General features: G+C 59.1%; 48 protein-coding genes and 4 pseudogenes (2 of these 52 cut by a window edge). 26 read left to right on the forward strand and 26 right to left on the reverse strand.

Going from position 1 to position 57,671, the window contains the following annotated elements:
- Positions 1–305, reverse strand: a pseudogene (locus tag KDX37_RS17560) (putative bifunctional diguanylate cyclase/phosphodiesterase); it reaches 2,187 nt to the left of the window's first position.
- A gap of 377 nt (positions 306–682) precedes the next feature.
- On the opposite strand from KDX37_RS17560, the gene uvrD reads away from it, so the two are divergent.
- The 3 genes from uvrD to KDX37_RS17575 all read left to right on the forward strand — a co-directional run bounded on the left by uvrD (position 683) and on the right by KDX37_RS17575 (position 4,461).
- Positions 683–2,866, forward strand: coding sequence for a DNA helicase II (gene uvrD / locus KDX37_RS17565; RefSeq protein ID WP_231653977.1), 2,184 nt, complete (start codon positions 683–685; stop codon positions 2,864–2,866).
- A gap of 213 nt (positions 2,867–3,079) precedes the next feature.
- Positions 3,080–3,922: a Tim44 domain-containing protein gene (locus KDX37_RS17570; protein WP_231653978.1), complete on the forward strand. Its 843-nt coding sequence runs from the start codon at positions 3,080–3,082 to the stop codon at positions 3,920–3,922.
- A 131-nt stretch (positions 3,923–4,053) separates the two neighbouring features.
- Entirely contained in the window at positions 4,054–4,461 is a 408-nt protein-coding gene (locus tag KDX37_RS17575; protein ID WP_231653979.1) for an SMI1/KNR4 family protein, read from the forward strand.
- A gap of 40 nt (positions 4,462–4,501) precedes the next feature.
- Here the strand turns inward: KDX37_RS17575 and KDX37_RS17580 are convergent, their stop codons facing one another.
- The gene (locus tag KDX37_RS17580; RefSeq protein ID WP_231653980.1) at positions 4,502–6,268 is read right to left on the reverse strand and encodes a cation:proton antiporter; all 1,767 of its coding nucleotides are present in this window, start codon (positions 6,266–6,268) and stop codon (positions 4,502–4,504) included.
- A 300-nt stretch (positions 6,269–6,568) separates the two neighbouring features.
- Here KDX37_RS17580 and KDX37_RS17585 point away from each other — a divergent pair, with 300 nt between their 5' ends.
- Positions 6,569–7,054, forward strand: coding sequence for an acyl-CoA thioesterase (locus KDX37_RS17585; RefSeq protein WP_231653981.1), 486 nt, complete (start codon positions 6,569–6,571; stop codon positions 7,052–7,054).
- Positions 7,055–7,098: 44 nt separating this feature from the next.
- On the opposite strand, the gene pdxY is transcribed toward KDX37_RS17585, so the two are convergent.
- Positions 7,099–7,965, reverse strand: a complete 867-nt coding sequence (gene pdxY / locus KDX37_RS17590; protein WP_231653982.1) for a pyridoxal kinase PdxY — start codon at positions 7,963–7,965, stop codon at positions 7,099–7,101.
- Between the two features lie 114 nt (positions 7,966–8,079).
- Between pdxY and KDX37_RS17595 the strand changes: the two genes are divergently transcribed.
- Complete coding sequence (locus KDX37_RS17595) at positions 8,080–8,472, forward strand: DUF3301 domain-containing protein (RefSeq protein WP_231653983.1); 393 nt, start codon at positions 8,080–8,082, stop codon at positions 8,470–8,472.
- A 29-nt stretch (positions 8,473–8,501) separates the two neighbouring features.
- On the opposite strand, the gene KDX37_RS17600 is transcribed toward KDX37_RS17595, so the two are convergent.
- Entirely contained in the window at positions 8,502–9,482 is a 981-nt protein-coding gene (locus tag KDX37_RS17600; protein ID WP_231653984.1) for a CobW family GTP-binding protein, read from the reverse strand.
- 53 nt (positions 9,483–9,535) lie between these two features.
- Between KDX37_RS17600 and KDX37_RS17605 the strand changes: the two genes are divergently transcribed.
- Positions 9,536–9,916: an NADH:ubiquinone oxidoreductase gene (locus KDX37_RS17605; RefSeq protein WP_231653985.1), complete on the forward strand. Its 381-nt coding sequence runs from the start codon at positions 9,536–9,538 to the stop codon at positions 9,914–9,916.
- A 4-nt stretch (positions 9,917–9,920) separates the two neighbouring features.
- Here KDX37_RS17605 and KDX37_RS17610 read toward each other — a convergent pair whose 3' ends face one another.
- Both KDX37_RS17610 and zigA read right to left on the reverse strand, forming a co-directional pair.
- Positions 9,921–10,571 (reverse strand): DUF1826 domain-containing protein, encoded by a 651-nt coding sequence (locus tag KDX37_RS17610; protein ID WP_231653986.1) that lies wholly within the window; start codon positions 10,569–10,571, stop codon positions 9,921–9,923.
- Positions 10,571–11,779: a zinc metallochaperone GTPase ZigA gene (gene zigA, locus KDX37_RS17615; protein ID WP_231653987.1), complete on the reverse strand. Its 1,209-nt coding sequence runs from the start codon at positions 11,777–11,779 to the stop codon at positions 10,571–10,573. Before zigA ends, KDX37_RS17610 begins: the two co-directional genes overlap by 1 nt.
- A gap of 142 nt (positions 11,780–11,921) precedes the next feature.
- Here zigA and KDX37_RS17620 point away from each other — a divergent pair, with 142 nt between their 5' ends.
- Entirely contained in the window at positions 11,922–12,311 is a 390-nt protein-coding gene (locus tag KDX37_RS17620) for a glutamine synthetase (RefSeq protein WP_231653988.1), read from the forward strand.
- Between the two features lie 16 nt (positions 12,312–12,327).
- On the opposite strand, the gene KDX37_RS17625 is transcribed toward KDX37_RS17620, so the two are convergent.
- Both KDX37_RS17625 and KDX37_RS17630 read right to left on the reverse strand, forming a co-directional pair.
- Positions 12,328–13,554, reverse strand: coding sequence for an N-acetylmuramoyl-L-alanine amidase (locus KDX37_RS17625; protein WP_231653989.1), 1,227 nt, complete (start codon positions 13,552–13,554; stop codon positions 12,328–12,330).
- A gap of 199 nt (positions 13,555–13,753) precedes the next feature.
- Entirely contained in the window at positions 13,754–14,275 is a 522-nt protein-coding gene (locus KDX37_RS17630) for a DUF3617 domain-containing protein (protein WP_231653990.1), read from the reverse strand.
- A 172-nt stretch (positions 14,276–14,447) separates the two neighbouring features.
- Here KDX37_RS17630 and cls point away from each other — a divergent pair, with 172 nt between their 5' ends.
- A complete protein-coding gene (gene cls, locus KDX37_RS17635) occupies positions 14,448–15,887 on the forward strand; it encodes a cardiolipin synthase (RefSeq protein ID WP_231653991.1) in 1,440 nt (479 codons plus the stop codon).
- Positions 15,888–15,899: 12 nt separating this feature from the next.
- Here cls and cfaB read toward each other — a convergent pair whose 3' ends face one another.
- The 5 genes from cfaB to hflK (KDX37_RS17660) form a co-directional block, all read right to left on the reverse strand.
- Positions 15,900–17,090: a C17 cyclopropane fatty acid synthase CfaB gene (gene cfaB, locus KDX37_RS17640; RefSeq protein WP_231653992.1), complete on the reverse strand. Its 1,191-nt coding sequence runs from the start codon at positions 17,088–17,090 to the stop codon at positions 15,900–15,902.
- A gap of 303 nt (positions 17,091–17,393) precedes the next feature.
- Complete coding sequence (locus tag KDX37_RS17645) at positions 17,394–19,319, reverse strand: cation-translocating P-type ATPase (RefSeq protein ID WP_231653993.1); 1,926 nt, start codon at positions 19,317–19,319, stop codon at positions 17,394–17,396.
- Positions 19,316–20,383 carry a protease modulator HflK gene (hflK, locus tag KDX37_RS17650; RefSeq protein ID WP_231653994.1) on the reverse strand — a complete coding sequence of 356 codons (1,068 nt, stop codon included), beginning with the start codon at positions 20,381–20,383 and terminating at the stop codon, positions 19,316–19,318. Before hflK (KDX37_RS17650) ends, KDX37_RS17645 begins: the two co-directional genes overlap by 4 nt.
- Positions 20,380–21,402, reverse strand: a complete 1,023-nt coding sequence (hflC, locus tag KDX37_RS17655) for a protease modulator HflC (RefSeq protein WP_231653995.1) — start codon at positions 21,400–21,402, stop codon at positions 20,380–20,382. Before hflC ends, hflK (KDX37_RS17650) begins: the two co-directional genes overlap by 4 nt.
- 11 nt (positions 21,403–21,413) lie before the next feature.
- Positions 21,414–23,363, reverse strand: coding sequence for a protease modulator HflK (gene hflK / locus KDX37_RS17660; RefSeq protein WP_231653996.1), 1,950 nt, complete (start codon positions 23,361–23,363; stop codon positions 21,414–21,416).
- Between the two features lie 368 nt (positions 23,364–23,731).
- On the opposite strand from hflK (KDX37_RS17660), the gene KDX37_RS17665 reads away from it, so the two are divergent.
- The 11 genes and pseudogenes from KDX37_RS17665 to KDX37_RS17715 all read left to right on the forward strand — a co-directional run bounded on the left by KDX37_RS17665 (position 23,732) and on the right by KDX37_RS17715 (position 36,405).
- Positions 23,732–24,349 (forward strand): CDP-alcohol phosphatidyltransferase family protein, encoded by a 618-nt coding sequence (locus tag KDX37_RS17665; RefSeq protein ID WP_231653997.1) that lies wholly within the window; start codon positions 23,732–23,734, stop codon positions 24,347–24,349.
- A 32-nt stretch (positions 24,350–24,381) separates the two neighbouring features.
- Entirely contained in the window at positions 24,382–26,139 is a 1,758-nt protein-coding gene (locus KDX37_RS17670; RefSeq protein WP_231653998.1) for a bifunctional alpha/beta hydrolase/class I SAM-dependent methyltransferase, read from the forward strand.
- The gene (locus tag KDX37_RS17675; protein WP_264759294.1) at positions 26,097–27,467 is read left to right on the forward strand and encodes a phosphatase PAP2/dual specificity phosphatase family protein; all 1,371 of its coding nucleotides are present in this window, start codon (positions 26,097–26,099) and stop codon (positions 27,465–27,467) included. The genes KDX37_RS17670 and KDX37_RS17675 overlap by 43 nt, the downstream gene beginning before the upstream one ends.
- 48 nt (positions 27,468–27,515) lie before the next feature.
- Complete coding sequence (locus KDX37_RS17680; protein ID WP_231654000.1) at positions 27,516–27,971, forward strand: hypothetical protein; 456 nt, start codon at positions 27,516–27,518, stop codon at positions 27,969–27,971.
- An 11-nt stretch (positions 27,972–27,982) separates the two neighbouring features.
- Positions 27,983–28,603 carry a lysophospholipid acyltransferase family protein gene (locus KDX37_RS17685; protein WP_231654001.1) on the forward strand — a complete coding sequence of 207 codons (621 nt, stop codon included), beginning with the start codon at positions 27,983–27,985 and terminating at the stop codon, positions 28,601–28,603.
- Positions 28,603–29,532, forward strand: a complete 930-nt coding sequence (locus tag KDX37_RS17690) for a phosphatidate cytidylyltransferase (RefSeq protein ID WP_231654002.1) — start codon at positions 28,603–28,605, stop codon at positions 29,530–29,532. Before KDX37_RS17685 ends, KDX37_RS17690 begins: the two co-directional genes overlap by 1 nt.
- Before the next feature lie 148 nt (positions 29,533–29,680).
- A pseudogene (locus KDX37_RS29775) lies at positions 29,681–29,794 on the forward strand (hypothetical protein); the annotation flags it as partial.
- A 183-nt stretch (positions 29,795–29,977) separates the two neighbouring features.
- On the forward strand, positions 29,978–31,597 hold the full coding sequence (locus tag KDX37_RS17700) for a glucan biosynthesis protein D (RefSeq protein WP_231654004.1): 1,620 nt from the start codon (positions 29,978–29,980) through the stop codon (positions 31,595–31,597).
- A gap of 276 nt (positions 31,598–31,873) precedes the next feature.
- A complete protein-coding gene (locus KDX37_RS17705) occupies positions 31,874–33,175 on the forward strand; it encodes a hypothetical protein (protein WP_231654005.1) in 1,302 nt (433 codons plus the stop codon).
- 10 nt (positions 33,176–33,185) lie between these two features.
- Positions 33,186–34,463, forward strand: coding sequence for a glycoside hydrolase 5 family protein (locus tag KDX37_RS17710; protein WP_231654006.1), 1,278 nt, complete (start codon positions 33,186–33,188; stop codon positions 34,461–34,463).
- A 58-nt stretch (positions 34,464–34,521) separates the two neighbouring features.
- Positions 34,522–36,405, forward strand: a complete 1,884-nt coding sequence (locus KDX37_RS17715; protein WP_231654007.1) for an acyltransferase family protein — start codon at positions 34,522–34,524, stop codon at positions 36,403–36,405.
- Between the two features lie 354 nt (positions 36,406–36,759).
- Here the strand turns inward: KDX37_RS17715 and KDX37_RS17720 are convergent, their stop codons facing one another.
- Genes KDX37_RS17720 through KDX37_RS17735 form a run of 4 tightly spaced genes read right to left on the reverse strand, consistent with a single transcriptional unit; the run spans position 36,760 to position 41,588 of the window.
- Positions 36,760–37,407 (reverse strand): response regulator transcription factor, encoded by a 648-nt coding sequence (locus tag KDX37_RS17720; RefSeq protein WP_231654008.1) that lies wholly within the window; start codon positions 37,405–37,407, stop codon positions 36,760–36,762.
- Positions 37,407–38,471, reverse strand: a complete 1,065-nt coding sequence (locus KDX37_RS17725) for a sensor histidine kinase (protein ID WP_231654038.1) — start codon at positions 38,469–38,471, stop codon at positions 37,407–37,409. Before KDX37_RS17725 ends, KDX37_RS17720 begins: the two co-directional genes overlap by 1 nt.
- Before the next feature lie 47 nt (positions 38,472–38,518).
- A complete protein-coding gene (locus KDX37_RS17730) occupies positions 38,519–39,820 on the reverse strand; it encodes an ABC transporter ATP-binding protein (RefSeq protein ID WP_231654009.1) in 1,302 nt (433 codons plus the stop codon).
- Positions 39,821–39,833: 13 nt separating this feature from the next.
- Positions 39,834–41,588 (reverse strand): ABC transporter permease, encoded by a 1,755-nt coding sequence (locus KDX37_RS17735; RefSeq protein WP_231654010.1) that lies wholly within the window; start codon positions 41,586–41,588, stop codon positions 39,834–39,836.
- Between the two features lie 273 nt (positions 41,589–41,861).
- Between KDX37_RS17735 and KDX37_RS17740 the strand changes: the two genes are divergently transcribed.
- A complete protein-coding gene (locus tag KDX37_RS17740; RefSeq protein ID WP_231654011.1) occupies positions 41,862–42,617 on the forward strand; it encodes a substrate-binding periplasmic protein in 756 nt (251 codons plus the stop codon).
- A 66-nt stretch (positions 42,618–42,683) separates the two neighbouring features.
- Here KDX37_RS17740 and KDX37_RS29995 read toward each other — a convergent pair whose 3' ends face one another.
- From KDX37_RS29995 to KDX37_RS17760, 6 genes and pseudogenes are all read right to left on the reverse strand, one after another.
- Positions 42,684–43,547: a methyl-accepting chemotaxis protein gene (locus tag KDX37_RS29995; RefSeq protein WP_455127250.1), complete on the reverse strand. Its 864-nt coding sequence runs from the start codon at positions 43,545–43,547 to the stop codon at positions 42,684–42,686.
- A pseudogene (locus KDX37_RS30000) lies at positions 43,542–44,606 on the reverse strand (methyl-accepting chemotaxis protein); the annotation flags it as partial. The pseudogene KDX37_RS30000 and the gene KDX37_RS29995, both read right to left, overlap by 6 nt.
- A 182-nt stretch (positions 44,607–44,788) precedes the next feature.
- Positions 44,789–45,658, reverse strand: coding sequence for a methyl-accepting chemotaxis protein (locus KDX37_RS29780; protein ID WP_406646037.1), 870 nt, complete (start codon positions 45,656–45,658; stop codon positions 44,789–44,791).
- A pseudogene (locus KDX37_RS29785) lies at positions 45,659–46,819 on the reverse strand (HAMP domain-containing protein); the annotation flags it as partial.
- Between the two features lie 353 nt (positions 46,820–47,172).
- A complete protein-coding gene (locus tag KDX37_RS17755) occupies positions 47,173–47,394 on the reverse strand; it encodes a hypothetical protein (RefSeq protein WP_231654039.1) in 222 nt (73 codons plus the stop codon).
- Positions 47,395–47,505: 111 nt separating this feature from the next.
- Positions 47,506–47,730: a DUF6555 family protein gene (locus KDX37_RS17760; RefSeq protein ID WP_231654014.1), complete on the reverse strand. Its 225-nt coding sequence runs from the start codon at positions 47,728–47,730 to the stop codon at positions 47,506–47,508.
- Between the two features lie 430 nt (positions 47,731–48,160).
- Between KDX37_RS17760 and KDX37_RS17765 the strand changes: the two genes are divergently transcribed.
- Together KDX37_RS17765 and KDX37_RS17770 are read left to right on the forward strand one after the other, a co-directional pair.
- Positions 48,161–49,042, forward strand: a complete 882-nt coding sequence (locus tag KDX37_RS17765) for a manganese catalase family protein (RefSeq protein WP_231654015.1) — start codon at positions 48,161–48,163, stop codon at positions 49,040–49,042.
- A 49-nt stretch (positions 49,043–49,091) separates the two neighbouring features.
- Positions 49,092–49,286 (forward strand): hypothetical protein, encoded by a 195-nt coding sequence (locus KDX37_RS17770; protein WP_231654016.1) that lies wholly within the window; start codon positions 49,092–49,094, stop codon positions 49,284–49,286.
- A 129-nt stretch (positions 49,287–49,415) separates the two neighbouring features.
- Here KDX37_RS17770 and KDX37_RS17775 read toward each other — a convergent pair whose 3' ends face one another.
- The gene (locus KDX37_RS17775) at positions 49,416–49,931 is read right to left on the reverse strand and encodes a DUF4142 domain-containing protein (RefSeq protein ID WP_231654017.1); all 516 of its coding nucleotides are present in this window, start codon (positions 49,929–49,931) and stop codon (positions 49,416–49,418) included.
- A gap of 290 nt (positions 49,932–50,221) precedes the next feature.
- Here KDX37_RS17775 and KDX37_RS17780 point away from each other — a divergent pair, with 290 nt between their 5' ends.
- The 3 genes from KDX37_RS17780 (at position 50,222) to KDX37_RS17790 (ending at position 53,264) form a co-directional block, all read left to right on the forward strand.
- Complete coding sequence (locus KDX37_RS17780) at positions 50,222–50,722, forward strand: CinA family protein (protein ID WP_231654018.1); 501 nt, start codon at positions 50,222–50,224, stop codon at positions 50,720–50,722.
- A gap of 152 nt (positions 50,723–50,874) precedes the next feature.
- Positions 50,875–52,323: an iron-containing redox enzyme family protein gene (locus tag KDX37_RS17785; RefSeq protein WP_231654019.1), complete on the forward strand. Its 1,449-nt coding sequence runs from the start codon at positions 50,875–50,877 to the stop codon at positions 52,321–52,323.
- Entirely contained in the window at positions 52,320–53,264 is a 945-nt protein-coding gene (locus tag KDX37_RS17790; protein ID WP_231654020.1) for a N5-glutamine methyltransferase family protein, read from the forward strand. The genes KDX37_RS17785 and KDX37_RS17790 overlap by 4 nt, the downstream gene beginning before the upstream one ends.
- 5 nt (positions 53,265–53,269) lie before the next feature.
- On the opposite strand, the gene KDX37_RS17795 is transcribed toward KDX37_RS17790, so the two are convergent.
- Both KDX37_RS17795 and KDX37_RS17800 read right to left on the reverse strand, forming a co-directional pair.
- Positions 53,270–54,340 (reverse strand): WD40 repeat domain-containing protein, encoded by a 1,071-nt coding sequence (locus KDX37_RS17795; protein WP_231654021.1) that lies wholly within the window; start codon positions 54,338–54,340, stop codon positions 53,270–53,272.
- A complete protein-coding gene (locus tag KDX37_RS17800; protein ID WP_231654022.1) occupies positions 54,337–55,686 on the reverse strand; it encodes a CobW family GTP-binding protein in 1,350 nt (449 codons plus the stop codon). The genes KDX37_RS17795 and KDX37_RS17800 overlap by 4 nt, the downstream gene beginning before the upstream one ends.
- A gap of 125 nt (positions 55,687–55,811) precedes the next feature.
- Here KDX37_RS17800 and KDX37_RS17805 point away from each other — a divergent pair, with 125 nt between their 5' ends.
- On the forward strand, positions 55,812–57,671 hold the 5' portion of the coding sequence (locus KDX37_RS17805) for a TonB-dependent receptor (protein WP_231654023.1). Its footprint extends 294 nt past the window's final position; the window shows 1,860 of its 2,154 coding nt (coding positions 1–1,860); it begins with the start codon at positions 55,812–55,814; its stop codon lies off the right edge, out of view.

Below are 57,671 nucleotides of genomic sequence, written 5' to 3' on the forward strand. Positions count from 1 at the left end.
ATCCGTCGCCACACAGGCAATGCACGGCGCTCCGGTGAGGCGCGCTGAAATGCGGCAACTTGCACAACGCGCAGGCACACCAGCGCTGAAAGCCAGACCAGCCAGATGTTGACCAGCATGTAGCGACCTGGACTCCACAGCAGCCACGCGCAGACCAGCCCATTGATGAGCATGAACAACGTGGGCAGCAGCGAGCCCTGATAAAGAAGACGGGTACGCTCGACCGCAAGCTGGGCGGAGAAACGTTTTTGCAGGGTACGGCGATTGCGTTCAGGCACATCGCCCGCGCTGAAGCGGTATGTCATGGCGTCATTCTTGTAATGGGTCAGCCGCTGCACACACTGTCTGAGCGGGTGCAGTCGAGATCGCCGGCGTGCGAAGTATTGAATTCAACTCCGGTGCTTGCAGCGCTTGCATCTCGTCTTGCACCGCTCTCAAAGAGCAGGCGAACAGGGCCTTGGCCTTGAGCGTGTGCGGAGCATACACAAGGCCTCGGGCAGACCCCACTGCCGAACAGCACAAAAATATCAATTTGCTATCAGCCAATCCGTATGAATCATCTTGAAAGCACGTGGCGCAGTGCTTTCAGGCAGCCCCTACCGGTCGTCAGCACTGCTGTTTTTTTGCTGACGGAGGTAAAGCATGGTTTGCCCGACATGGCGCAGCACCCTAGAATGCGCTGATGCGCGATGATCTCTCTCTCCTTCTGAATTCCCTCAACGATGCCCAACGTCAGGCCGTAGCCGCCTCCTTGGGTCGTCAGTTGGTCCTGGCCGGTGCTGGCTCCGGCAAAACCCGTGTGCTGGTGCACCGCATCGCCTGGCTGATGCAGATCGAGCAAGCCTCCCCGCACTCAGTCCTGTCGGTGACGTTCACCAACAAGGCCGCTGCCGAGATGCATCATCGCATCGAGCAACTGATGGGCATCAGCCCGGCCGGCATGTGGGTGGGCACCTTTCACGGCCTGGCACACCGTCTGTTGCGGGCGCACTGGCAGGAAGCCGGGCTGGTGCAGACCTTCCAGATTCTCGACAGCGACGACCAGCAACGGCTGGTCAAGCGCGTAATCCGCGAGCTAGGGCTGGACGAACAGCGCTGGCCCGTCCGTCAGGCCCAGTGGTTTATCAACGGCCAGAAAGACGAAGGCCTGCGGCCACAGCATATCCAGGCCAGCGGCGATCTGTTCCTGACCACCATGCGCAGCATCTATGAAGCCTACGAGGCCGCCTGCCAGCGAGCGGGCGTTATCGACTTCTCCGAACTGTTGCTGCGTGCACTGGACCTTTGGCGCGACAATCCTGGCCTGCTGGCGCATTACCAGCGTCGCTTCCGTCATGTGCTGGTCGACGAGTTCCAGGACACCAACGCCGTGCAGTACGCCTGGCTGCGTCTGCTGGCTCAAGGCGGCGACAGCCTGATGGTGGTCGGCGATGACGACCAGTCCATCTACGGCTGGCGTGGCGCCAAGATCGAGAACATTCATCAGTACTCGAGCGACTTTCCGGACACCCAAGTCATCCGTCTGGAGCAGAACTACCGCTCTACCGCAAGCATCCTGAAGGCGGCCAACGGTCTGATCGTCAACAACACCGGTCGTCTCGGCAAAGAGCTGTGGACGGATGTGGGCGATGGCGAGCTGATCAACCTGTACGCGGCGTTCAACGAACACGATGAAGCGCGTTACGTGGTCGAGACTATTGAAAGCGTGCTGAAAAAAGGCGTGTCGCGCAATGACATCGCCATCCTGTATCGCTCCAACGCCCAATCGCGGGTGCTGGAAGAAGCACTGCTGCGTGAACGTATTCCTTACCGCATCTATGGCGGTCAGCGATTCTTCGAACGCGCCGAAATCAAGAACGCCATGGCCTACATGCGCTTGCTGGAAGGCCGTGGCAACGATGCGGCACTGGAGCGGGTCATCAATGTCCCGGCGCGCGGCATCGGCGAAAAGACCGTCGAAGCGATTCGCGAGCATGCGCGTCATGCCGACGTCTCGATGTGGGAAGGCATGCGCCTGCTGGTGGCCAATAAAGGCCTGACCGGCCGCGCGGCCACCGCACTGGGCGGTTTTATCGAACTGATCGAAACCCTGTCGGCCAAGGTCATGGACATGCCGTTGCACTTGATGACGCAAACCGTCATCGAGCAATCCGGGCTGATCGACTATCACCAGCAGGAAAAAGGCGAAAAAGGCCAGGCTCGGGTAGAAAACCTTGAGGAACTGGTCAGCGCAGCGCGCGCGTTCGAGAACACCGAGAATGACGAAGAGCTGACCCCGCTGGCCGCCTTCCTGGGGCACGCCTCACTGGAAGCAGGCGATACCCAGGCGCAAGAGCACGAAGAGAGCATTCAGCTCATGACGCTGCACAGCGCCAAGGGTCTGGAGTTTCCGCATGTGTTCCTCGTCGGCATGGAAGAAGGGCTGTTCCCGCACAAGATGAGCCTGGAAGAACCTGGCCGCCTTGAGGAAGAGCGTCGTTTGGCCTATGTCGGTATCACCCGCGCCATGCAGCAACTGGTGATGACCTACGCCGAGACACGCCGCTTGTACGGCAGCGAAACCTATAACAAGGTTTCGCGCTTCGTCAGAGAGATACCACCCGCGCTGATCCAGGAAGTACGTCTGTCCAACAGCGTCAGCCGTCCGTTTGGTGGTACGCAGAAGGTCAGCAACAGCAGCCTGTTCAACGGTACCGGCATTCCGGAAACCGAGTTCAAGCTAGGCCAGCACGTGCAGCACGCGGTGTTCGGTGAGGGCGTGATCCTCAACTTCGAAGGCGCAGGTGCGCAGGCTCGGGTACAGGTCAACTTCGCCGAAGGCAGCAAGTGGCTGATGATGGGCTACGCCAAGCTGGTCGCGCTGTAATTCATCCGAAAACCACAACGCAGAGGCAACTGTCCTGTGCATCCGGTGCCTGATGGTCAGGCACTGGAGAATCTGTCGAAGACCGTTGCTCCCACAAGCGGCGCTGAAATTTCTTACGCAACTTGTGTAAAAGTCCGAAACATTAACGCGCTGGTCAGACCTTCATTGGCTGTGCAACATGGCGTGCGTGCAATCACACAACGGGAATCCCTTATGCAACGTTTTCTAAGCATCGCGATGGCGCTGTGCATCTCGCTCACCATGAGCCTGGATGTAAACGCTGCGCGCTTCGGTGGTGGCAAGAGCATGGGCTCGGCGCCGACGCACCAGGCTCGCCAGGCCACGCCTTCCACTCCAGCAGCTGCCCCTAACGCTGCTGGCCGCCCTGCCCCTGCGGCCAGCGGTGCTTCGCGCTGGCTGGGCCCACTGGCCGGCATCGCTGCTGGCGGCCTGCTCGCCTCGATGTTCATGGGTGACGGTTTCAACGGCTTGCAGCTGTTCGACATCCTGATCATGGGCCTGATCGCTTTCCTGATCTTCCGCTTCATCGCGCGCCGTCGTCAGCAGCAACAGCCAAAAATGGCCGGTGCCGGTGTGCCTTACCAGCGTGAGAACAGCCAGCCTGCGCAGAACCCGATCTTCGGTAGCGCTGCCGCTGCGTCCGCCGCGCCGGTAATCAACGCGCCAGCCTGGTTCAACGAGGAACGCTTCCTGGAAGCGGCACGCGGTCACTTCCAGTCGTTGCAGCAGCACTGGGACGCGAACGAGATGGACAAGATCGCCGAGTTCGTCACTCCTCAGATGCTTCAGTTCCTCAAGAAAGAACGCGCTGATCTGGGTGACGGCTTCCAGTCGACCTACATCGACAACCTGAATGTACAGCTGGATGGCGTTGATGATCGTGCAGACAAGACCATCGCGACTCTGACCTTCTCCGGTGTCTCGAAGACCTCGCGCTTCGATCAGGGTGAAGTGTTCAGCGAAAGCTGGAACATGGAACGACCACAGGGCGATAACCAGCCTTGGCTGGTGGCAGGTATTCGCCAGAACGGTTGAACCAGATCTCTTTCCTGCGTTCAGAACCCCGGACATGTCCGGGGTTTTTGCTTTATCCGTTCGGATAGTTATTTTGAGAAAGGCTTTACGCTACTGTATAACCCGCGCCATCAAGTGAGAGGATCTGTGTCGTGGAAGAAGTCATCGAACAACTGCGTGAAGCGAATGAGCCGGTACCGGTGCCGCTCGAGCTGCCCGACGAGGACCTGCTGGTCGAAATTGAAGAACAGCTGTTCATCAATATTCCGTTCGTCTTCAAGGAGTTTCTCCTGACGGTGAGCGACGTGGTATACGGCAGCCTGGAGCCCGTCACCGTGACCGACCCTCAGTCACACACGTATCTGCCGGAAGTCTGTGCAACGGCGTGGGACCTTGGCGTACCGCGTGAGCTGATCCCGATCTGTCAGGACGGCGACGACTACTACTGCGTCGAGGAAGACGGCACGGTTGTACTGTGGTCGGCCGAAGAAGAACTGGTCACCGAAGAAAGCTGGGAATCGGTCTGGCACTGGGCTCGGGATGTCTGGCTGGAAAGCTGAGACAACCCGACCGTTTCACGTAAAAAGAGCGTCGCCGGGCTCAATGCCCGGATGACTCTTGATTGTTGTTGCCCAGCGTTTCGAGCAAAGCGATCTGCATCCGCGTATGCACACGGATGAACCATCGCCATAGCAGTGCCGCCACCAGCGCTGCCACCAGCACGATGACCAACAGTAATTCGCTGGCGGGCAGAATGCTTGCCGACAGCGCCGCCAGCATCACGAAAATCACCACCAGCGACAGCAGCGGTATCACCTCCGCCACTATCTTGCGCACCCGCACAGTATGACGACCGGCCATTTCCGGTTTGACGCCCATCTCTGCCAGCAGCATCGACAACGCCTTGAGCTTGCGGTACGCGGCAATCAGGAACGGCAGCGAAAGCAGCAGCGCAGCGCCGCAGATCCAGGCTTTCTGAAAACTGACGTCCGCCACCCACTCGCTCATGTAGCCGCCAATGCGTTCTGCGAAGTAACCGCCGCAAAAGAAGATCGCCATCACCAGCGCCAGGTTGACGCCCACCTGCAACAGGATTCGCCGGATCATTTTCGCCAGCACCGCTCCTTCACCCTGCGGTTGAATACTGCGCAGCCATTCGCCATACATGTTGAACACCCTGGCAACCCGCCCGGGCACCACTGCTGCCAGCTTGATGGACAACGGGTCGGCACCGCGAATCAGATAAGGCGTCAGCAACGTTGTGATCGCTGAGACCGCCACTGCCACCGGATAAAGAAAGTCGCTGGTGACCTGCAGGGTCATGCCCAGCGCGGCGATGATGAAAGAGAACTCGCCAATCTGTGACAGCCCCATGCCCACACGCAGCGAGGTGCGGCCATCATTACCGGCGATAAAAGCGCCTATGCCGCACGACAGCATCTTGCCCAGCACCACTGCGACAGTGATAACAGCGATCGGCCAGGCATAGGCCAGGAGGATATTGGGATCGATCATCAGGCCGATGGCGACGAAGAAGATCGCGCTGAACATGTCGCGAATGGGCTCGATAAGCCGCTCTATCTTCATCAATTCCCTGGACTCAGCCATGATCGCGCCAATCAGGAATGCGCCCAGCACCATGCTGTATTCCAACTTCACAACCAACAGACAGAAGCCGAAACACAGACCCAGTACCGTCACCAGCAGCATTTCGTTGCTCTGGAACTTGGCGACGTAAGCCAGCAGGCGCGGCACCACCAGAATGCCGATCACCAGCGCCACAATCATGAACAGTGACAGCTTGCCGACGGTGGAGAACACTTCGCCCGAACTGACCGAGCCGCTGACGGCGATACCTGACAGCAGCGCGATGATACCGATGCCGAGGATGTCTTCCACGATCAAGACACCAAAGATCAATTGGGCGAAGCGCTCGTTCTTCATCTTCAGGTCGTTGAGCGCCTTGACGATGATGGTGGTCGAGGAGATCGCCAGAATCGCGCCCAGAAACAGCGAATCCATGGTTTTCCAGCCGAAGAACTGGCCAATCTCATAGCCGATCCAGATCATCAGGGCAATTTCGAGGAAGGCTGCAATGAACGCTGTCGCGCCCACCTTGAACAGCTTGCGCAGGCTGAATTCCAGCCCGAGACAGAACATCAGGAAAATCACACCCAATTCAGCCAGGATCTTGATGGTGTCCTCATCATGGATAAGGCTGACCGGCGGCGTGTGGGGGCCAATGAGGAAACCGGCGACGATATAACCCAGCACCACTGGCTGGCGAAGACGGTGAAAGATGATGGTCACCACGCCAGCCACCAGCATGATTACTGCCAGGTCTTGAATGAAATTGATGGCATGCATGGTGTACAGCTCCTTGTTGGTAAAGACTCCTCAAGGCGTATCGACAGCCTTGATCCGACATTCGCCGGGAATTCGTCATAAAAATCCGACGAGAACGTAGGAAAAACCCCGATCCACGGGTTTTTCAAGATTAACACTGCACCCCTTGGCAAAAAGCCGGTGCAATATATGGAAACAGATAGGTTCGAGGCGTGACGACCGCCTGCTGACCAGCGTCCCGATAACTGTCTTTTTATGAAACTCCGACCTCAAGCGCCGGCATAAGGCGCCACTTGAACACCTTGACCGTGTGAGTACGCTATGGAACCCGGAAACGCCCAGCTGTCGATGACTGTATTGATGACCCCGGACATGGCCAATTTCTCTGGCAATGTGCATGGCGGTACGTTGCTCAAGTACCTGGACGAAGTTGCCTACGCCTGCGCAAGCCGTTATGCCGGACGCTATGTGGTGACGTTGTCGGTGGACCAGGTGATTTTCCGCGAGCCGGTCCACGTCGGTGAACTGGTGACTTTTCTGGCGTCGGTGAACTACACCGGCAACACGTCGATGGAAGTTGGCATCAAAGTCGTGACAGAAAACATCCGCGAGCGCTCGGTGCGTCACTCCAACAGTTGCTTCTTCACCATGGTGGCAGTGGACGATAACCGCAAACCCGCCAGCGTTCCGCCGCTGGAGCCGGAAAGCGCAGAAGCAAAGCGTCGCTTTATTCAGGCGCAGCAACGCCGCCAGATCCGCCAGGAACTGGAAAAGCGTTATCAGGAAATCAAGGAAGAAGCGCCGTAATCAACCGGCCCAGGCAAGGACGCCTGAGCCAGCCCGCTCGTGGATTACAGCCGTGTCGCCTCGAAGCGTACACGTGGATGAGCGATCCGATCCTGCGCCCGCACCAGTTCCAGCTCATAACTGCCACACGCCTGGGTTTCCAGCAGCACTTCGTGCACTGCCGCCGCGGTGAATTCGAACGCTGCCACCAGATCGTCGCCCAGCAGTACGCGCGCGAGAAACAAACCTGACGTCAGATCGCCCACGCCCACTGGCTGGCGCGGAAAAGCCAGCAGAGGACGGCGCAAATGCCAGCTGGCTTCGGCAGTCACCAGCAGCATTTCGAAGCCATCGGCGGCTTTGCCGGGGTAATCAAGGTGTTTGACCACCACAGCTTTCGGACCTCGGGCCAGCAACGCCCGGGCCATCGCCAGGCAGTCGAGCAGCGAATCAGGCTTGCGGCCCGAAAAGCTGTCCAGCTCCAACTGGTTGGGGCACAGGAAGTCAGCCATCGCCGCCGCCTCATCCAGCAGAAAATCACTGACTTCGGCTGGCACGATGCAGCCTTTTTCAGGATGGCCCATCACCGGATCGCACAAGTACAGGGCCTTGGGGTTGGCCGCCTTGATACGCGCCACGCCGGTCAGAATGGCACGGCCCTGCGCCGCACTGCCCAGATAACCAGAAAGCACCGCGTCGCAATTACCCAGCTCGCCGATGGCGGCAATGCCGTCGATCAGCGCCGGGATCTGTTGCGGGGCCAGCACTTCACCTGTCCATTGCTTGTATTGGGTGTGATTGGAGAACTGAACCGTGTTGAGCGGCCAGACATTGACCCCGATACGCTGCATCGGGAACACCGCTGCGCTGTTGCCGGCGTGGCCAAACACCACATGGGACTGGATAGCGAGCAAGTGGGGTGTACGCTTCATGGGAGAATCCTGAACACGATGCAAATGCAATAATGAGAAATATAAGTTGTGCAGTATGGCTGTAAATCACTCCGGGCAGTTAAGCTGGTGGCTCCTTTGTTGGAGCACTCCGTCATGCTGACCCTGGGAAACATTTTCGTGCTGATGCTGTTCGCGAGCGCCGCGGCCTGGTGGTGGCACGCCCATGGTCTGCGCGAAAAAGCGCTGGAGCGAGTCAAGCAGCATTGCGCAAGGCTCGAACTCGAGTTACTGGACGGCAATGTCGCCCTTCGCCGCCTGACCTTCGCCCGCGATGCACAGGGCCACAAGCGTCTGGCAAGGGTCTATGGCTTCGAATTCACTGTCACTGGCGAACAACGCCATCCCGGTACCATCACCATGTTTGGCGCCCATACCGCTCAGATCGAACTCGCACCTTACCCGTTCGAGATCAAGACGCCACCGCCCAGCGCTGAAATCATTCAGATGAACGAGTGGCGCCAATCCCACCAGAAGTGGAAGCAGTAAGCGGTGCGACGGGTCTGCCGAGTGTTCGCTCAGCTTGATGAAACCACACACGCCGCCAGCTGCGCTTGCAGGGCAGTTGCGTCCTGAAGTGTTGCAAAAATCAGTTCCAGACGTGAATCCCTGCGCCATTCGCTGACCTGCCAATCAAACTGCACGCCATCTACTGCGTTACCCGAGCACCAGCCATCCGTGTGGTGGATTACCATTTTGGCTCTCCGCCAGGTCAGGCTCCCGAGCCAGCCTTGCACTCGTTCAAGATCAAAACGCATGGAAGGGTGCCAGCGCCACCCGATGCTCCAGCCATCCTCGCCGGTTTGACTCAGACAGATCGGCACTGCCGGATCGACCCACACTGCGGGAAGCTGGCCAACGCTGGCAGGCACGCTCAGGTTATCGACAATCGTTTTATCCACAGCCCTGACGTCATCGAAGCCCGGCAATCTCTCCAGTGGCAGGTCGCCGTGTCTGGTCCAGAACAGTGCGTGCGACTTGAGCTGTTCTGCCAGACGCTGGCGAGACGCTTCGTCCAGATGCTCGGACTTGTTCATCACCAACAGCTGCGCCTCGAACAGCGCCTGTTGCTGAGTCGCTGGCAACGGCTGACCTTCAGCCATGGCCGCGGCATCCAGAACCAACACCGCCGGTTTAACGGCAAGCACGCCCAGCCAAGGCGCTTCACGCAATTGCGCCATGAGCTGCGCCGGATGCCCCAGCCCTGACGGCTCAATCAGCAAGCGATCAGGCCTGACCTTGCGCAACAGACGTCCCAGCCCGATTTGAAACGGCACACCGTTGACGCAGCACAGGCAGCCACCAGCCACTTCACCAAGTGCGATACCATCCGCCTCCGTAGTCAGCAGCGCTGCGTCCAGACCGATCTGCCCGAACTCATTGATCAGCACCGCCCATCGTTCATGAGCAGGTTTTTGCGACAGCAATTGTTTGATCAGGCTGGTCTTGCCAGCGCCCAAAGGGCCGCCGATTACATGAGTCGGGATGTTCTGCAGCATGGGGACTACTTCTGAAAAGTGCGACGACCATTGAAGAGCAAGGAACGGTAACGATGCAAGTGATGTGGCGGTCTGGTCGAATGACGCTGACCCTGATGCTGCTGGCGGTGCCTTGTTCGCAGGCGTGGGCGCAAGCGTGTCTGGTGCACAGCCAGGCAGAGAGGCTCGACGTCAAAGTCTGCCAGGAAAATATCAACATCCCGCAGGATCTGTTTCACGATGGCTTCTGTCAGCCGCAGTTGGCTGGGCAAAAACCCGACGTCAGCTACTCGCAACAGTGCCCCACAGGCGCATTTGGCGTCTGCCGCAATGCACAGGTCGCCAACATGCCCTACCGCGAACACATTCACTATTATGGGGTGGCCAGTGACGCCCTGTACCTGAAGCCGTTTTGCGAAGGCCAGAGCAAGGGCGAATGGGTCACCCCTGAATGACCGTTCACGCCAGCCAGTCCAGGGTCAGAATCAGACGCCGCTCGTTACGCGCCACCGGCGGTGACCGGTGCACCAGGCCAAAACCTTCGTTACCGCTCCAGCGCTCACCCTTGAGCAGCGCAACTTCGCCGCAGTAAATCTGCTGAATCAACGTAGCCTCATCCGGCTCCGCCTCAGGGCGACCCAACTGCTTGCGGTCGATGGCGCCTTCTTCCAGCCACTGGCTGCCTATGCCGGCATACGTAGTGATCAGGCGCACCGGTACGTGATCCACATGAAAGCGCGGGCACATCGCCTTGTCGAGCACGCGCAGTCGCAGACCGACGCACTGTGCGCCCAGCAGGCACGCGTAGGCACTGACCAGCCATGACACGTCAGCGATGAACCCGTCATAGCCCTGTAAATCCGCGTAGGACGAGGCCAGTGTGCGCAGGTCCGGCTCGACATCACCGCCCTTCACATCGAGGCTCATCGACTCCGCCAGCGGCTCGTTCATCGACAGCAATAACGCACCGAAGTCCCGAACATGTGCGGGCAACTGGCGCTGCCAGATGGCGAGGTTGACCTCATCTTCAAGCACCTGACTCAGTACATCCGGCGTTATGCCCTGCACCTGTTGCACCGAAGAGCGGGTTTTCAGCAGATACGCGAGCATCAGGCAGCCACCTCTTCATGCCATGGACCAAAAGGGTCGGCCAGCTTGCGCCAGCTTTCCACGCCAAACGCCATTTCACAGTCGGTGAGCAGGCAGTTGTCCAGCTCTGCGGTCAATTGGGCAAAATCAATATTTTGCCCGATAAAAACCAGCTCCTGACGGCAATCGCCGGTTTCCGACGACCAGTTTTCCATAATGGAGGTCACGTCTTCCTGGTCCTGAGGCCAGCTTTCGCGCGTTACAAAGCGCCACCAGCGACCTGCAAAGCCATGCCGCATCAGCCCGCCTGCCTGCGACCAGCTGCCGGCATCCTTGTATTTGCTCGCCAGCCAGAAGAAGCCCTTGGAGCGCAGCAGTTTGCCGTTGGTCCATGGTCGGTTGATGAAGTCAAAAAAGCGCTCTGGGTGGAACGGACGACGTGCCCGGTAAGCCGTTGAGGCAATGCCGTACTCATCGGTTTCAGGCACGTGTTCGCCACGCATTTCCTTCAGCCAGCCAGGCGCCTGAGAGGCACGGTCGAAGTCGAAGCGGTGGGTATTGAGAATTTTCGCCAACGGTATTTCGCCCATCACCATCGGGACGATTTCGGCGTCAGCGTTGAGGCGCTTAAGGATGGCCATCAACTCTTCGCGCTCGACCGAGCTGATCAGGTCAATCTTGCTGACCAGGATCACGTCGGCGAACTCGATCTGTTCGATCAGCAGATCAGTGATTGACCGGTCGTCTTCTTCATCCAGGGTTTCGCCCCGGGTCGACAGGCTGTCGGCGGCCTCGTAATCCAGCAGAAAGTTGACGCCGTCCACGACCGTGACCATGGTGTCTAGGCGCGCGAGGTCCGCCAGGCTTTTGCCTTCTTCGTCGCGGAAGGTGAAGGTTTCAGCCACCGGCAGCGGTTCGGAAATCCCGGTGGATTCGATCAATAAGTAATCAAAACGGCCGTCCTGAGCCAATCGGCTGACCTCTTCCAGCAGGTCTTCGCGCAGGGTGCAGCAAATGCAGCCATTGCTCATCTCGATCAGCTTTTCTTCCGCTCGATTGAGACTGACGTCACGCTGGACTGCGCCGCCATCAATATTGATTTCACTCATATCGTTGACGATGACGGCCACTCGCAAGTTTTCACGATTGCGCAGCACGTAATTGAGTAAGGTGCTTTTTCCGGCGCCGAGAAAGCCGGAGAGGACGGTAACAGGCAGACGATTCAACATCAGGATTCTCCAACCGGGCGGCAAGGCTTGGGCCTTGTTCATATGGGCTGCAACGAATCCATGAAGCAGCCGACTCTCATCAAGCCATGATGTTATATTATAACAACTCTAAATAGCTACAGCGCTCAATGAAGGTAATGTCATGACAAGGGGCTCATTTGCGTTGATGGCACTTCTGGCGCTGGCCAGCGCACCGGCATTGGCGATGGGCCCCAGGCCATCGGCCGATCTGGCGCTCTGCACGCGCAGCGCGACTGTACTGGCCTGCCGCGATGCAAGCGGCAACAGCTACAGCGTGGTCACCGCCGGGCAAACAACCTGGTTAAAGGGCTATGAGACGCTCGACAAGCGCCGCTGGGTGCAGACCAACAGTCGTTACGACCAACTGACGTTCTTTACCGGGCTGGCTTCGGATGGCGAGGCTTGGGTGGGGACTATTCAGCGGGTGGGCTGGACGACCATCACGCGGGTTTCAAGCTCAAAGGGCACGCGCAGCAAAATCACCTGCAGCCGACTGAACGGCTGCCGCTGATGGCTGCTGCGCGACCTCAGGCCTGCTGCTCCTGCTTCTGCGCCTGAACCCACGCCATGTGCGAATCCACAGGCGGATTGCGCTGGAAGTAACGCTGCAAGCCGTCGAACAACCCATCCGCCACGGCCTGTTGATGACGCGCTGTTACCAGACGCTGGCTGTCTCGACTATTGGAGATAAAACCGGTTTCGACCAGAATCGACGGCACATCCGGCGATTTGAGCACCGCGAAACCCGCCTGTTCCACGCGCTTCTGATGCAGCGTTGTGATGCCTTCCAGGCTGCCCAATACGGTATGACCCAATTGCAGACTGGCGGCGATGGTGGCGTTCATCGACATGTCGAGAATCACCCCGGCCAGCATCGGGTCCTTGTCTTTCAGGTTGAGCAGCGAAGTTGCGCCCAACAGGTCAGCACCGTTTTCACGCTGTGCCATGAAGCGAGCCGTCGCCGACGTTGCGCCGCCTTCGGACAGGGCGAACACCGATGCACCAGATGCCGTAAGACGTGGCGCCGCGTCGGCATGTACCGAGATGAACATGTCTGCATTGGATTTGTGAGCGAACTCGACACGTTTGCGCAGCGGTACGAAGAAGTCATCGTTGCGCACCAGACGCACGTCAAACCCTTTTTCCCGTTTCAATCGCCTGGCCAGCAATTGCGCAATCGAAAGCACCACATCCTTTTCCCGCTCGCCTCGCGAACCGACTGCACCCGGGTCTTTGCCACCGTGCCCGGCATCGACCACGACCATGATGTCGCGGCCGGTACTGCGCGCCTTGGCAGGATTTTGCACCGGGACTGGCGGAGGCAGCTCGGCCATTTGTACAGGCGCACGGGCTGTGGAACTCATGTCCAGCACCAGACGATGCCCCTGCCCGCCTTCCGGGCCAAGGAGAAAGCTGCTCAGTTGTACCGGCGCAGTCAGGTCCAGAACGATGCGCGTGTCGTCACCCTTGCCGTAGTGGCCGGAGCGAATCGATTTGATCACGGTTCGGTCCAGCGCCAGCTGACTGAAATCGCCGGTCAGCCGTGAACCGCTGACATCAATAATCAAACGGTCTGGCGCGGTCAGGGAAAAGGTCTTGTATTGCACTGGGCCGCTCAGGTCGAGCACCAGTCGCAACTTGTCATTGGTGCGCCACAGACGCGCGTTGCTGATTTGCGTGGCATAAGCGCCAAGAGGCAACGTCAGCGCGGCGCCAGCGAGAAGCATGTTGAGCAGCATTTGGCGTCTGTGCATGGAATGTCTCAAGAGCAGGCTGAGCATCCCGGCTCATGAAGGTTTCATCCGCATAATTAGTAACAATATAACATGCAGTTACAAGCGAAAGATGAAGCCTTTCATGAAGATTCCGTCATGGAACACGTGCCTGAAAACGACAATAAATCGTTGTCGACGGGCAAAGTGTTCCACGTGGAACGTAAGTCCATGAATTGGATCAGGTACGCGGCGCAACCGTGCCGCACTTCGGTCCCAGCCATACGGCGCGGGTGTCCATGCTGCCGTTCTGTTGTTGACCGGTCGCATTGAAAGTACCGACCACGTTGGTGGTGAACTCACGATCGCTCAGAAATTGAGCCTGCCCGGTGCCCTGAGCTTTGGGGCAACTGAACTGGAAATTCCAGGTCTTGCCATTGCGCGCAGTGATCTTTTGCGTGCAACCGGATTTTGGATCAGTCAGCGGAATATTGTCAGACTGCACCTGAGCCTGCGTCAGGCAGACCTGCACCCCTTTACCCGCCAAAGTGACGCCCTGCTTTTGCATCATCTGTTCCATCATGGCGCGCTGTTCCGGTGGCAGGTTTTTCAACTGCCCGAGCATCAATTGCAGGTCGGGTAGCTGCTGACCATCCACTTTCATATTGCTGGACGTCACTTCCCACAAGCCCGGCTGCAGCATCTGCGCCTGAGCCACAGGAGCTGCCAGGCAAAACATCCAAGCCAACATGCGTTTATTCATTTGAAAAATTCCTGAGCGGGCAGTTACTGATACACACGAGGGCCGGGATAAACCGGCCAAGAGATGAGACTTAGACGACACAAGGGCTCCCCAGTTGCAGCGGGAATAAAATAGCGACAATCCCCCTCCGCTGTGGTCTGTTAAGCAGCAAAGGCGAGGAGCATTGTTCCACATGGATTATCACGACCCGTATTTTTTCGGTTACGTCCTGGGTTTCATTCATTTGCTGGGAACCGGTGCCGCCATCCATGCGTTGCTGACAGTACGCACATCACAAGGCGCGATCGCCTGGGCGATGCCGCTGCTGTTCATTCCGTATTTCACCTTGATCCCGTATCTGGTCTTCGGACGCAGCTCCTTTGATGCCTACATCAAGGCACGCCGCGACGCGAACCAGGAAATGCGCGTTGCCATCGGCAGCCTGAACTGGCGACCCTGGATCGAAGAGGCGGTGGCAGCACGCCGCAGCGACGCCTACGCATCGCTGCGTGCCATGCCCAGGCTTGGGCATATGCCTGCGCTGGCGAACAACAAGGTGCGACTGCTGATCAACGGTGAGGCAAGTTTTGGGGCAATGTTTGAAGCCATCCGCCAAGCCAGGCAAACCATCCTCATTCAGTTCTTCATCATTCATGACGACAACCTGGGGCGTCAGTTGCAAACCTTGCTGCTGGAGAAGGCAGCACAAGGCGTAGCCATATTTGTGCTCTACGACCGCATCGGCAGTCATGCATTGCCTGGCGCCTACATCGAGACGCTGCGTGCAGGCGGCGTGCAGATCAAGGCTTTCGCTACACACGGCGGCTGGCTGAACCGGTTCCAGATCAACTTTCGCAACCACCGCAAGATTGTCGTGGTCGACGGTCTCAAGGGATACATGGGCGGGCACAACGTCGGCGATGAGTACATGGGGCTCAAACCGCCTCTGGCACCCTGGCGTGATACGCATGTTGAAGTGATAGGACCGGTGGTGGCCTGCTTGCAGGAGTCATTCGCTGAAGACTGGTTCTGGGCCACCCGAGAACTGCCGCCATTGAGCCTGCCCGACGAGTTCCCCGAAGATGGCGTACTGTGCCAGTTGCTGGCCAGCGGTCCGGCTGACGCGCAAGAAACCTGCTCGCTGTTTTTCGTTGAGGCCATCCATGCCGCCGAAGAGCGCGTGTGGATCACCAGCCCTTACTTTATCCCTGACGAAGCCGTGTCAGCGGCCTTGCGTCTGGCGGTGCTGCGCGGCGTGGACGTTCGCTTGCTGCTGCCTTCCCGTCCTGACCACTACGTGGTCTACGCGGCTTCCAGCCTGTATGCCTTCGATGCTGTCAGAGCAGGGGTGCGCGTTTTTCGTTACGAGCCAGGTTTCCTGCATCAGAAAGTGGTGCTCGTCGACAGCGAAATCACGGCGATTGGCAGCGCCAACCTCGACAACCGCTCGTTCAGGCTCAACTTCGAACTGATGCTGCTGACCGTGGATAGCGACTTTTCACGCGAAGTTGAAACGATGCTCACCGCCGACTTCGCACTGGCCCGTGAAATATCGATCCAGGAAAGCAAGGAGACGCGCCGCCTTCACCAGTTAGGCATGCGCGTAGCGCGGTTGATATCGCCGATTTTGTAGGCTCAACGCTCTTCAACGATAAATATCCTCACGCGTCAGTGGCAACCCACCCGTTCCGCCATCGGCCAACGGTTTGACCGCGAGGATCTGATGCAGGTTGATCCAGCCTCGGGAGAAGCCGTAAGCGCAGCCGGCCAGGTACAAACGCCAGATGCGCAGCGTGGCGTCGGGCACCATGGCAGCAGCTTCAGCGAGTCTGGATTCAAGCCGCGCGCTCCAGTGCTCCAGTGTCCTGGCGTAATGCGGACGCAGGCTTTCGACATCGACGATTTCCAGTCCGGCCTCGCTGATGTGCGCGCTGATCATCGCCAGATGCGGCAGCTCACCGTTGGGAAAGACATAGCGGCCAATGAACTCGCCTGCTCCACGCCCTACAGGTCGCCCATCGGTATGTTTGGCAGTGATGCCATGGTTCATTACCAGACCACCCTCCTTCACCGCGCCAAACAGCCGCTGCGTGTAAACCGGCAGGTTGGCGTGCCCCACGTGTTCGAACATCCCGACACTGACGGCCTTGTCAAAGCGTCCGTCCTGCGGCAAGTCGCGGTAGTCGAGCAGTTGCAGTTCGACCTGGTCCTGCAACCCTTGCGCGGCGACCCGCTCACGCGCCAGTGCCAGCTGTTCGCGGCTGAGTGTGATGCCGAAGACCTTGACGCCATATTCGCGAGCAGCAAACCGTGCCAGCCCGCCCCAACCGCAGCCCACGTCCAGCAGATATTCGCCGGGCGCAAGACGTAGCTTGCGACACAGGTGGTGAAACTTGTCCTGCTGCGCCTGTTCAAGGGTTTCCTCGCCTGTTTTGAAATAAGCGCAGGAATACACCATCTCCTGGTCGAGCCAGAGCTGGTAGAACTCATTGGAAAGGTCGTAATGGTAGGAAATGGACGCCGCGTCAGTATCTTTGTCATGCAGCGTGTGCGACGGCGCACCGTCGGTTTCGTCATCCTCCAGCAACGCGTGAGTGAGCTCATCGCACACACGGACGACTTCGCTGATGGAGCCTTCCAGCTCCAGGCGCCCTTCCACGAATGCGCTGCCTAACAGGTCCAGGCTTGGATGAGTGAAATCGGACACCAGCTGCGGATCTTTGACGACAATAGTGACACTGGGCTCGGGCCCCAGATCAACTTCATGACCGTCCCAGAGCTTGAGCCGTAAAGGTAGATGAAGGTTCTGCAAGGCTGGCGGAAGTTGCATGAGCATCGAAATCACCCCTTATCCAGAAACTCGAAAAAGAGTAATCCAAGATAAGCCCTCCAAAAGGGCCGCTAGGCTATTGGCGATGGCAAAACCGCGATGAATCGACGTCCGGGAACAGCCCTGTGCCCACTGATTCGAGCCAAAAGACAGCCTGAATTTGGATCACACACTGAGAAGATGACTATTAATCTGTAACAGAGTTCTTCAAAGCTCAAGCCATTTTTTATACTTAACGTCAGGCACTGGCTTGAGTTTCGGGCATAAACACCGCAGGCATGCACGCCGTACGGTGTTGCTGAGCAGCGGCTACATCTTCGACAACGGCTCCTGAAAGCGCAACAGACGGCCCGCGTTGCCCAGCACCAGCAATGTGCTGAGATTATGCAGAATAGCCGCCACCATGGCACCGGCAGCACCTAACAGACCGAATGCAGCCAACGCCACAATCGCCAGCGTCCAGCCCAGCCCGATGATGACATTGACCTGCAGTGTCTGGCGGCACTGTCTGCTCAACCGCACGCAGGTGCCCAAGCGGCGCAGGTCACTGCCGATCAATACGATATCGGCTGAAGCGAGTGCGATGTCTGCCCCGCCCGCGCCCATCGCCACACCCACGACGCCGGCTTTCAAGGCGAGAGAATCGTTGACACCGTCGCCCACAACCATGGGCCTGAAACCGGTGGCGATTTCGCCCATGACCCGGTTGAGTTTGTCTTCCGGCAGCGCTTGTGCCTGGACGTCGGTGATTCCGACTTCCTGAGCCAGCTTGTGGGCCACGCCCTGTCGGTCGCCGGTCAGGAGCAACTGCCTGCCCATGCCCAGTTCGCGCAGCTCAAGCAGCGCAGCCTGCGCTTCGGGCTTGAGAGTATCGGCCAACAACAGCCAGGCCAGAAACACGCCATCCAGTGAAAGCCCAGCCAAAGGTCCGTCATGCTCCGGGACGGGAGGCGTCGTGATGCCCAGTTGCTCGAACAGCTCAGGACGACCCAGTGCCGCATCGCCCTGCCCGGTCGATGCCACCACACCGAGCCCCTGACGCTCACGAATATCCGTAAGAGGCCACAACGCGGTTTTATCCACCAACCCGGCCAACGCCCGACTTACCGGGTGGCTGCTGGCTGTACCCAGGCTGGCGGCCAGGGCCTGCAACGCTGGATGCTGCGCGCCTTGCGCCTGTATCGACTGCAAGCGCAGGCGGCCATAGGTCAGGGTGCCGGTCTTGTCCACCACCAGCGAGGTGAGATCGGCCAGCTCTTCCAGAAACGCCGAACTGCGGATCAGAATGCCGTGCCTGGCAGCCACGGCGATACCGGCAATGGCAGTCGCCGGGGCCGACAGCACCAATGCGCAGGGGCAAGCCGCAACCAGCACCGCCAGCATCGCTTGCGCGTCGTGGGTGATAAACCAGGTCAGTGCTGCGATCAGCAGCACCAGCACCATGTAGCTGCCGGCGTAGCGCTCAAGCAGGCGCGTGATCGGCGGCTTGGAACGTTCGGCGCTCTGCATCAGCGCAATAACCTTGCCCAGCGTCGACTGCTCGCCGATCCGCGTGACTTCGATGCGCAGCAGCCCATCGAGGTTGATGGCGCCGCCAAACACCTCAACGCCGACGGTCGCCTCCAGTGGCACCGACTCGCCGGTAATCGATGAGGTGTCGAGACTGGCCTGACCGGACAGCACGCGACCGTCTGCCGGGACCTGATCACCGGCCCGGACTTCTACCTGATCGCCAGACTTCAAGGTCGCATTATCCACTTCACGCACACTGCCATCGGCCGCCAGTAACCGTGCATGACTGCGGGTCAGGCGACCCAGTGCTTCGATCGCTTCCTGCGAGCCGATCACACTGCGCTCTTCCAGCACATGCCCGAAGATCATGATGATCGGCAACAAGGCAGCGGTCATCAGATCGCCTGTGGCCCAGGCGCCGAGCATCGCCAGCGCAATCAACTGATCAGTGATGCCGTGCAGGCTCGGGTGCCGCAGGCTGTGCCAGCCAGCGCTGACCACCGGTATCGCGACCAGCAGTGACGCAGCCCCCAGCAGCAACTGACTGACACCGTTCTGTTCGGGCGCGACAAAACGCCAGACCAGCCCAAGCCCCAGCAAGCCCAGCGCGAGCATCGCCAGCGTCAGTTGCCGGGCGGCGCTGCGGCGCTCTTCACCACTGAGCATGCTGCCTGCGGCTTCCGGTATGGCAGGTTCATGGGTGTGTACGGCTTCGCCACTCATGGCTGTGCTCCCTGAATGATCAAGCGGGAATCGTCTCTGGGATCAACCGTGGTAACCGTGCCAGCCTGATGCAGAATGGTTGGCACACGTTCACGATAAATACGCTGCAACAGGCCAGGATCGCTGCGGTTCTGCACTGATTGCGTCAGGCTGACCACGGTCGCGGTATCGGTCTGCGCCTTGGCCAGCCGCTCCGATGCCTGGGCATGAGCCACTTGCAGGGTTCGGTCGGCCTGTTGATTGGCGGTTTGCGTCTGCTTTTCAGCGTCAGTGCGCGCATTGGCGACGGCCTGATCAGCCTGTTGGCTGGCGGTCAGCACGGCATTGAACGCGTTGACGGCAGGCCCTGGCAGGCTTGATTGCACGTCGACCCGCGCCACTTCGACACCAATACCCAGACCAGTCGCCGCCAGCTCTTGCAAACTCTGGTTGATGCCGCGCACCAGATCCCCACGTAGCCGCTCGCGCCGCTCGGCTGCCTGACTATCTGCGCCGATCAGTTCGGGACGCGCGACCAGAATGGTGTCCAGATCACGCGTGGCAGTCAGTGCCACGGCGCTGCGATTGACCAGCCGATCCAGCGCAGGCAACACGTGATCGCCCTGCAACACGAATGCGTAGGGATCGGTCACTTTGTAAAACACCGTGACGTCCAGTTGAACCACACCCGCATCCCCGGTCAGGAGGAAACCGGAGCCTGCGAGTGCGTCACTCATCGGCGCCGCCAGGGTCGCGATCTCGTCGGCTTTCAGCGCATCGGATGACCGCAGCAGGGTTTCCACCCGCCGCTCGATAACCCGATCCGCCGAGGGCAGTAGCACGACCTGTTCGAACGGTTGTGGCCAGGCGGTCAGCAAGCCCGCATTCTGAATCCGCTCAAGCGCGCCGAAGCGCATGACCACGGCGCGATTTTGCGGATCGATCTGTCGCACGTTGGAGGTGATCCAGCCTAGCGCCGCCAGCAGTGTCACGCCGTACAGCCCGATGAACGCCAGGCGGCTGGCTTGCAGCCACGGGCCGTTGGCGGGCAACCGCGAAGGTGCGTCGACAGCAGGCTCGGTCATGGCTGCGATCCGCTTTTGGCGTCCAGCGCTGGCGGGCCGTCAACGAGCACACGAAACGGAGCAGCATCGGTACGCAAGATCAGACGAGTACTGGGTGTGACCACCGTACCCAGGGTATCCAGCGACCGCAGCAGGTTGTACAACTGCGGCGAACCGGCATAGGCGCGGCCGTAAATCTGCGCCGCCTCGACCCGCGACTGTGCTTCGATCTCTGCGGCCTTGACCGTGGCATCGGCTTCAACGATTCGCGCGTCGCGCTCGGCTGCCGAGCGAATCTGCGCGGCTTCGCGTTTGCCCACAGCGGTGCGCTCGGTAGCGATGGTTTCCCGCTCGGCGCGCATACGGTCCACGGTCGCGTTGAGCGTCACAGACGGCAGCGTCAGGCGCTCAACACCCACCTGCAAAACACGCACGCCATAGGTCGCGAGCAGTTGCTGATCGATCTGCTGACGCAGCTGATTCTCGAACGCCGTGATGTTCACCTTGCTGGCGTCGGTGTTGACCAGGCTGGAAAGGTCAAAGCTGCTGGCTGTGGTCTCCAGTGCCGAGCCGACAAACGTGCGGATTTGCCGCGCGGCTTCATCCGGCTGGTTTTGCACCGCCCGCATGAAGCGCTGAACGTTGTCTGCATCACCCTGCACCTGCCACGCCACATAGGCCTGCACGATGATGCGCAAACCATCACGCGTGCCGACGTCCTGCAAGCCGCTGGACGTGGTGCGCAGGCGCAGATCCACAGGGATCGTCGCTTCAAAGGGTGCGGGCCAGCGCCAGTTCAGGCCGGGCTCCAGCAAAACGCGTGACGGATTGCCGAAACGGGTAATCACCGTGGCCTCCCCCGAACGCACCTGCACCAGACTCGCGGCGGCGATGGCAAAGGCAATCAGCAGTGCGGCCAGGCCTGCCCGTCGCCACGGAAACGCGGCAGACGCTGCCGGCTCATGCGCGTGGTGATGATGGTGGCCGTGGCTACCGTGGTCATGATCGCTGTGATCGTGATGATGATGGAACAGACTCAAGAGACGACTCCTTACTGAACGGCTTTACGCGGCGCCGTTGGGTCTGCCGGTGGGGTAAAAGAACGCAGGTCGATGGTCGGCGCGTTATCGCCGCCCAGACGGTGGTCGAGTATCAGAAGCTTCGCGTTGCCCAGGCCTTCGGTGAGCCTTGTCAGGTAGTGTTCCAGCAGAAACGCCTGGCCTGCACTGCCATACGCCTGGCGCTCGGCACTGAAGCGCAGGTCTGCGCCTTGCGCCGTGGCCAGCACTTCACGGGCACCGGCACTGGCCTGATCGTGAGCGATGCTGGCAGTGAGCTGGGCCTGATTGGCTTTGTCGCTGGCCGCGCCGCGCTCGCGGGAGATCAGCGCTTGCGCCCCGATCTGCGCAGCTTGCACGGCGTGATACGCATTGGCGGCACCGGCGGGCGGATGGATCGCCTCAACCACGGTAGCCAGAATTTCCACACCGCTGTCCAGACGCTGCAAGTCAGCCTGTACCGCCTGACCGATGTCATCCGCCAGGCCGGCGCGCTGCTCGCCCAGCAACTCATCCAGGGTCCGTGAGGCGAAATCATGCACCAGCACCCGGCTGGCGGTGCTACGGATCAACGCCGGGACATCGGCGCTGTTGTACACCGATGCCATCGCAGCCGCGTCGTTCAGGCCAATGCGATAAACGAAACGGACGTCCATGTTGACGATCTGGAAGCTCTGTTTGGCGCCCGCGCTGCTGGCGATCACCTGGGACTTTTCATTGATGTGGCTGGCATCCCACAAACGGTTGGCGCTGGCAGGCGGCGGCCCCTCGGCAGGGTCCAGGGTCTGCTCGGCAGCCTCGGCGGCTGACACACTGGTCGCCAGCTCATGCACCACACCGTTCTCCACGGGCAGCACACGACCAAAAGGCCACGGCAGCCCGGCGTGCAGTCCCGGACCGAAGACCTCAACCGGTTTGCCGAACCGCTCGTAAATGCCACGGCCCTGCATCGGCACTTCGTGCACCCCGCTCAATGCCCAGCCCAACACAGCCACTACCGCCATGACCGGCAGAAACGCCCGGCGCATGTAGGTGAAAGCCCAGATCTGACGCAGATCGATGCCAAAGCGATTGTGCAGCTCATGCTGCAACGCAAGTAAAGGGCGGGGCGGCCAGCGCAGCAGATCAGCAACAAAACTGCTGGCCAGCAAGCGCGGTTCGAGGCGTTCGTTGCGGGGGCTGAACAGCGAGAGCACGGCACGCAGCAAAAACTCGAGCGCCACCAGCATTGGCAGCAAACCGATCAAGACTGCAAGCCGTGCTGGCCAGACTCGGTCGGCGCTGGAGAAAAACAGACATATCGCGCTGACCACCAGCACGATCAACACCATGCGCACCAGTTGCGCGAGAGGGCCAGCTTCCGGCCATGGGCTCGCCAGTTCGCTGTTCAGCTGGCGCTCGAAGACCAACAACCCGAAGGTCAGCAGCAACAATGCACCGCCAGCGACACTGCCCATCGAGGAGATATTGCTGCCTGCCAGCGACAGATTCCAGACGGACTGGATACTGAGCAGCGCCAGCAATGCCCAACCGACCAACCACAGCGTAGGCACGCCCAGATGGCTGACCAGTGAGCCGCCCGAATCACTGAGGCGCGTCAGCAGCCGTTCGTACCAGCCGTTTTCATCTGGCGCGCTCTCGACTTCGCTCGGCACCACGGCAATGACAGGGTTGAATGCCTGTGCACGCCACATGAACACAGATTTGGCGGACTGCAGCCCGGCAGTCAGCAGGAACAAAGCCGCCGCGCTGTTGGCCCACACCGCCATCCATAACGAACCAGGGGAAAACAGATCGATGGACAGCGCCAGCAACAGCCCGAACGCGCCCAGCCCGCTGGTCACATACGTCAACCGCGCCAGGCGTCTTGCCTGTTGTGCTGCTATTTGAAAACGCGGCAGACCTTCGAGGCCTGCGTGCTCACCGTCCAGATCAACCCGCATTACTACCCCGAACCCGCTGATTATCGTCTTGCCGACAGGCCTGTGCAGGCATCTGAATGCCGGCGCAGCATAGCGTTATGGTGTAACACACATGGTGAAATTTTCGTAAGGTTCAGCAAGGGGTTGTGGTGGCTCTCCAAGACATAGGCGGAGCTGGTTATTTATTGATCAAAAGCCTGCGCGCTAGGCATCCGTACCGCCTCTTGAGCGCCAGCCACCCTGTTGGCGCCACGAATTTGTTCACGGTGAGACACATTGCACAAACACCACTGCGTGATACGCGTCACATTATGTTTCACTAGCGTCCGGGATTGCGCCGCTTCGCTTGCGCATGGCCATAGTTATCCACAGACACGGATGCTCTCGCGTTGATTTCTATTTATCAGCTCAAACCCGCTTTTCAGAACCTGCTGCGCCCTCTGGTGCAGCGCTTGTATGACCGAGGCGTCACGGCCAATCAGGTCACATTGGCGGCCTGCGCAATTTCGTTGCTGGTCGGGGCGCTCGTGGCGATCGCGATACCTCGCTATTGGGTGTTTGCCTTGATCCCGGTGTGGATGATTGTGCGCATGGCGCTCAATGCCATCGACGGCATGTTGGCCCGTGATTTCGGCCAGAAATCAAGGCTCGGCGCCTACCTCAACGAATTGACCGATGTCATCGCCGACAGTGCGCTGTTCCTGCCGTTCGCCTTGATTCCCGACGTCAGCCTCGGGCTGGTGCTACTGGTCACCTTACTGGCGATCTTCAGCGAGTACGCGGGCGTTCTAGGCCCCATGGTCGGCGCCTCCCGCCGCTACGATGGCCCAATGGGCAAAAGTGATCGCGCCCTGGTCTTCGGCGTACTCGGCGCAGGCGTCGCGCTGGGCTGGCTGCCAGCCCTGTGGATAAATGGCGTACTGGTCGTTGTCTGTGCCCTGCTGGTCTACACCCTGTTCAACCGTGTCAAACGCGGTCTGAGCGAGACTGTTTCGCCTCAAGAATAAGCAGCCAAAAGCCCTCGGATAAGGAAGTTGCAATGCGTGATGTGAATGATCGTCGCTTCACTACCCACGATGGGGTTGAACTCTTCTACCGCCATTGGCCCGCTGCACACCTGAGCCCTGACACACCGCGGCAAGCCGTGGTGCTGTTTCACCGGGGTCATGAGCACTCGGGACGCATCGCGCATCTGGTCGACGAACTGGACCTGCCGGGCTTTGATTTCTTCGCCTGGGACGCACGTGGTCACGGCCAGTCGCCGGGCGCTCGAGGCGACAGTCCGAGTTTTGCGACCAGCGTCCGTGACGTGCAGACCTTCGTCGACCACTTGAGCGCCACTTTCGAGATCGAAGAAACCAACATGGCGGTCATCGCCCAGAGCGTAGGCGCAGTCATCGCCTCTACCTGGGCACACGATTACGCGCCGAAGATCCGCGCACTGGTTCTCGCCTCGCCCGCCTTCAAGGTCAAGCTGTATGTGCCCTTCGCCCGTTCCGGTCTGGCCTTGCTGCGCAAGTTCAAAGGCAACTTCTTCGTCAACAGTTACGTCAAGGCGCGCTTCCTGAGCCATGACCCACAGCGCATTGCTTCCTACGACACCGACCCGCTGATCACCAAGGCCATTTCGGTGAACGTGCTGCTGGGTCTTTATGAAGCCGCCGACCGCGTGGTTGCCGACGCTCAAGCGATTCAGATTCCGACTCAGGTGCTGATATCCGGCGCTGACTTCGTGGTGCATCGCAAGCCGCAGGAAGATTTTTTCGATCGGCTGGGCAGCGTGCGCAAAGAGAAACACATCTTGCCGGGATTCTTCCATGACACCCTCGGCGAAAAAGATCGCCATCTGGCCGTCAGCCGCGCGCGGCGTTTCATCCTGCAAAACTTCGAGTTTCCCGCGCACCGCCCTTCCCTGCTGGACGCTGACCGCCTGGGCGTGACCTGCGCCGAGTCCGAAGAGCTGGCGGCGCCGTTGCCGCACAATTCGCTGCGTGACCTGTACTGGCGCATGACGCGCGCCAGCATGCGCTTGGGCAGCAAGTTATCCACAGGTGTGAAACTGGGCTTCGATACCGGTTTCGATTCCGGCAGCACGCTCGATTATGTCTATCGCAACAAACCGACCGGCAAGGGCAAGCTGGGTCGCCTCATCGATCAAAACTATCTGCAATCCATCGGCTGGCGCGGTATTCGCCAACGCAAGCTGCATGCTGAAGAGCTGCTGCGTCTGGCCATGGCGCACCTTCGCAATCAGGGCAAACCGGTGCGTATCGTCGACATCGCAGCCGGTCATGGTCGCTACATTCTGGAATCGTTGCAGGGCGTCGATCCACTGCCTGAGTCGATCCTGCTGCGTGACTACAGCGACATAAACGTGCGTGACGGCAGCCTGCTGATCGAACAGAAGGACCTGGAAGACGTCGCGCGCTTTGTAAAAGGTGACGCCTTTGATCGCGACAACCTCGCCGCGCTGGACCCCAAGCCAACCCTGGCCGTGGTATCGGGCCTTTACGAGCTGTTTGCCAGCAACCAGATGGTCGGCGATTCCCTTGCCGGGCTCGCGGCAGCTGTCGAGCCGGGAGGTTATCTGGTGTACACCGGTCAGCCATGGCACCCACAACTCGAGCTGATCGCACGTGCACTGACCAGCCACCGAGAAGGTCAGGCCTGGGTGATGCGCCGTCGTAGCCAGTCCGAGATGGACCAACTGGTCGAAGCCGCAGGCTTTCGCAAGATCACCCAGCGCGTGGACGAATGGGGGATTTTCACGGTGTCCCTCGCGCAGCGCATTCAGTGAACAGCCTGCGTGAACCGGGCCTCTGGAAACGGGCGGTCGTCTGGCTCGTTGTGCTGGCGCCGTTCTTTTTCGCCAGTTACGGCTTTGCCACCTGGTACACGGCGCAACGCAGCGACGTTGGCACACTGGCGTTCGAATGGGAAAACCACATGCCGTTCTGGGCGTGGACCATCGTGCCTTACTGGTCCATCGACCTGCTTTACGGCTTTTCGCTGCTCGCCTGTCTGACACGCCGGGAACTGGATACTCACGCACTGCGCCTGTTCAGCGCGCAGGTGATTGCGGTGAGCTGCTTTCTGCTTTGGCCACTGCGCTTCACTTTCGAGCGGCCAGAACTGGACGGCGTCTTCGGCTGGCTGTTTGCGGTGCTGGCGGGCTTCGACAAGCCCTTCAATCAGGCGCCCTCGCTGCACATCGCGCTATTGGTGGTGCTGTGGGTCTGCTTTGATCGCTACGCCCGGCATTTTCATGCTGCATGGCGCTGGCTGCTGCACGGTTGGTTCGTCCTGATCGGTATTTCAGTGCTGACCACCTATCAGCATCACTTCATTGACTTGCCCACAGGCGCGCTGGCCGGCTGGTTTTGCGTATGGCTGTGGCCGGACGAGGGACGCAGCCCGTTACTCGCTGCACGTCTCACACGTGAGACGCAGCGGCTCAAGCTCGCGTTGTACTACGGCATCGGAGCGGGGTTGCTGGCAGCGCTGGCATTCATCCTCAGGGGCGGCTGGCTGTGGCTGATGTGGTCCGCCGTGGCGTTGCTGCTGGTGGCACTGAACTACCTGCTGTTGGGAGCTGCCGGGTTTCAGAAACGCGCCGATGGGCGCTTGTCCCCTGCCGCCTGCTGGTTGATGGCGCCCTACCTGACAGGCGCATGGATCAATTCGCGGTTGTGGACAAGGTTGCGGCCCGACCCGCTGCAGGTTGTGGATAACATTTGGCTGGGACGTTTACCCGACTCACGCCAGTTGCAGCCATTTGCTGCAGTTGTGGATATGTGTGCCGAACTGCCGTTGAACGTGGGCAAGCGTGGATATCAACAGGTGGCTGCGCTGGATCTGGTGCCGCTCACCGCCGAGCAATGTAAGCAGGCTGCTGACGCCATTGAGCGTTTGCGTACAAAGGGTCCGTTGCTGGTGTGCTGTGCGCTGGGCTATTCCCGCAGCGCCATGGCCGTGGCGGCATGGTTGCTGTACAGCGGGCGCGCCGACTCTGTGGATAACGCCATTGCGACGATTCGTGAAGCCAAGCCTCAGGTGGTGTTGCGCAGCGGGCATGTGGATATCTTGCAAGCGTTCCGTATCGACTGCTCAGGATCAAGCATCTGAAGCCGCGCTGACAGCGGCAACCGGCTTTATCCACAAAAGGAATTTGTCATGTCGTCAGCAATGCATTTATACGTCGTGGCGTCGCTGTTGAGACGCGGCAAGTCACTGGATAATTTATCCACAGGCTTGCTGGTGTTGAGCCTTGCACTCGGTTTGACGCAATTCTGGATAACCTCGGACATAAACCCATGGTTCACGATGACCATCGTGGCCATGGTGTTGACCGGGATGCTCGAAAAATCCCAGGCTTTTCGTGTCGCGTTTGACGCGGACCTCTTCCAATACATGGCTGATCACCCCAGCCAGCTCAATGACCTGACTCAGGAACTGGATCAGGTGCTAAGCGATCTGCGTCTGCAGCCTGTGGATAAAGGCGGGCGCGATTGGGACTTACGTACACAGGGCGCGCTCAAACAGCTGCGTCAGCAAGTCTGGTACATCATGCTCCAGCTGGTCTGGCTGGTAGTCATGATCATCATCTTCCCTTGGTTGTACTCTGCCTGACAGGAATCGTCATGTTCGAACCCTTGGTCGCTACGATCATCACGGCGGGTGCCCGCAGTGTCACCGGTGCCCGCAGCTTGTGGCTGGGCTGCACGCCCGAGCCGCGGCAACGTATCTATTTCGCCAACCACAGCAGCCACGGTGATTTCGTACTGCTCTGGGCGTCTTTGCCTCCTGCGCTGCGCAAGACCGCCCGACCCGTGGCAGGTGCCGATTACTGGCAGGCCAGCCCGTTGCGCCGTTACATCATCAATCGTGTGTTCAATGGCGTACTGGTCGACCGCAACCGCAGCACGCCGGAGAGCAATCCACTGCAGCCCATGCTTGAAGCACTGGAAAACGGCGACTCGCTGATTCTGTTCCCTGAAGGTACACGCAACCCGGAAGACGGCTTGCTGCCGTTCAAAAGCGGGTTGTATCACTTGGCGAAAAGTTATCCACAGGTGGATCTGGTCCCGGTGTGGATTGCCAACCTGAACCGGGTCATGCCCAAGGGCCGCATGCTGCCACTGCCGTTGTTATGCACAACCAGCTTTGGCGCACCGTTGCAGCTGGACAGTGAAGAGAGCAAAGAGCAATTCCTCGCCCGTAGCCGCGACGCGCTGCTGGCCCTGGCACCGGAGCAGCTGTAATGGATCACCAGACTCAAATGTTGTTCATGGGCATCGGCATCGTTCTGCTGCTGGCCTCGCTGATCGGCTACGTGCTCAAGCGCAAAGCGGGCGCCCCCAACCCGGTGATTGATAACCTCAACGCGCGTATCAATGCCTGGTGGGTCATGGTGCTGGTGATCGGGTTCGCCTTCTGGCTCGGTCAGGGCGCGGTCATCCTGTTGTTTTACGCAGTCTCGTTCTATGCCCTGCGAGAGTTTCTGACCCTGACACCGACCCGACGCAGCGATTACCCGGCGCTGGTTGCTGCGTTTTACCTCGCGTTGCCGTTGCAGTATCTGCTGATCGCGGTGAACTGGTACGGCCTGTTCTCGATCTTCATTCCGGTCTACGTATTCCTGCTGCTGCCGATCCTCGCCTCACTGGGCGGTGACAGCAAACACTTCCTGGAGCGCGCCTCCAAGGTTCAGTGGGGCCTGATGATCGCCGTGTTCTGCGTGTCCTACGTACCGGCGCTGTTGACCCTGGAAATTGCAGGTTACGAAGGTCGCAACCTGTTGCTGATCGCCTACCTGGTCATCGTGGTGCAGATTTCAGACGTGTTGCAGTACGTCTGCGGCAAACTGTTCGGCAAACGCAAGATCGCACCCAACCTCTCGCCGTCCAAGACCGTTGAAGGGTTTGTCGGTGGCATCGCGCTGGCATCCCTGATCGGTGGTGCATTGTGGTGGATCACGCCGTTCAACCCGTGGCAGTCAGCATTGATCGCACTGCTGATCAACCTGCTGGGCTTCGCAGGCGGGATCGTGATGTCGGCTATCAAGCGTGACCGTGGTGTGAAGGACTGGGGCCACATGATCGAAGGTCACGGCGGCATGCTGGATCGGCTGGACTCGGTCTGCTTCGCCGCGCCGATTTTCTTCCACCTGGTGCGTTACTGGTGGACGTGAAGGCGCTTGCCATTACAGCGAAACCTTGGCATCACACCTGTGATATCAAGGTTTGGCGGCTGCTGAACGTGGCTTGAAATCCCGAATCACGTGCAAAACTTCGAACGGCCCGGATACAAAATGATTGCTGGATATTGCGCAGTAAAAAAAGTTTTCCGCGTCGTCCAAAGACATCGCCTTGACGAGCCATCCGCATCCAACTCGCTCGGAAGCCTTGCGCCAAGCGGCGATGAGCGTTATCGGGCATCCGACCCAGTCCTGAAAATCAGAGATTTCTGACTCCAGGCGCTGACTTTTTCTTACAGGTCGGCGCTTTTTTTTGCACCTGTTTCCGAACCGGATCTCGTCTTTGTTATCTGTTGTGGGTAGTTTGCGTTCGGCAAGGAGTCGTTGGCGCGCCATTTTTTGTGCAGGACGCACAGAATTACTCAGAGGCTTCACCTTTATGAATCGCAGGAATCTCCTGAAAGCTTCCATGGCGTTGGCCGCTTACAGCAGCGTGTCGGCTTCAGGGCTTTTTGCTGCACGCGCACTGGCCGCAGCAGCCGATGGCGAAATCGAACACTTCGATTTTGCAGAGTTGCAAGCCCATGCCAAGAAGCTGGCGGGCAAAGGCTACGTCAGCACCAAGCAAGTGCTGCCACCCGTGCTGGCGAACATGACCCCGCAGCAGTTCAACGCCATTCGCTACGACCCGGCCCATTCGCTGTGGAAAGACGTCCACGGTCAGCTGGACGTGCATTTCTTCCACGTCGGCATGGGCTTCAAGACCCCGGTGCGCATGTACAGCGTCGACCCTCAGAACAAACAGGCGCGTGAGGTGCATTTCCGCCACGACCTGTTCAATTACGAGAGCAGCGGCATCGACAAGAACCTGGTCAAGGGCGACTTGGGTTTTGCCGGCTTCAAGCTGTTCAAGGCGCCTGAAATCGCCATCAATGACGTAGTCTCGTTCCTGGGTGCCAGTTACTTCAGGGCGGTCGACAGCAACAAGCAATACGGCCTGTCGGCGCGCGGTCTGGCAATCGACAGCTATGCCAAGCGTCAGGAAGAATTCCCTGATTTCACCAAGTTCTGGTTTGAAACTCCGGACAAGAATGCTACCCGCTTCGTGGTCTACGCCCTGCTCGATTCGCCCAGCGCGACGGGCGCCTACCGCTTTGACATCGATTGCCAGGCCGGTCAGGTGGTCATGGAAATCGATGCACACATCAATGCCCGGGTAGACATCCAGCAACTGGGCATCTCGCCCATGACCAGTATGTTCAGCTGCGGCACTCACGAACGCCGCATGTGCGACACCATTCACCCACAGATCCACGATTCGGATCGCCTGTCCATGTGGCGTGGCAACGGTGAGTGGATCTGCCGTCCGTTGAACAACCCGGTCAAGCCGCAGTTCAGTGCGTTCTCCGACACCGACCCGAAAGGTTTTGGTCTGGTGCAGAGTGATCACGAGTTCTCCAGCTATCAGGACACTGTGGTCTGGTACAGCCGACGCCCGAGTCTGTGGGTCGAGCCGATTACCGCGTGGGGTGAAGGTGAGGTCAGCCTGCTGGAGCTGCCCACCACCGGCGAGACGATGGACAACATCGTGGTGTTCTGGAAGCCGAAGACGCCGGTCAAGGCCGGGGATTCGATGAACTACGGCTACAAACTGTTCTGGAGCCCTCTGCCACCGGTCAGCACACCTCTGGCTCAGGTACATGCGACACGTTCCGGCATGGGCGGCTTCCTCGAAGGTTGGGCGCCGGGCGAGCATTACCCGAAAACATGGGCACGCCGCTTTGCGGTGGACTTCCATGGCGGCGGTCTGGATCGCCTGCCGGAAGGGACCGGGATCGAACCTGTTGTCACGGTTTCGCACGGCAAGGTGCAGGACTTCAACATCCTCGTGCTGCCGGATATCAAAGGCTATCGCATCACTTTCGACTGGGTGCCCGACAGCGATTCCGTGGACCCGGTAGAGATGCGTATGTTCATCCGCACTGCCGACCGCACGTTGAGTGAAACCTGGCTGTACCAGTACTTCCCGCCAGCACCGGACAAACGCAAATACCCGTAATGCGTTGATCATGGCCCCCACCCATGCGTGGGGGCCACTGCTGTTTCCCGCTACGACTCGCGCCGTATATCCATCGGATAACGTGCCAATCCTGACGAAATAATTGACAGTTTCCAGAACTGCGACTGATATACGTCTTGTCATGCCGTTGCGAGCGTTCGCTCCAGACCTCTCCCCACCCCCTTGGCTCACCCCGTCTCGACCCGTACATCGCGGTCGTCGGGCGGTAGCTTTGTCCGTTGAAATCAACCTGACGCATCTCAGAAGGCAGACCTCATGGAGTTGAATCCTGCGAGCAGCGGCGACGCAAGGCCGTCGCTCATTTCCTTTGATACCTCGACGATGGTGGTGCTGGTCGCCATCAGCCTGATTCTGGTCGAAACCTTTTCTGGCGCTCTGCGCTTCTACTTCGACAAGGCAGGCATCAGCCCGCTGCTCTATCTGCCCAAAGTGGCCTGTATTCTGCTGTTTGCATGGGAGCTGCGCACGTTCAAGGCGGGACAGTGGTTCTGGACCTTCATCATCGTGTGGGCAATTTCAGGCCTGCTGGCGCTGATGCACCGCGCGAGCCTGCAAAACCTTGCCTTCAGCCTGTTCGCGCTCAGCCCACTGGCGTTCGGGCTGGTATGCAGCAGGCACCTGCTTCATCGCCGCAAGCTGTTCTGCTGGGCGGTGGGCTTCTGTTTGCTGGCGTCGCTGGTGGGGCTGGCCCTGGACCGGTTCACCACCGTTCCCTGGAAAGGCTACAGCTACACCATGGGCGAGACCGAGCTGAGCGCCAACACCACCTGGAGCGCCGATGATGTGGACCGCATCGCCGGTTTCGCCAGGGTGTCCAACGTGCTGTCGATCATTATCGCTTTCTACACCCTGTACCTGTTCATGTTCCTGCGCTCGCGTCTGATGCTGACCGTGCTGAGCGTGGTTGCGCTCTGCGCAATCATTCTGACCACCAGCAAAGCGCCTGCCGGTGCGTTCATATTGACGCTCGGCCTGTTGCTGATTCAGCGGATGACCTGGACCTGCCGGGCCCTTTGCGTGCTTGTGGTCTCCATCGGTCTTTTGTTGCCGACGCTGGGCCTGATGCTGAGTTTCGATATGCGTACGGTCAGCAGCAGCGGCAGTTCGCTGGCCTCGCTGTATGACCGGCTGATCAATACCTGGCCCGATGTAATCGATGCCTTGAGCCGAGAGGGCTGGCTGCTGAGCGGCGCCGGCTTCGGCATGGTCGGCAGCACGATGGCGATCTTTCCGGTGGCAGGCGCCGGGATCTTTCTCGGTATGGACAGCACCGCTCTGTACTTGTGGGCCATGCTGGGCGTAGTCGGTGGTCTGCTTTATGCGCTGCAGATTCCGTTATTGTTCAAGCTGATCAGTGATGACAGCCGGATCGGCCGAATGCTGCTGTCGATCAGCCTCTGCTGGTGCTTGATCGGTTGGACCACCGACATGTTCGAGGTCGCGGTCGCCAACCTGTTTGCAGGCCTGGCCATCGGTTACGTGATCACTGCACGAAAGGCCGCAGCCAGTACCGTGTCGCCCGAGCTTCGCCTCGCGCCTTTTTCTGCGCTGCGCTGAGGAGGCTGCCATGAGTCTTTATGCGCGCCTGATGCTGTTGGCTGGCTTAATCTGTACGCCCGCAGCCCACGCCGAGGCGCCTTTCATCCTCGGTATTTCCACACACTTGATGAACTACGAACGGCCCGTCAGGCCGCCTTTGAAGCTGGCGGCCGAGGCGGGCTTCAATGCGGTCAAGGATGATGTGTTCTGGTCGACGGTGCAGCCCACCCCCAGCCAATGGCGCATCTTCCCGCAATGGCGTATTTACCTGAACACCGCTGAAAGCCTGAACATGAGCAGGCTGGCGATCCTCGGCTACAGCACTTGGTTTCATGACAACGCAAAGCCGCGAACACCCGCACTGACCCAGGCATTCCTGGCCTACGTGGACTACGTCACGCGTCAACTGGGCAACCATGTCAGCTATTACGAGATCTGGAACGAGTGGGACCTCGAAGCACCCAAAGATCGTCAATCAAGCGTTGATTACGCTGCGCTGGTTCGGCGGACCGCTCCGGTGATTCGCAAGAACACGCGACGGGTGAACGGCATTCCGGCAAAGATTCTCGCCGGGGCAGTCACACCCGACGGCATGAGGTTCGGCTTTGTCGACAGCCTGATCGACAGTGGCGCACTGGACATGGTCGACGGTCTGTCGGTGCATCCGTATGCCCATTGCTCGGACGAGAACACGCCTGAGGCGTGGTTGGGCTGGATGAGCCGCTACGAACAGTACGTTCGCAACAGAGCCGGACGCGACGTGCCGATCTATCTCACCGAAATGGCCTGGCCCAGTCATAAAGGTCACTGCGGCAACAGCGAGGCCACTCAGGCGCTGTACATGGCGCGGATTTTCTTTCTCGCACGCACCGTGCCCAACGTCAAAGGCATGTGGTGGTACGACCTGTACAACGATGGACCGAACCCGCGCAATCAAGAACACAATTTCGGCATTCTCAACGAAGACCTTTCACCCAAACCGGCTTACACCATGGCCAAAGCCATAGCGCCTGTGGTGCGCGACTTCACTTATGACGCCCGGGCAAGCGTTATCGGCGATGGTGTTTACCAGTTGTACTTCAACAAGGGCAAAGAGCGTGTCCTGGTGGCGTGGACGACCGGCGAGCCTCGTCCGGTGCAGATCACTGCCAACGCTTCTTTGAAAGGCCCGGTACGCCTGATCGACACTATCACGCCCGACAAGGGACAGATCGCCAGCGGCGCGGCGTGGGTTTGCCAGAGCGATCAATGCTCGGCGTCGATCCCGCTGACGCCCTATCCCAAGCTGATCCGGCTGACCCCTTAGGCCAGCCATTCGCAATCAATTCTGCACCCTCCGATTCTCCAACGACCGGCACCTCTCCATGGACTTCAGAAAAGACATCAATGGCCTGCGCGCCATCGCGGTTATCGCCGTGCTGCTGTTCCATTTTCGCCCCACCTGGCTACCCGGTGGGTTTGCGGGCGTGGACGTGTTTTTCGTGATCTCGGGCTATCTGATCACTGGCATCATCCTGCGCGGCATGAAGGCTGGCAGCTTCAGCCTGACAAGCTTTTACGCCTCAAGAGCGCGCCGTATCGTTCCGGCGCTGGCGGTGGTGTGTTTCACACTGCTGCTGTTGGGCTGGTTCTATTTGCTGCCGCTGGACTACAGCGCACTGGGCACACACGTCGCCAGCACCCTGGGCTTTGTCTCCAACTTCGTCTACTGGCGCGAGACCGGGTATTTCACCGCCAACGCCCATGAAAAATGGCTGTTGCACACCTGGTCACTGTCGGTCGAATGGCAGTTCTACCTGCTTTACCCCGTTGCGCTGTTGGCTCTCAGGCGTTTCGTGGCGCTGCATCAGTTGCGTTGGTGGATTCTGGGGGCATGCCTGGTGGGCTTTGCCGCATGCGTGTTCGCCTCGTTGCGCTGGCCGGAACCTTCGTTCTATCTGCTGCCAACCCGAGCCTGGGAGCTGCTGCTGGGCGGCGTGGCCTGTCTGTTCCCTTTCCAGCTCGCCACCGTGCAACGGCGCATCCTCGAAGGGACCGGAATCATACTGATCCTGGCCAGCTTCACGCTGATCTCGGCGCGGGACGTCTGGCCGGGCTATCTGGTGCTGATGCCGGTGCTGGGCGCTTTCGCGGTCATTGTGGCGGCTCGACAGGACTCGCTGCTGACCAGCAATGCGCTCTCGCAACGGATCGGCAAGCTGTCCTATTCGCTGTACCTCTGGCACTGGCCGGTGGTGGTGCTGATGAATTACGCCGGCTGGCTGGGCGAGACGCGCAACGTCTTGCTGGGCCTTGCTGTTGCGCTCGTGTTGAGCGCTGCATCGTACTGGCTGATCGAGAAGCCAGCCGGCGCGCCGCGACCAGCACACCGCTGGACCTTTGCCAGGCTCGGCACGCTGATCACGCTGGTGTTCATGGGCGGCACCGCAGTCAGCGCCACTCAGGGCATGGTTTCGCCGTTGCGCTCGATCAGCCAGTCCGACAAGGCGCAGTTCATTCAGGAGTACGTCGACCGTCAGCACAATCTGTACGAACCTTACTGGCTGAAGTGCGACGCGTTTTCTGCGTTCACCCAGCGAGGTCAGTCAGCTATCGATCCGTCCTGCACCCGCAAACAAGGCGAAGGCGGCGTCTTCCTGTGGGGCGACTCCCATGCCCAGGCGCTGTCGCTCGGGCTGCGAACGCAACTGACGCCAGGCACGCCGTTCTATCAAGTGGCTTCAGCGGCCTGTCGTCCCGGCCTGCAGGCAGATCCGCGACGTGCTTCGCCCACCAGCACGGCGTGCAACTACTCCAACAGCCTGGCGCTGCACAGCATCGAAACGCTGCACCCGGACATCGTGGTGATTGCGCAAAAGGACGGCCACGACAAGACCGACTGGAACGACATCGCCCTGCGACTCAAGGGCTACGGCGTGAAACACATCGTGTTGATCGGACCCGTCCCGCAGTGGAGCCCTTCGCTGCCCAGCGTGATCGCCAACCGGCATTGGGGTTTGAACGAATCACACATCAGCGACCCCGCGCTGGATCAAAGCCTGATGGCCGTCGACCTGGCAACGCGTCAGCTTGCCAAATCGGCTGGCATTCAATTCGTGTCCCTTCTCGACAAACTGTGCATCGCCGAGGCCTGTCTGGTGAGGCTGGAAGAAAACAACTCCCTGCTGCAGATCGACTCGGGACATTTGAGTTCAGAGGGTTCGCGCTACGTCGTCAAACACTACGTACTGCCGCAGTTGGTGAATTAGTACGGTCTGTACCGCTGTGAGCGTGCCAGGTTTCGCGCTCGGTACAAGGCAACTTGCGCTGATTCCGCTCACGAAATGAGGGCCTGATGAGCCCTGAATAGGGTTGTCGTCATCGGGGACAAGAACCAATGTTTACTTCTCAACCATAGGTCTGCAGCGTAGACAAGCTCATCAGGAGTGTTGGCATGGCCTCGCCTGTCCTGTTTTTCCACGTGGAATCAGAGCTGATCAACCAGCTGGCACGCCCGGCTGACTCTACAAAGACAAATCCCGCACAGTTCTCGTGGCAGTGAGCTTGCTCGCGAAAGCGGTTGAACGAACGACACATCTCCAGCGGATGCACCGGCCTTTTCGTCACACTCCAGACTTGTCCACACCCTGAAGGCGCTCGGAGAATCTGACCAGGTCGGCCAGGGAATCGGCTTCCATCTTGCGCATCACTGAACCACGGCGGACTTTGACCGTGATTTCACTGACGTTCAAGCGTGCCGCGATCTGCTTGTTCAGCAAGCCTGTAACCACCAGTTCCATCACCTGCTGCTCACCCTGATTGAGGCTCGCATAGCGCCGTCGCAATTGCGCTTCGACGGCGGCTGCCTGGCGGTTGCTGCGATCACGCCCCAAACCTTGCTGCAGGGCATCCAGCAGGTCCTGCTCACGAAACGGCTTGGTGAGGAACTCGACCGCCCCGGCCTTCATCGCCCGTACCGACATGGGAATGTCGCCATGCCCGGTGATGAAAACGACCGGCAGGTTAATGCCCGATCTGACCATCTGCTCCTGGAAATCCAGACCGCTCATGCCCGGCATGCGGATATCCAGGATCAGGCAGCCTGGAGCGTCGGGGCGGGATGCCTCCAGAAACTGCTGGGTCGAACCGAACAACTGACAGCGCAGCCCGACCGATGCGAGCAAATCCTCAAGCGATGTACGCACCGACAGGTCATCGTCGATCACGAAAATGATCGGTTCTTCCTGAGGTGTGACGAGGACATTGGTCATCAGGTATCCATCTTTCCGGTGGGTAGCGTGAATTGAAACGTGCAGCCGATCGACGGGTTGGCTGTCATCCAGATACGTCCGCCGTGCGCCTCGATGATCGACCGACTGATTGCCAGGCCTATCCCCATCCCCTCCTCCTTGGTCGTGTAGAAAGCGTCGAAAATACGCTCGACGTTTTCAGGTGACACGCCCGCGCCGTTGTCGCGCACCGAAAACTTCACCTCACCGCCTGCGTTCCAGTCCACCGAGACCTCCAGCCGGGCCTCTCCCGGTTCGACCTTTTTCATCGCGTCCACGGCATTGAGCATCAGGTTCAGCAACACTTGCTGGACCTGCACCCGGTCAGCCAGCAGCGGCGGAAGACCCTCAGGCACATCCACCGTCAGCGTGACGCCCTGCTCATCGATTTCGCTGTGCGCCAGCGACACGATCTCTTCCACGGTATCGGCCACGCTGATCCATTCCTTGTGCGCCGATGAGCGCTTCGCCAAAGCACGCACGCGCACAATGATGTCACCGGCGCGGTTGGCGTCACTGATCATACGCTCCACCGCTTGCCTGGCCTTGGTCAGGTTGGCAGGTTCTGCCGCCATCCAGCGCAGGCTGGCGTTGCCGCTCATGACGATGGCCGAAAGCGGTTGATTGAGCTCGTGGGCGATAGACGCCGTCAGCTCACCCAACAGGTTGACCCGGGCAATCTGGGCAAGCTGTGAGCGTGTTTCGTGGACGCTGCGGATGGCCACCGCCATGCGCAGCGCCAGGTAGGTGGCCATGGCGATTGCTGCCAGGCTGATGATGCAGTTGATCAATGCTGCCTCGCTGCCACGCGAGGTGGTCAACTCGTAGCTGATCACCGTCAGCGCCATGCAGACCAGCGCAACCGCGACCACACCGACAGCCGGCAGAAACCGGACCGCCATCAGCACCACGGCAATCTGGAAAACCCCCACGGCGATTTCCAGGTCGGTCAGGGTGTCGGCAATGGCAATGACCAGCGCCAGTCCCAACAGGGCAACCAGCCTGATTGCCATCGCCGCCTTGCCAAAGGATTCAGGCTCGCGCATCTGCAACATCTCGCTCGTTCAATGGGCCGGAGTATGTCGTACAAGTCTCAGGAAGGGTTATCCAGACTGAACTGATCGGCCAACTCATCGTAGGCGAACAATTCTGCATAACGTCCCCACTGCGTGACTGAATCCAGGGTCTGCCGTGCATCGCCTTCAGACATGAAGTCTTCCAGCTCGTCACGAAAGCGTCGCGCTGGAGCGGTATGGGTAGGCCGATCATCCAGCACCCGGCGAATATGCGTCACCAGTGGCACGAAGCTCAGCAGGTGCAGGGCAAACAATTGTTTACGCTCGTCCACATCCGACAGCGCATAGCGTCGCGCCGCAGGCAGCAGCCGAATGTCACCGCCCTTGAGCTCAGCGAACCGCAGCAACTGCAAAACTTCAGCAATCGGGAACAGCGCGTCCGCATTGTAATGCAGCGCGTTGGCCAGTTCCGGCAGGTCCGCCTTGGTGCTGTAGGGCGGCGCATGAATCGCTTCGATCAGACCGGCCAGCGCGTTGGTCGATACATGCGGCAACACCATGCCCAGACCGGTGCCCGGGAAAATTCCCTGGCGGATTTCGCCAGCGTCGCTGTCCTGCGTCATCAGCACGTAAATCTCTTCGACCAGCGCCTGAAAGGTCGGGTCCTGACGGTTGCGCGGCTGCGGCAGATCAACCTTTATTTCGCTGATCACGCGTCCAGGATTGGAGGAAAACAGCAGGATGCGATCACACATCAACACTGCTTCGGCAATGTTGTGCGTGACCATCAGGATCGACTTGATGGGCATGCGGCCTTCGCTCCACATGTCCAGCAGGTCGGTGCGCAGGGTCTCGGCCGTCAGCACGTCGAGCGCTGAAAACGGCTCGTCCATCAGCAGCACGTCCGGATCGATTACCAGTGCCCGGGCCATGCCTACGCGTTGCCGCATGCCACCCGACAGCTCTTTGGGATAGGCGCTTTCAAAACCGTCCAGGCCAATCAGGTCGATGGCCGCCAACGCGCGCTTGCGGCGCAGCGGCGCAGGCACGCCTTGAGCCTCCAGCCCGACCTCGACGTTCTCAAGCACCGTCAGCCACGGAAACAGCGCGAAGCTCTGAAACACCATGCCCACCGACATCGCATGACCCTGCACGCGATTGGGGAAAATCACGTCGCCTTCAGTGGGCTTCACCAGCCCGGCAATCGAGCGCAACAGGGTTGATTTACCCGAGCCGGAGCGCCCCAACAGCCCGACGATTTCGTTTTCGTTGAGCGTGAGCGTCACGTCATCCAGCACCAGGCGCTCTTTGCTCGCCTTGCCATAAACATGCCGAACCTTCCGTACATCCACCAGGCAACGCTTTTCGACAGCCATCATAGTGGCGCCCTCCTCAATCAAGACTCATGCGTCGTTCGGCAAACCCGTACAGCGGGCGCCAGAGCAACCGGTTGAACGCAATCACGAAGACCGACATGACAACGATGCCCAGTGCGACGCGTGGGAAATCACCCGCCTGGGTGGCGTTGGCAATGTAGGAGCCCAGCCCGACGGCCTGCAGATGCTGATCGCCCCATGACACGGCTTCGGCGACGATACTGGCGTTCCACGAACCGCCCGACGCGGTCAGCGCGCCGGTGATGTAGTAAGGGAAAACACCGGGCAAGGCGACACGACGCCACCACTGCCAGCCGCGCATGTTGAACATGCTGGCCGCCTCGCGCAGATCGGTCGGCAAAGCGCTGGCACCGGCAATCACGTTGAACAGGATGTACCACTGTGTGCCCAGCACCATCAGTGGCGACAGCCAGATGTTCGGGTTCAGGTGCAGGCCAACGATGGCGACCACTGCCACCGGAAACAGTACGTTCGCAGGAAAGGCCGCCAGAAACTGTGCAATCGGTTGCAGCCGCTCGGCCCACAAAGGACGCAAGCCGATCCACACTCCGATGGGAACCCAGATGACACTGGCGATCACGATCAACGCGGCGACGCGCAGCATGGTCGCCAGCCCCAGCCCGAACGCAGACACCAGATCGCTCATGCCCAACGACGTTTCGATGAAGCGAAACAGGTAGACGCTGCCGGCCAGGCAACCCGCCATCACCAGGCCCAGCCAGATAATATCGGTCAGGCGGATAAAACCGGGCGTAGGGCTGACTTTCCAGAACTTGGGCAAGACCCGCCAGTTGATCAACATCAGGCCTTTCCAGGGCGCGGCCAGCACGGCGCCCAGCAGCGAGACCAGACGAGAGCGGCCCATCAGGCTGTACATCCACGAGCGTGGCCGTTTCTGCGACGCGGTCTGCTCGAAGCGAAACTTGTCGGCCCACGCCACCACCGGCCTGAACAGCAACTGGTCGTAAGCCAGGATCACCAGCGCCATGGCGCCGACTGCCCAGGCGATTGCCGCCAGGTTTTTCTGCTCGATGGCCAGCGCCAGCCAGGAGCCAATCCCCGGCAGATTGACGGTGGTATCACCGACCGAAATCGCCTCGCACGCCACTACGAAAAACCACCCACCGGACATCGACATCATCATGTTCCAGACCAGCCCGGGAATGGCGAACGGCAGTTCCAGCCGGGTGAACTTCAACACCGGGGAAAGCCCGAACTGGCGGCTGACTTCGTCCAGATCAGCAGGCACAGTGCGCAACGACTGATAGAAACTGAACGCCAGGTTCCAGGCCTGACTGGTAAAGATCGCAAAGATGGCTGCGCACTCGACACCCAACTGGCGCCCCGGAAACAACCCCATGAAAAAGGTCACGGTAAAGGTCAGAAAACCCAGTACTGGAACGGACTGCAGAATATCGAGAGCCGGAACAATCAATGTTTCTGCCTTGCGACTTTTTGCCGCCAGCGTTGCAACAATAAAGGTAAAGATCAGCGACGCACCCAAAGCAATGAACATGCGCAATGTCGTGCGAAGTGCATAATCAGGAAGTTGCCATGGGTCCAGTGTCACCGGGTGTGATTCCAACTGCGCCAGCGGCTGAACCATTTGGTCGATACCGTATAGACATAACCCTGCAACCGCCGCGAGTATCAACATGCACAGCACATCGGCCCAGTACGGCATGGCCCGCCGCGCAGCGCTGTATCGCGCGCCCCGCAGGCTTTTATCGGATTCAAGAAATGAATGCATGGCTGACCTCGAACGGCTGCGGACAGGCGAGTGCGTGCCGCCTGACTATTCAGATGACGACAAGGGTTTAAAGAAGGTAGCCACTCAACAATGGCAGCCCGGCGATTGAGTGAAAGCTTATCGATTTTCCACGCAGGTTTGAAACCTGCAAAAGTAGATGATGTATATCTGAAGGTATGACTGTTATATACCAAGGTATATAACCTGTATTGAAAACCGATTTTCGTAGACGCTGGCTATTCTGTGACCGTGACGTTGAAAGGATGCTGAACAATGATGTTTCGTTTTCTGATCATGATCTGTGCCCTGCTGTTACAGCTGTCGTCCGGCATGACGAACGCGCAACCCTATGTGGCGGGAGGCACCGACTGGCGGCCGTTCAGTTATACGAACGAACACGGTGAGTTACATGGAGTGTCCGTCGATATTGCCCGCCAGGCGCTGAAGCGAGCCAATATTGAGGCGCGCTTTGTGTCCTACCCAGTCAATCGTTTGCAGGCAATGCTGCACAGGGGCGAAGTCGACATCAACTATGCGGAGTCCCCGGCATGGACCAGCCCGGAAAACCGGAGCCGCTACGTGTTTTCCGTACCGTATCTGACCGTGCAGGAGCATCTGTACTTTCTGGCCGACGACCCAAATATCAAAACGCCCATCACACAGTTGCAGGGCATGACCATCGGTGTGGTACGCGGCTACACCTACCATGTGCTGGACGCCGCCGTGCAGGAAAAGCGCATCACTCGTCTTGAGACATCAAAAGACCTCGTGCTGCTTGAGCTTCTGCGAAACAAGCGGGTCGATGCAGTGGCGATGGTCGATGATCTCTACGATTTTCTGGTCGCCACTCACCAGATAGACCCCGCCAGCTTTCGTCAAGGTGCCCAACTGAGTGCCGCACCACTGTGCATCATGTTGCTGAGCAAGCATGCGAATCTGTTACCCGGCATCAACGCCGCGATCATCGACCTGCAGCGACGAGGCGAAGTGAAGCGCGTGCGTGAGTTGTACAGAACTCCGCCACGCTGAAGCGTCATCAAGAAGTGAAGCATGGCGGTGACACACAGGCCCGCCATGCTCCACTCAATCCGGATATCAGACGCGGAAGTGGCTGACCATCATCTGCAATTGACCACCCAGACGCGCCAGCTCAACACTTGAGGCGGCGGTTTCTTCGCTGGCTTCGGCGGTCTGCTCGGACACGTCGCGAACATTCACAATGCTGCGGCTGATCTCGTCAGCCACCGAACTCTGTTGTTCGGCAGCGGCGGCGATCTGCTGGTTCATGGCCTGAATGCTCGACACCGTGCGGGTGATGCTGTCCAGCGAGACGCCCGCCTTGCGCGTCAGCTCGACGCTGCTGTCGGTCAAGGTACGGCTGCCGATCATGATCTCCGACACCTGACGGGTGCCGTTCTGCAATGCGGCGACCAGGCTTTCGATTTCTTCGGTCGACTGCTGAGTGCGCTGCGCCAGGCCACGCACTTCGTCGGCCACCACGGCAAAACCCCGCCCGGCTTCACCGGCGCGCGCAGCTTCGATGGCCGCGTTGAGCGCCAGCAGGTTGGTCTGTTCGGCCACAGCCTTGATCACATCCATGACCTTGCCGATCTTGTCGCTTTCCTGCTCCAGCACGTTCATCGCATCAGTAGAACGAACCACCTCGCTGGCCAGCCGTTCGATCTGCTGAATGGCCTCGCCCACCACCTTGTCGCCCTCGCGGGCCTGCTTGTCGGCGTCAGATGCGGCAACAGAAGCTTGCTCGGCGTTGCGTGCCACTTCGTGCACGGTAGCGGACATCTCGTGCATGGCCGTGGCCACCTGATCGGTTTCGACCTTCTGACTGTTGACGCCGGCACTGGTCTGTTCGGTGACGGCCGACAGCTCTTCGGCGGCGCTGGCGATCTGCGTCACGCCATCGCGAATGCCCGAGATCAGATCGCGCAGGGTTACGCCCATGCGCTGAATGCCTTGCTGCAACGTGCCCAGCTCGTCACGACGGGTAATCACCATCGTGTGCGTCAGGTCGCCAGATGCGATGCGCTCCACGATGGCCAGTGTTTCGCGCAATGGATGGGTGATCTGGCGCGTGATGATGGCGGCGGCAAAAATGCCCAGCACCATGACCAACAGAACGCAGCCAATTTGCAGATTGCGAGCGTGGGCGGTGTCGGTTTTGCCCATCTGCATCTGAATGGCGTAAAGCTCATCACCCAGCTTGACGATATCGGCACCTTGCGTGGTCAGGTCCTTGCGAATCTCACCAGCGGCCTGGGTGCTTGCCCGATAGGCTTCTACCGAGCTGCGATAATTGCGCAGGGACGTTTCCAGTTGGGCGATTCTGACCGCGTTGGCGGCGCCGAAGCTCGACTTGAATGTGTCGAGATGGCTGAGCGCTGTATCGAGCTGTTGAAAGGCCAGCTTCTCGGTCTTGTCATCGGGCTTGCCGGTGTAGCCGCGTACTTCGTAGCGCACCAGGATCAGGTCCTGACGGGCCATATTGACCAGTTGGCTGAGCTCGAAACGGGACAGGTCGGATGGGTCCATCTGCAGCACCACGTCGTTCAGGGATTCAATCGACTTCGACGCCACGGCGGCATTGGCATCCATTTCCCCTCGCACCCTGGCATTGGCCTGATAGGCCGCGCGCATGCGGTTCAGCGAGGCCTCATAGTCACGAGTGACGTCAGCCAGTTGGCTCAGAGGCTTCAGATTGACCGGGTTGCTGAAACTGTCGAGCAACGACTGCTGCTTCGCCTTGAAGACATCCAGCTTGCCTTGCATGTTCTGCGCTGCGGTCTCGTCACCGTCGGTGAGCATGTATTGCAGACGTGCGATTCGCAGGTTGGTGAGTTTGTCGCTGAGTTCAGTGATGTCGCCTATTCGGTCGGTGCGGAAAATGAGTTTGTCGAGGCTGGTCCAGCCGACAAACGCGAGGATGGCAGTGAAAAAAAGGACGGTACCAAAGCCCAGCGCCAACTTCATGTTGACGCTGATATTTGCAAAGCTGCTGCTCATGAGATCTCCTGAATGTGCTTTTTATGCGCATCGAACAAGCTGAAGATTTGTTTTTATGAACAGCAAACCCGCGCGCTAGAGCTATCGGCAGGCTGCGGGGAAAACTTGACCAAAAAGACGACATGCGTAAATCACGTCCTGAATCACGACAGAACGGGGCGCGACTGGCGCCCCGTTTGCTATCAGGCGCCCAGTTTGAAGCGCGAGACAACGTTGCGCATGTCGCTGGCGACTCGAGCCAGTTCGTCAGCGGTAACCGCATTGTTTTCGATGCCCAGCATCAAGGTCCCCGAGCTGTTGCGGATCTCCATGACGTTACGGTTGATGTCTTCGGACACGGCATGCTGTTGCACAGCCGCACTGGCGATCTGGGTGTTCATTTCCACGATCCGCTCAACGCCCTGGCTGATGCTGGTCAGGCTGCCCGACGCCTCGCTGGCAGCGCTGATGCACGCCTGGGCCTTTTGCTGACCGGCTTGCATCTGCTGCACAGCCGCATCGGTAGCGCCCTGCAACTGCTGGATGATGTTGCGGATTTCTTCGGTCGACGCCTGGGTACGCGATGCCAGGGTGCGGACTTCATCCGCCACTACGGCAAACCCGCGGCCCTGCTCACCGGCACGTGCCGCTTCGATGGCCGCGTTCAACGCCAGCAGGTTGGTCTGATCGGCAATGGTGCTGATGACCTGAATGACGCCACCGATTGACTGGCTGTGCAAGGCGAGCGCCTGGACTTTCTGAGCGCTGAGTTCGACTTCTTCGGCCAACGCCTGAATCGTCGTATGGGCTTGATGCATGATGCGCAAACCGTTACGCGATGCGGTGTTGGCTTCGTCGGCCGCCAACGCAGCGCCTTCAGTGTTCTGTGCAACGTCAGCCACGCTGGTGGTCATCTCGTTGATGGCGGTCGCTACTTGCTCGGTTTCAGCCTGCTGCGCATTCATCGACTGCTTGGCCAGACTGATCGAAGTGCCCAGCCGCGCCGCCACCTCGGACAACTCGTGAGACGTGCTGTCCATGTGCGTGATGGAACCCGAGAAGGCTTCAGCCATAAGGTTCAAGCCGTTGCCGATGTCAGCCACCTCATCCTTGCTCGCAACCTGCACGCGGGCGCTCAAGTCACCCTCAGCCAGACGGCGCGTGACCGCAAGCAGGCCATCGATCGCCATGCGCAAGGCGCGATAGATGCTGCAAAACGCGTAGAGCAACAGCAGGCCCATTATCACGCACATGGCGGTGACAATTTCGCGTTGCAGCAGCAGCGCGTCGTAACGCGAGTCCAGCTCGTCTTGCAGGGCGGTCTGGATTTCGTCTTGTGCCTTGTAGAACCCAGCCACAACAGCGTTACCGCGGCTGCTCAACGCGGAGCCTTGAGAAGCCGAAACTTCTGTACTTTTTACATAGGCCTGGAGGTCATTACGCAAGCTGTCCAGCGCAGCAATGGCGGTCACCACTGGCGCATTGACGCGCTCGCTCAGCTCAGGTGCGCGGCGCTTGAGCAGACGCATGCTTTGCTCCAGCTCCAGACGGTTCTGCAACTCTTGCTTCAACAGACCGTCGAGCGAGCTGCGCATCGTCGGGCTGAGACTCTGACCCGCACTCAAGCCGCCGGCAATGCCGCGGATCTGGCCAACAACGTTGATCTCGCGTGGCAGGCGGATGGTGCTCAGGTCGATCAGAAACAGCGACGCATAGTCTTCATCCAGCACCAGGCCGGACGTTGCCGATACGTAATAGATAAAGTTGAGGGTCTGGGTCAGTTGGTCGTTCCACTGGGCAAACAGCTCATCCTGGGAGATGCCCGGTTTTACACCGTCCATCAGCGTCCGCGCACCATCACGCAGGCGCTGCACCCGGCTTTCGGTTTCCAGCGAACGACCCAGGCGCGCATCGGCATCGGCCAGCGTGCCGAGCGCTGTTTCCAATTGGGTCCGGTTGCTACTTACGTCCTGGGCGGCTGATGCGTCGCCTGCAACCAGTCTGTTGGTCAATGCACGTTGCAACATGGACAGGCGCAACACAGGGGTGACTACGTGCAGGTATTCACGACCCACACGCTCTTGGGCGACGGTGTCGATACTGGCGTTCAGGCTATTGAATACACGCATCCCGAGCACAAGCAGCGGAATGACGATAATGATGGCTAATACGGCAAATTTGGCAGGGAAACGCAGGCGGTTCGTGAGGTAAATACCTGGCGAAAGGATGTTCATATGGTTCTCGTTATAGTGGGAAAGCCTGATCCGGTTCTGAACTCCTTTCGTTGCATCTCTACAGGTCGTTGGTTGCTCTTGTGGCCCTGAAAGCTGCGTCCTCTTGCATGAAGGCACTGTGACATCACTTCAGAGCAAACCCCTCATCAAGAAGTTCAATGGGGGTCATGCAGCTGATGCCGAGCCATCGGCTCCTCCATAAGAAACATGAGGAAACAAATAGGGGCGGAAGAGAGAGTGGGTTGCGTGCGAGGCGCCTGATTTTCAGGTAGCTGTTTGATTGCAAACGATATGCAGGCGGGCGACAGGTATTTTTGCGTCACGTTGACGCAGGTCGTCGGAATGTCAGGGAATCACGCCCCTGAATTGGCCTTGGTGCCGTCCCGATTCTTTTTCAGGCCCCTCAGGTTGATCACGCACAAGAAAATTTGCAGGACGATAAGCGCGTAAGCCTCGGTATGAAGCCCCCAGATCACCCAGAGAAGATTGCTGAAGGTAAAACACCAGAAGGCAAACATGCGTTTTCCGGGCTGCTGAGACCCGATATACCAAGCCGCCAGCACAGTCACAGCCATTGCTGGCCATTGGATCAGATCTATCACATCACCTCCATTCACCAGCGTGCGACATCAGAACTGCACGTGGGTGAACGTTCGTTTCCTCGAGACCTGTCCGAAGGTATTTCCTCAAGCCCTCGTCCATTCGACATTCGACAAGCCAAGCTTTTCGGCTTGAGGCTTGCTCAGTTTGGGTATCGGATCGGAGCGATACTTGGGTATCGCGCCAAACCCTGCATCGACCGTTGCCCAGTGCCAGGCTTCACGGTTATCCATGTCGACAGCTCTGATGTAAAAAGTCTTGTAGCTGCCATGCAGCAGGTAATCGATCCGGTAGTGCTTTTCTGTCGCCATTTTTTTACTCCTGCTGTATTCACACGCAATACAGATATTTCCTGGTCCAGAAAATTCCAACTTTCTGACCTTCTGTAGCGCAACATCATATAGCCAGTATTCAAGGACTCATTGCTGACCATGAACACTGCTTACTGATTAATAGGCAACTTTAATACGTCACCGATTAATAGAAGCGCTGACAAGCCAAACGCTGCAGCGCCACAGCCCTTGGTTCATGGGCGCTGGCAAACCAGATGAGGATTTATTTCAAATCAGCTGTAAATAATAAAATTCTATCGAACTAACTTTTTGGCACCGTTCATCCCGTAACGCAGCTTTTTTAACAACGTTTCCGGTGGGCCTTCTCTCATAACTAGTGACTGCGTAACACCAGGACTGTCACGTACGGCAGCCTGTCCCAAAAGAGAATCAGCCTGAGGAAACGCATATGTTCATGCATAACAAACGACTTCAGTACACCGTTCGCGTCGCCCGGCCAAATCCCGGTCTAGCCAACCTTCTATTGGAACAATTTGGCGGCGCTCAGGGAGAGCTTGCCGCCGCAGGCCGCTATTTCACCCAAGGCCTGAGTGAAGATGATCCAGGCCGTAAAGACCTGCTGATGGACATCGCGACTGAAGAACTCAGCCACCTTGAAATCGTCGGCTCGATCATCGTGATGCTTAACAAGGGCGCCAAGGGTCAACTGGCCGAAGGCGTGGAAGAAGAAGGCGAGCTGTACCGGGCCATCAACGGCGCGGGCAATGATTCGCACATCACCAGCCTGCTCTACGGCGCAGGTGCACCTCTGGTGAACTCGGCAGGCGTGCCGTGGACAGCCGCTTACATCGACACCATTGGTGAACCCACCGCTGACTTCCGCTCGAACATCGCCGCCGAGGCGCGGGCCAAGATTGTCTACGAGCGCTTGATGAACGTGACGGACGATCCCGGCGTGAAAGAAGCGCTTGGGTTCCTGATGACACGGGAAATTGCACACCAGCTGTCATTTGAGAAAGCCCTGCATGCCATCCAGCCAAACTTCCCGCAAGGCAAGTTGCCGGGCATGCCAGAGTTCACCAACAAGTATTTCAAAATGTCCGAAGGGCCAAACGTGCGTGGCGCCTGGAACCAGGGTGCCGAGTGGGACTATGTGGAAAACCCACAGCCAGCAGTGGACGGCGGCGACGGCTCCGCTTCTGTGACGCTGAATGCCGAAGACACCACGGTACTCGAAGCCATGAAAACCAGAACCATGTCGGACCCAACGGCCAACCCCGTGACCGGTGCAGACCTCGGTTCCGGTCTGGGCAAACGTTCAGACACCTGAGACGCGGCATCCACATCGTCGTGCCCTGTATCAATCAGGAGAAACATTGATGAACAAGACAGCAATACCCATGGATGTCTTGCATGGCAACGACAAGCCTTCATCGGTTGATGGGGTATTTGTCCAGCACCTGCAAGCCTTCGAAACACAGGCGCGATTTGCGCGTGAGAGTTTTCTTGTGATGATGGCAAATACTGAAGTTGAAGCCGCGACGTTGCGGGAGAGACAGTCATCAGGACGGTGACTGCTGAGGCGCCAGGGAAGGCTCCACTTTATTGATTCATGTGTTGCAGGTTAATCAGTCTGACGGCACACCGGATGTGCCGCATGACGTGGGCCTGTAAAAGCCCTCCCGCCATGCGGTTCGTTTACATCACTGCTTGGCAGCATCACCGCCGTGGGCGGCAGCCAGTTTCTTGGCTTCTGCGAGGTGAGCCTTGAGCTTGGGCAGTGTGGCCTCAGCAAATGCCTTCAACTCTGCATCCTTGCCACTTTTTACTTCTTCCTCAAACAGCTCGATAGTCTGCTCGTGCGCTTTGACCTGATTGTTGGCATAGGCCTGGTCAAACGATTTAGCACTACGCAAATCAAGGATCATCGCCTTGGCTTTATCCGCCAGCGTAGCATCGTCGGAAACATTCAGATTCTTCTGTTTGGCAATCTCTTGAAGCTTCTGGTTAGCTTGTGTGTGGTCAGCTTCCATCATCTTGGCGAATGTTTTCACGTCCGCCGAAGTGCCCTTTTCTTCTGCAAGCCTGGCAGCCTGGATTTCCGCCACACCTTTGGCTGATGCGTTATCTACAAACTCTGCAGGATCAGCTGCACTTGCGAACTGGCTGCCGACCGAAAGTACAACGGCAAGAGCGCTCATACGAAAATAGTTAGTCATCTTCGATCATCCTTTTTCATGGGTGAGAAACGTCATCGTCAACGACGACACACACTTACGACCCAACCCTTAAATCTGCGTTCAGCCTTTTTCACGAACGGCTGATACTTGAGCGAACGAGCGGCAAATCGTCCGTCCTTGTGCTTTTTTCCGGAACAGCGCTGGACACTTTTTGTCCATCTTTACAGCCCTCGGGTGAGCTTCGCTGGTGTAACCGGCTTTCTCAAACACACTCCAGACACCGATGGCACAAACGCCTCATGACGAGGCAAGCCGCAAAGAGAAACGTCATGAAGACTGTCGAACACGCCGTGTCTTATCTGGGCGAGCAGAAGTTACTGTTAGCCACCGCAGAATCCTGCACAGCAGGCGAAATAATCACGCTTATCGCACAGGTGCCCGGCAGCGGCGCACTGATCGAATGCGGCTACGTTGTGTACTCACCCGAAGCCAAACAGCGATTGCTGGGTGTCAGCCCAAGAACCATCGAGCAGTTCAATCTCACCAGCTGCGAAGTGGCCCGTGAGATGGCAATTGGCGCACTGCGCGACAGCTGTGCAAACGTTGCTGTCGCCACCACCGGGATCTGTGGACCAGACGATGTCGATGGAATACCGGCAGGTACGGTGTGTTTTGCGTGGGGCTTCGTGCATGAGGGACGCACCAGCATTTTTACCCGCAGGCACCGCTTCTTTGGCGCGAGAGAAGTCGTCCAGCACAAGGCTGCACTGCATGCGCTGGAGCATATCGAGAGTTTCCACAGACGCATGTTGAACGGCGAGTCGGCGTAATTGAATGACCGGCCATTTATCGGTCGTCGACAAGAAACGATGAATTTTATCGAAGGCTCGGCACTCCCTTCTCTATAGAACAACAGAACAGCACAACAGAAAATCTCGCGCGGCAGTGTCCCTCGTGATTTTCACTGCCGAGGTAAATGTTTATGACGTCTCTTCAACTGATGACCGGCAATGCCGTCGTCAAGCCTGTCGTCGAAGAAGCCCGATCCCGGAATCTCTACCAGTCATGGATGAGTGAAGGTTCGGCTGATCCTCATCAGGATGCAGTCGCGTTTTTGAATCAGTGCCTCGCCTTGGCAGATCATGAGCCCTGCGAGCTTCCCGCCCAGCCGGATGCGCTGGAGCAGTGGATAGAACATAACGTCGGGCATGTGGCCGATCAATATGCGGTTTACCTCGAGCAGCGCCGCGCAGGCCAGCCTCGGCGCTTTTTCAAAAGCAAAGCCCATGCGATGTATTTCCTGCAGCACGTTGCGCCCACCAAACTGGTCGACGGCGCCTGGTTATACGGCCTGCTGCCGCATTGGGCGGACTATCGTTTTCACGGCCTGATACGCACCTACCTCGAAGAGTTGGGCGACGGTGAACAGGCACAGAACCATGTCTCGCTGTATCGCAAGCTGCTGGCCGATCTGGATTGCGACACCAGCGCGCCGTTGCATGACGATGCCTATCTGCAAGGTGCTATTCAGCTGTCGCTGGGACAGATGAGCGATCAGTTTCTGCCTGAGGTCATCGGTTACAACCTGGGCTACGAACAGCTGCCACTGCACTTGCTGATCACCTCTTTCGAATTGAACGAGCTTGGTATCGACCCGTACTACTTCACCCTGCACGTGACCATCGACAATGCCAGCACCGGTCACGCCCGCAAAGCCGCGCAGAGTGTCATGGAGCTGCTGCCCGTGGGCGAAGAACGCGAGGCGTTCTATCGACGCGTGATCAGCGGCTACAAGCTGAATGAGCTGGGCATAGGGTCTTCGGCGGTGATCCAGTCATTCGATCTGGAGCAGGAAGTGGTGGCCATGCTTGAACGCAAGCGCACCTTCGGCCAGCACATGCACTCCGACTATTGCCGACTCGATGGCAAGACCGTCAATGAGTGGCTGGCACGGCCGGATCAGATCCCCGAGTTCCTTGAAGTGCTGCAAAACCGGGGCTGGATCAAACGTCATCAAGACCCTGTGCACAGCCGTTTCTGGCAACTGTTCGAGGGTGCCGGTGCGCCAATGTTCGGGGTCTTCAACGGTTACGAAAAACAACTGGTGCATGACTGGATCGCAGGTGACTGGCTGGCCGATGGCAGCGCGCAAACCACCGCTGGCAAGCGCCTGCCCGAGGCCTTCCGCTCGAGGTTTCGCAATCTGCCCAACGCCCAGCCATCAGCCGTCCCTGGCGCACATGCCGCGAAGGATTTTGACCCGGATCTGCGTGAACTCCACAGGAAGCTGGAGTCGGCCACCGCTACAGAAAAGATGGCCATTCTGATCGAAAGCATGTCGCCCGCCCGCCATGCGTCGGCTGCTGGCCTTTACGCAACCCGCTTGTTTGTCACGACCATGGCCGAGCGACTGACCGGAGTTCACGCATGACATCCTCCCTGCCGGACAGCGCCGCGCTGATTACACTGTCCCGTCATCTGAAAGCCGGTGGTTACCGGTTCATCACGCCCACCCCGCTCACCCACCGGCACGTCAACGAACGTGAAGCCAACCGGACAGCGTCAACGCTGCGCGATGTGTTTGGCTGGAGCCGTCTGATCCCGGAGTCGCTGATGCCCGCGTCCGAGGCCGAAGGGCTGCGCGACGCCGGGATTCTGGAGCGTTATGAAGCAAGCCTGAAAAGTCGCGTCAGGTTTTCAAGCCTCGATGACCTGTTGCTGGTGCACTCGGCGTTCCCGACCACTGATGAAGACTCAGTGTTTTTCGGGCCGGACACCTACCGGTTTGCGCAATCGATCAGCCGACACCTGCAAAGCACTACGCACCCGATCGATCGTGCAGTCGACATTGGTTGTGGCACAGGCGCCGGAGCCATGCTGGTTGCCAAGGCCCGTCCGCAGGCGCAGGTTTACGCGGTGGATATCAACCCAAGGGCATTGCATTTTGCTCAGGTCAACGCCACCTGCGCCGGGCTGGATAATATGGATTGCCGACACAGCGATATCCTCGCCAATGTGGAAGGCAGCTTCGATCTGATCGTGGCCAACCCGCCGTACATGAAAGACAACCAACGCCGTGCTTATCGTCATGGCGGCGATGCGCTGGGCGCCGATCTTTCGGTGCGTATCGTGCACGAATCGCTGGACCGCCTTACGCCTGGCGGCTCGCTGGTGCTGTACACCGGCGTGGCCATGGTCGGCGAGCGCGATCCGTTCTTTGCTGCGGTACATGGCGACATAGATCACAAGGCTCTGGCCTGGACTTACCGCGAATTGGACCCGGACGTGTTCGGCGAGGAGTTGCTGGAAGACGGCTACGAGGATGTCGACCGCATCGCTGCGGTCGAGCTGATCGTCACCCGGCGGACCTGAGGCCGTTATTCCGCGAACTCTGTGGCAGTGGACTGAAGCTGCGCGCTGGTGGGCACCGCGCACAGCTTCAGGCTGCCCTGCTGATCACCGACCGCAATGACCCGGTCGTCATGGCTCCAGGCGATGGACGATACCGCTGCTCGATTGTGCAAGCCCGCCAACGGTTGAGCGCGCCCTGCGTCAAACACGAACACCAGGCCGTCCTGGCCTGCACTGGCCAGCCGATGATCCTTGTGACTGAAGGTCAGCGCGTTGACCGTTTTCTCATGCACGGGCAGCATTATCGGCTGGGTGTTTTGCGGCCCTGCCCCAGTGCAGTTCCAGATCACCACCATGCCGCCGCTGGCCGTGCCGAACCAGGTGCTGTCTGCGCTCCAGGTCATGTGCCTGACTTTTGCCGGATAGCCACTCATCTGGAAATCTTCCCCGCTGTCCAGATACCAGAGATGCACGGCACTGCCCTGACAGCCTGTCGCCACGAACCGTTGGCTGGGGCTGATGGATACACCCAATAAAGAGTCCTTCCAGGCAAAAAAACGTTGCGGTTCGCTATGCTCGACCGACCACTGCGCCACACCGCCGTAGCAACTGCTGAACAGGCGGCCATCGGGCAACCAGTGCAGCCCGGTCACGGTGCCCGCGACTGCTTGCAGACGTTGAATCAATTCGCCTTGCATGTTCCAGACGGTGACCTGCGCCCCGCAGGCTACCGCCAACAGGCCGTCAGCGCTCCAGCTCAGGTTTTCTATCCAGTCGTTGCCAGCCTCCAGTCGATGGACGAGCGTACCCTCGCGCGCATTCCATAACGCCACGCCGCCAGCCTGCCCCGCCGTGGCGAGCAGGCTGCCATCCGGTGACCACTGCACAGCGCTGGCATCCATACCGTGTGCAGCCGTCTGCCACAGCACTGTGCCATCCAGCGAACTCATGACCGCCACGGAACCGTCTGCATAGGCAGCAGCGATCAACAGGTCGTCACCCGACCAGCCAAGCGCATTGATACGCTCGTCGCCTTGCTGCTGCCATAACGTCGGCAAACGCAGCACTGCATCAACGTTCTCGTCGATATCTGTCATGCCCGGCAAGCCTCCAGCCCTTTGCTCAGCGCTGCGCGGTCCAGGTTGCGACCGATGAACACGATCTGGCTTTCACGTTTTTCGCCTGTCTTCCAGCGTCGATCCGGCCCGCCATCCAGCAGCATATGCACCGCCTGGATGACGAAGCGCCGGTCTTCACCTGCGATGTCGAGAATGCCCTTGGTTCGAAGCATGTCCTGGCCGTTGGCAGCCAGCAACGGCCCCAGCCAACGGTTGACCTTGTCTTCGCTCAGCGCACCGGTAATCGTCAGGCCGACCGAGCTGATGTCCTCGTCGTGGGTATGGGCTGCTGCGTAGTGCCGCTCTAGGATAATCGGAACAGGCTGGCCGTCGCGCTCAATGCGCAGGTCAAACTCTTGCGCGCCGTGTTCGGTGAACAATGCGTAGAAACCGTCAGCCGGAATCACCAGCTCAACGCACTTTTCGCTCCCCTCTTCCGGGACTTGCAGGTTGCCAACGCCACGTCCAGGGATCAACCGGGCGCCGGTCAGCGACCGTTTGCGATCGCGCGCAAACGCCTTGTCTGCGGTATCAACCGCCTTGCGCAGATCTTCTTCGGTATCGTCGCGCAGGGGCAGCAGCAATGCACCAATCAACGGATCAGGCCCTGCGCCGTAGCGCAATTGAGCAACCCCGGCTGGCAACCGCACGATGGCAGCCCATTCAAACGGGTATTCCTTTTCCAGAAACCCCGGACGCTGGGCCAGCATCTTCTCCAGATCGAATCCGCCCACACCGAGCACGCTCGGGATATCCACTTCGGCGTTCACACTGCGGTGAAAGGTCGCCAGTGCGTTCATTTTCCGTAGCCGGGCTTCGAGCTCATCAAGCTGCGCTGCGTCCACCAGATCGGTCTTGTTGAGCAGAATCACATCAGCGAACGCGATCTGCTCCCGCACTTCGGCCATGCCGTCCAGATGTTGAAGCACATGCCTGGCATCCACCACGGTCACGATGCCGTCCAGCCGCAACGCTTCGCGTATTTCGTCATCGACAAAAAATGTCTGGGACACCGGACCCGGGTCTGCCATGCCAGTGGTCTCGACAATGATGTGGTCGAAGCGATCACGCCGACGCATCAGGTTGGTCAGGATGCGGATCAGGTCGCCACGCACCGTGCAACAGATGCAGCCGTTGTTCATCTCGAAGACTTCTTCGTCGGCATGGATCACCAGCGCGTCGTCGATGCCTATTTCGCCAAACTCGTTTTCGATCACGGCGATACGCATGCCGTGCTGGCGACTCAGGATATGGTTCAGCAGCGTGGTTTTGCCGGCGCCCAGAAAACCGGTCAGCACTGTCACGGGAATACGAGCATCCGACATGGGAACGACCTCTTTGATCAATGGTGAACGGTCAATTCAGCGACGCTGATTCTTGACCCTGAAATGTTATGTTATAACACAAACATTCATTCCTTGATGCAGTCTCCAAAGCGGCCACCCACCTCATGAACAACCCTGATTTCCGGTTCCACTGTGTGCTCACGACCCTGTGCCTGTTGGCCGCTGGCAACGCAGCCAACGCATGCGCCACCGAGCAGGTCGAACTGGCTGCCTCCAGCGTCACCGCCAAAGCACCTTCACAAGAGCAGACCCCGGACACGCTTGACGCGTTAACCGCCGCCGGGTCCCGCTTGCCATTGACGGCTTTGCAGACCCCCGCCAGCACCAGTGTGCTCAGCGGCAGCGAGGTCAGGCATCGCGGCGATGCCAACGTGCAGCAGGCAGTAGCCCGCAGCCCCGGCATCACGGCTATCGGTACACCGGGAGACGGCGGCACGGCTTTGTCTGCACGGGGTTTCACCGGTCAGGGATCGGTCATGCAGCTGTATGACGGCACGCGCATGTACAGCGCCATGGGTACGGTCACGATGCCGGTGGATACGTGGGCAATTGAACGCATCGACGTGTTGCGCGGCCCGGCTTCTGTCCTGTACGGCGAAGGGGCAACCGGCGCGGTGATCAACGTGATCCCCAAAAAGCCTTTCGATGGCGAGATCGAGAACCACCTGCGCCTTGGCTACGGCTCTTTCGACAGCCAGCAGACCGCGCTGGACAGCGGCGGCTCGTTATCCGATACGCTGAGCTACCGCCTGAATCTCAACCAGTTGCGCAGCAACGGCTGGGTAGACCGCGGCGATTCGGACAGCACGTTTTTCAGCGGCGCATTGCGCTGGGAGGCGAGCGACAACCTGACGTTTACCCTGGCCCATGACGGCGGCACGCAGCGCCCGATGAACTACTTCGGCGTGCCGCTGATCAACGGCCGTTACCACGAAGGGTTGCGGGACAAAAACTACAACATTCAGAACGACAAGCAGCAGTACGATGATCAGTGGACCCGGCTGACTACCGACTGGCAGATATCCGATCAGGTGGCGGCCAGCAACGAGCTGTACTACCTCAAGTCGCGTCGACGCTGGCAAAATGCTGAAAACTACAACTGGGACGTAGCCACGCAACAGCTGTCACGCAGCGGCTACTTCGGCATCAAGCACAATCAGGAACAAGTGGGCGATCGCCAGACATTCACCTTCAAGCACACCCTGGCCGGGCTGGAAAGCCAAAGTGTGGTCGGCATCGACGTCAATCGCATTCGCTTCAAACTGACCAACAACTCACCGTTCGACGACGTCAACCCGGCGGGCGATCCGATTGATCTGGCAAACCCCTCGCGTGCAGACTTTCAAAGCGCGTCGCCCTACTCGGCGCTGTTCAAGAGCACGGCGCAACAGCTGTCGGTGTTCGGCGAAAACCGCACTGTGCTGACCGATCGACTCTCGCTCATCACGGGGGCGCGTCGGGACTACGTGAACATCGAGCGCAACGCCCTGCGTGACGACACCCGCACAGAGAAAGACCTGATCGGGGATAACTGGAAAGTCGGCCTGGTGTACGCCCTCACGCCGAGCAGTTCGGCCTACGCACAATACTCGACCAGCACGGACGGCGTGGGCAGCCTCGTCTCGCTCAACCCCAGCCAGCAGCAATTCGACTTGTCCACTGCCAGGCAGTCCGAAGTGGGTTTCAAACAGGCACTGTGGGATGAGCGTGTGGAATGGACGCTGGCCGCCTACCACATCGTCAAGAAAAAGCTGCTGACCACAGACGCCAGCAACCCTGACCTCACCCAGCAAGTCGGGCAGCAGTCATCCGACGGACTCGAGGCCAGCGTGAAACTGAAGTTGCCTCAGGACTGGACCCTGAACGCCAATGCCGCCGTGGTACGTGCGCAATATGACGAGTTCGATCAAAGCGTTTCGGGCGTCGCCGTTTCACGCGACGGCAACCGTCCGGTCGATGTGCCG

The organism is Pseudomonas californiensis (assembly GCF_021147775.1).
Classification (GTDB): Bacteria; Pseudomonadota; Gammaproteobacteria; order Pseudomonadales; family Pseudomonadaceae; genus Aquipseudomonas; species Aquipseudomonas californiensis.

Bases quoted from the DNA above. Each gene is read 5' to 3' on its own strand.
- KDX37_RS17625 (WP_231653989.1), bottom strand. From the start codon at position 13,554: ATGCACAGACGCCAAATGCTGCTCAACATGCTTCTCGCTGGCGCCGCG.
- KDX37_RS17605 (WP_231653985.1), top strand. From the start codon at position 9,536: ATGCAAGTGATGTGGCGGTCTGGTCGAATGACGCTGACCCTGATGCTG.
- KDX37_RS17570 (WP_231653978.1), top strand. From the start codon at position 3,080: ATGCAACGTTTTCTAAGCATCGCGATGGCGCTGTGCATCTCGCTCACC.
- KDX37_RS17595 (WP_231653983.1), top strand. From the start codon at position 8,080: ATGCTGACCCTGGGAAACATTTTCGTGCTGATGCTGTTCGCGAGCGCC.
- pdxY (WP_231653982.1), bottom strand. From the start codon at position 7,965: ATGAAGCGTACACCCCACTTGCTCGCTATCCAGTCCCATGTGGTGTTT.
- KDX37_RS17675 (WP_264759294.1), top strand. From the start codon at position 26,097: ATGGGGGATTTTCACGGTGTCCCTCGCGCAGCGCATTCAGTGAACAGC.
- KDX37_RS17785 (WP_231654019.1), top strand. From the start codon at position 50,875: ATGACGTCTCTTCAACTGATGACCGGCAATGCCGTCGTCAAGCCTGTC.
- KDX37_RS17740 (WP_231654011.1), top strand. From the start codon at position 41,862: ATGATGTTTCGTTTTCTGATCATGATCTGTGCCCTGCTGTTACAGCTG.
- hflK (WP_231653996.1), bottom strand. From the start codon at position 23,363: ATGCGGGTTGATCTGGACGGTGAGCACGCAGGCCTCGAAGGTCTGCCG.
- KDX37_RS17760 (WP_231654014.1), bottom strand. From the start codon at position 47,730: ATGGCGACAGAAAAGCACTACCGGATCGATTACCTGCTGCATGGCAGC.
- KDX37_RS17710 (WP_231654006.1), top strand. From the start codon at position 33,186: ATGAGTCTTTATGCGCGCCTGATGCTGTTGGCTGGCTTAATCTGTACG.
- KDX37_RS17680 (WP_231654000.1), top strand. From the start codon at position 27,516: ATGTCGTCAGCAATGCATTTATACGTCGTGGCGTCGCTGTTGAGACGC.
- KDX37_RS17610 (WP_231653986.1), bottom strand. From the start codon at position 10,571: ATGCTCGCGTATCTGCTGAAAACCCGCTCTTCGGTGCAACAGGTGCAG.
- KDX37_RS17670 (WP_231653998.1), top strand. From the start codon at position 24,382: ATGCGTGATGTGAATGATCGTCGCTTCACTACCCACGATGGGGTTGAA.
- KDX37_RS17600 (WP_231653984.1), bottom strand. From the start codon at position 9,482: ATGCTGCAGAACATCCCGACTCATGTAATCGGCGGCCCTTTGGGCGCT.
- KDX37_RS17765 (WP_231654015.1), top strand. From the start codon at position 48,161: ATGTTCATGCATAACAAACGACTTCAGTACACCGTTCGCGTCGCCCGG.
- KDX37_RS17715 (WP_231654007.1), top strand. From the start codon at position 34,522: ATGGACTTCAGAAAAGACATCAATGGCCTGCGCGCCATCGCGGTTATC.
- KDX37_RS17735 (WP_231654010.1), bottom strand. From the start codon at position 41,588: ATGCATTCATTTCTTGAATCCGATAAAAGCCTGCGGGGCGCGCGATAC.
- KDX37_RS17755 (WP_231654039.1), bottom strand. From the start codon at position 47,394: ATGGCTGTGACTGTGCTGGCGGCTTGGTATATCGGGTCTCAGCAGCCC.
- KDX37_RS17620 (WP_231653988.1), top strand. From the start codon at position 11,922: ATGACAAGGGGCTCATTTGCGTTGATGGCACTTCTGGCGCTGGCCAGC.
- cls (WP_231653991.1), top strand. From the start codon at position 14,448: ATGGATTATCACGACCCGTATTTTTTCGGTTACGTCCTGGGTTTCATT.
- KDX37_RS17770 (WP_231654016.1), top strand. From the start codon at position 49,092: ATGAACAAGACAGCAATACCCATGGATGTCTTGCATGGCAACGACAAG.
- KDX37_RS29780 (WP_406646037.1), bottom strand. From the start codon at position 45,658: ATGGCTGAAGCCTTCTCGGGTTCCATCACGCACATGGACAGCACGTCT.
- KDX37_RS17725 (WP_231654038.1), bottom strand. From the start codon at position 38,471: ATGCGCGAGCCTGAATCCTTTGGCAAGGCGGCGATGGCAATCAGGCTG.
- KDX37_RS17795 (WP_231654021.1), bottom strand. From the start codon at position 54,340: ATGACAGATATCGACGAGAACGTTGATGCAGTGCTGCGTTTGCCGACG.
- uvrD (WP_231653977.1), top strand. From the start codon at position 683: ATGCGCGATGATCTCTCTCTCCTTCTGAATTCCCTCAACGATGCCCAA.
- KDX37_RS29995 (WP_455127250.1), bottom strand. From the start codon at position 43,547: ATGGGCGTAACCCTGCGCGATCTGATCTCGGGCATTCGCGATGGCGTG.
- zigA (WP_231653987.1), bottom strand. From the start codon at position 11,779: ATGTTGAATCGTCTGCCTGTTACCGTCCTCTCCGGCTTTCTCGGCGCC.
- KDX37_RS17705 (WP_231654005.1), top strand. From the start codon at position 31,874: ATGGAGTTGAATCCTGCGAGCAGCGGCGACGCAAGGCCGTCGCTCATT.
- KDX37_RS17775 (WP_231654017.1), bottom strand. From the start codon at position 49,931: ATGACTAACTATTTTCGTATGAGCGCTCTTGCCGTTGTACTTTCGGTC.
- KDX37_RS17730 (WP_231654009.1), bottom strand. From the start codon at position 39,820: ATGATGGCTGTCGAAAAGCGTTGCCTGGTGGATGTACGGAAGGTTCGG.
- KDX37_RS17800 (WP_231654022.1), bottom strand. From the start codon at position 55,686: ATGTCGGATGCTCGTATTCCCGTGACAGTGCTGACCGGTTTTCTGGGC.
- KDX37_RS17690 (WP_231654002.1), top strand. From the start codon at position 28,603: ATGGATCACCAGACTCAAATGTTGTTCATGGGCATCGGCATCGTTCTG.
- KDX37_RS17580 (WP_231653980.1), bottom strand. From the start codon at position 6,268: ATGCATGCCATCAATTTCATTCAAGACCTGGCAGTAATCATGCTGGTG.
- KDX37_RS17685 (WP_231654001.1), top strand. From the start codon at position 27,983: ATGTTCGAACCCTTGGTCGCTACGATCATCACGGCGGGTGCCCGCAGT.
- KDX37_RS17630 (WP_231653990.1), bottom strand. From the start codon at position 14,275: ATGAATAAACGCATGTTGGCTTGGATGTTTTGCCTGGCAGCTCCTGTG.
- KDX37_RS17780 (WP_231654018.1), top strand. From the start codon at position 50,222: ATGAAGACTGTCGAACACGCCGTGTCTTATCTGGGCGAGCAGAAGTTA.
- hflK (WP_231653994.1), bottom strand. From the start codon at position 20,383: ATGACCGAGCCTGCTGTCGACGCACCTTCGCGGTTGCCCGCCAACGGC.
- KDX37_RS17645 (WP_231653993.1), bottom strand. From the start codon at position 19,319: ATGAGTGGCGAAGCCGTACACACCCATGAACCTGCCATACCGGAAGCC.
- KDX37_RS17585 (WP_231653981.1), top strand. From the start codon at position 6,569: ATGGAACCCGGAAACGCCCAGCTGTCGATGACTGTATTGATGACCCCG.
- KDX37_RS17790 (WP_231654020.1), top strand. From the start codon at position 52,320: ATGACATCCTCCCTGCCGGACAGCGCCGCGCTGATTACACTGTCCCGT.
- KDX37_RS17700 (WP_231654004.1), top strand. From the start codon at position 29,978: ATGAATCGCAGGAATCTCCTGAAAGCTTCCATGGCGTTGGCCGCTTAC.
- KDX37_RS17720 (WP_231654008.1), bottom strand. From the start codon at position 37,407: ATGACCAATGTCCTCGTCACACCTCAGGAAGAACCGATCATTTTCGTG.
- cfaB (WP_231653992.1), bottom strand. From the start codon at position 17,090: ATGCTCATGCAACTTCCGCCAGCCTTGCAGAACCTTCATCTACCTTTA.